Source organism: Nonomuraea typhae (genome assembly GCF_009760925.1).
In the GTDB taxonomy this organism is placed as follows: Bacteria; Actinomycetota; Actinomycetes; order Streptosporangiales; family Streptosporangiaceae; genus Nonomuraea; species Nonomuraea typhae.
Genome location: NZ_VRLV01000006.1, coordinates 1 through 56,221, shown reverse-complemented (window position 1 = coordinate 56,221; position 56,221 = coordinate 1). Strand labels below are relative to the sequence as shown.

The 56,221-nt window shown below is 69.9% G+C and carries 54 protein-coding genes, 2 rRNA genes and 1 riboswitch (1 of these 57 cut by a window edge); of the genes, 30 read left to right on the top strand and 26 right to left on the bottom strand.

Translation table 11 applies throughout. The features are described 5' to 3' along the window. Positions 1-323 carry the 3' portion of a TetR/AcrR family transcriptional regulator gene (locus FVE25_RS23035; RefSeq protein ID WP_157249119.1) on the top strand. The gene continues 289 nt to the left of window position 1, outside the view, so the window shows 323 of its 612 coding nt (coding positions 290-612); the start codon falls outside the window, past its left edge; its stop codon occupies positions 321-323. On the opposite strand, the gene FVE25_RS23030 is transcribed toward FVE25_RS23035, so the two are convergent. Beyond that, positions 316-1,155, bottom strand: coding sequence for a hypothetical protein (locus FVE25_RS23030; RefSeq protein WP_157249118.1), 840 nt, complete (start codon positions 1,153-1,155; stop codon positions 316-318). The genes FVE25_RS23035 and FVE25_RS23030 overlap by 8 nt on opposite strands. 35 nt (positions 1,156-1,190) lie before the next feature. Between FVE25_RS23030 and FVE25_RS23025 the strand changes: the two genes are divergently transcribed. The 3 genes from FVE25_RS23025 to FVE25_RS23015 are packed head-to-tail and all read left to right on the top strand — an operon-like array spanning position 1,191 to position 5,581. Then, positions 1,191-3,524 carry a helicase C-terminal domain-containing protein gene (locus tag FVE25_RS23025; protein WP_157249117.1) on the top strand — a complete coding sequence of 778 codons (2,334 nt, stop codon included), beginning with the start codon at positions 1,191-1,193 and terminating at the stop codon, positions 3,522-3,524. Positions 3,525-3,570: 46 nt separating this feature from the next. Beyond that, positions 3,571-4,077: a Pycsar system effector family protein gene (locus tag FVE25_RS23020; protein ID WP_157249116.1), complete on the top strand. Its 507-nt coding sequence runs from the start codon at positions 3,571-3,573 to the stop codon at positions 4,075-4,077. A gap of 40 nt (positions 4,078-4,117) precedes the next feature. Then, positions 4,118-5,581 (top strand): class I adenylate-forming enzyme family protein, encoded by a 1,464-nt coding sequence (locus tag FVE25_RS23015; RefSeq protein ID WP_157249115.1) that lies wholly within the window; start codon positions 4,118-4,120, stop codon positions 5,579-5,581. On the opposite strand, the gene FVE25_RS23010 is transcribed toward FVE25_RS23015, so the two are convergent. Together FVE25_RS23010 and FVE25_RS23005 are read right to left on the bottom strand one after the other, a co-directional pair. Beyond that, positions 5,578-6,465 (bottom strand): hypothetical protein, encoded by an 888-nt coding sequence (locus FVE25_RS23010; RefSeq protein WP_157249114.1) that lies wholly within the window; start codon positions 6,463-6,465, stop codon positions 5,578-5,580. The two genes, FVE25_RS23015 and FVE25_RS23010, sit on opposite strands and share 4 nt — an antisense overlap. A 3-nt stretch (positions 6,466-6,468) precedes the next feature. Further along, positions 6,469-6,969: a SigE family RNA polymerase sigma factor gene (locus tag FVE25_RS23005; RefSeq protein WP_157249113.1), complete on the bottom strand. Its 501-nt coding sequence runs from the start codon at positions 6,967-6,969 to the stop codon at positions 6,469-6,471. Positions 6,970-7,053: 84 nt separating this feature from the next. Between FVE25_RS23005 and FVE25_RS23000 the strand changes: the two genes are divergently transcribed. Then, a complete protein-coding gene (locus FVE25_RS23000; protein ID WP_157249112.1) occupies positions 7,054-7,383 on the top strand; it encodes a hypothetical protein in 330 nt (109 codons plus the stop codon). A 68-nt stretch (positions 7,384-7,451) separates the two neighbouring features. Then, on the top strand, positions 7,452-9,095 hold the full coding sequence (locus tag FVE25_RS22995; protein WP_157249111.1) for a DNA repair helicase XPB: 1,644 nt from the start codon (positions 7,452-7,454) through the stop codon (positions 9,093-9,095). 190 nt (positions 9,096-9,285) lie between these two features. On the opposite strand, the gene FVE25_RS22990 is transcribed toward FVE25_RS22995, so the two are convergent. Continuing rightward, a complete protein-coding gene (locus tag FVE25_RS22990; protein ID WP_157249110.1) occupies positions 9,286-9,615 on the bottom strand; it encodes a hypothetical protein in 330 nt (109 codons plus the stop codon). Between the two features lie 102 nt (positions 9,616-9,717). On the opposite strand from FVE25_RS22990, the gene FVE25_RS22985 reads away from it, so the two are divergent. Continuing rightward, positions 9,718-11,730: a HelD family protein gene (locus tag FVE25_RS22985; RefSeq protein WP_157249109.1), complete on the top strand. Its 2,013-nt coding sequence runs from the start codon at positions 9,718-9,720 to the stop codon at positions 11,728-11,730. A gap of 78 nt (positions 11,731-11,808) precedes the next feature. On the opposite strand, the gene FVE25_RS22980 is transcribed toward FVE25_RS22985, so the two are convergent. Beyond that, complete coding sequence (locus FVE25_RS22980) at positions 11,809-13,167, bottom strand: flavin monoamine oxidase family protein (protein WP_157249108.1); 1,359 nt, start codon at positions 13,165-13,167, stop codon at positions 11,809-11,811. Positions 13,168-13,190: 23 nt separating this feature from the next. Here FVE25_RS22980 and FVE25_RS22975 point away from each other — a divergent pair, with 23 nt between their 5' ends. Both FVE25_RS22975 and FVE25_RS22970 read left to right on the top strand, forming a co-directional pair. Further along, positions 13,191-13,787, top strand: coding sequence for a TetR/AcrR family transcriptional regulator (locus FVE25_RS22975; protein ID WP_157249107.1), 597 nt, complete (start codon positions 13,191-13,193; stop codon positions 13,785-13,787). Between the two features lie 74 nt (positions 13,788-13,861). After that, positions 13,862-14,275, top strand: coding sequence for a GNAT family N-acetyltransferase (locus FVE25_RS22970; RefSeq protein ID WP_246267324.1), 414 nt, complete (start codon positions 13,862-13,864; stop codon positions 14,273-14,275). Here the strand turns inward: FVE25_RS22970 and FVE25_RS22965 are convergent. From FVE25_RS22965 to FVE25_RS22940, 7 genes are all read right to left on the bottom strand, one after another. Further along, positions 14,259-15,056: an SAM-dependent methyltransferase gene (locus FVE25_RS22965; RefSeq protein WP_157249105.1), complete on the bottom strand. Its 798-nt coding sequence runs from the start codon at positions 15,054-15,056 to the stop codon at positions 14,259-14,261. The genes FVE25_RS22970 and FVE25_RS22965 overlap by 17 nt on opposite strands. A gap of 667 nt (positions 15,057-15,723) precedes the next feature. Further along, the gene (gene groL, locus FVE25_RS22960; RefSeq protein ID WP_157249104.1) at positions 15,724-17,352 is read right to left on the bottom strand and encodes a chaperonin GroEL; all 1,629 of its coding nucleotides are present in this window, start codon (positions 17,350-17,352) and stop codon (positions 15,724-15,726) included. 220 nt (positions 17,353-17,572) lie between these two features. Beyond that, positions 17,573-17,764, bottom strand: coding sequence for a hypothetical protein (locus FVE25_RS57050; RefSeq protein ID WP_397084839.1), 192 nt, complete (start codon positions 17,762-17,764; stop codon positions 17,573-17,575). Continuing rightward, entirely contained in the window at positions 17,676-17,876 is a 201-nt protein-coding gene (locus tag FVE25_RS22955; RefSeq protein ID WP_043633553.1) for a cold-shock protein, read from the bottom strand. The genes FVE25_RS57050 and FVE25_RS22955 overlap by 89 nt, the downstream gene beginning before the upstream one ends. Before the next feature lie 231 nt (positions 17,877-18,107). Beyond that, the gene (locus FVE25_RS22950; protein WP_157249103.1) at positions 18,108-18,383 is read right to left on the bottom strand and encodes a MoaD/ThiS family protein; all 276 of its coding nucleotides are present in this window, start codon (positions 18,381-18,383) and stop codon (positions 18,108-18,110) included. Positions 18,384-18,398: 15 nt separating this feature from the next. Beyond that, positions 18,399-19,628 carry a threonine synthase gene (thrC, locus tag FVE25_RS22945; RefSeq protein ID WP_157249102.1) on the bottom strand — a complete coding sequence of 410 codons (1,230 nt, stop codon included), beginning with the start codon at positions 19,626-19,628 and terminating at the stop codon, positions 18,399-18,401. Between the two features lie 13 nt (positions 19,629-19,641). Further along, a riboswitch (SAM riboswitch) is annotated at positions 19,642-19,782 on the bottom strand. 79 nt (positions 19,783-19,861) lie between these two features. After that, the gene (locus FVE25_RS22940; RefSeq protein ID WP_157249101.1) at positions 19,862-20,416 is read right to left on the bottom strand and encodes an RNA polymerase sigma factor; all 555 of its coding nucleotides are present in this window, start codon (positions 20,414-20,416) and stop codon (positions 19,862-19,864) included. Positions 20,417-20,446: 30 nt separating this feature from the next. Between FVE25_RS22940 and FVE25_RS22935 the strand changes: the two genes are divergently transcribed. After that, positions 20,447-21,865, top strand: a complete 1,419-nt coding sequence (locus tag FVE25_RS22935; RefSeq protein WP_157249100.1) for an alpha,alpha-trehalose-phosphate synthase (UDP-forming) — start codon at positions 20,447-20,449, stop codon at positions 21,863-21,865. Between the two features lie 8 nt (positions 21,866-21,873). Next, positions 21,874-23,040, top strand: a complete 1,167-nt coding sequence (locus FVE25_RS22930) for an MFS transporter (protein WP_157249099.1) — start codon at positions 21,874-21,876, stop codon at positions 23,038-23,040. Here the strand turns inward: FVE25_RS22930 and otsB are convergent. Both otsB and FVE25_RS22920 read right to left on the bottom strand, forming a co-directional pair. Continuing rightward, a complete protein-coding gene (otsB, locus tag FVE25_RS22925; RefSeq protein WP_246267323.1) occupies positions 23,000-23,755 on the bottom strand; it encodes a trehalose-phosphatase in 756 nt (251 codons plus the stop codon). The genes FVE25_RS22930 and otsB overlap by 41 nt on opposite strands. A 51-nt stretch (positions 23,756-23,806) precedes the next feature. After that, positions 23,807-24,109, bottom strand: a complete 303-nt coding sequence (locus FVE25_RS22920) for a DUF3263 domain-containing protein (protein WP_157249098.1) — start codon at positions 24,107-24,109, stop codon at positions 23,807-23,809. A 117-nt stretch (positions 24,110-24,226) separates the two neighbouring features. Here FVE25_RS22920 and FVE25_RS22915 point away from each other — a divergent pair, with 117 nt between their 5' ends. The 5 genes from FVE25_RS22915 (at position 24,227) to FVE25_RS22895 (ending at position 28,513) form a co-directional block, all read left to right on the top strand. After that, complete coding sequence (locus FVE25_RS22915; RefSeq protein WP_246267321.1) at positions 24,227-25,033, top strand: SAM hydrolase/SAM-dependent halogenase family protein; 807 nt, start codon at positions 24,227-24,229, stop codon at positions 25,031-25,033. A 63-nt stretch (positions 25,034-25,096) separates the two neighbouring features. After that, positions 25,097-25,729 (top strand): hypothetical protein, encoded by a 633-nt coding sequence (locus FVE25_RS22910; RefSeq protein WP_157249096.1) that lies wholly within the window; start codon positions 25,097-25,099, stop codon positions 25,727-25,729. Then, entirely contained in the window at positions 25,726-26,913 is a 1,188-nt protein-coding gene (locus FVE25_RS22905) for a S8 family serine peptidase (RefSeq protein ID WP_157249095.1), read from the top strand. Before FVE25_RS22910 ends, FVE25_RS22905 begins: the two co-directional genes overlap by 4 nt. A gap of 26 nt (positions 26,914-26,939) precedes the next feature. Next, the gene (locus FVE25_RS22900) at positions 26,940-27,344 is read left to right on the top strand and encodes a Zn-ribbon domain-containing OB-fold protein (protein WP_157249094.1); all 405 of its coding nucleotides are present in this window, start codon (positions 26,940-26,942) and stop codon (positions 27,342-27,344) included. Then, positions 27,341-28,513, top strand: a complete 1,173-nt coding sequence (locus FVE25_RS22895; RefSeq protein WP_157249093.1) for a lipid-transfer protein — start codon at positions 27,341-27,343, stop codon at positions 28,511-28,513. Before FVE25_RS22900 ends, FVE25_RS22895 begins: the two co-directional genes overlap by 4 nt. Positions 28,514-28,555: 42 nt before the next feature. Here FVE25_RS22895 and FVE25_RS22890 read toward each other — a convergent pair whose 3' ends face one another. The 5 genes from FVE25_RS22890 to FVE25_RS22870 all read right to left on the bottom strand — a co-directional run bounded on the left by FVE25_RS22890 (position 28,556) and on the right by FVE25_RS22870 (position 34,122). Continuing rightward, positions 28,556-29,572: an ABC transporter ATP-binding protein gene (locus tag FVE25_RS22890; protein ID WP_157249092.1), complete on the bottom strand. Its 1,017-nt coding sequence runs from the start codon at positions 29,570-29,572 to the stop codon at positions 28,556-28,558. Then, positions 29,556-30,593, bottom strand: a complete 1,038-nt coding sequence (locus FVE25_RS22885; protein ID WP_157249091.1) for an ABC transporter ATP-binding protein — start codon at positions 30,591-30,593, stop codon at positions 29,556-29,558. Before FVE25_RS22885 ends, FVE25_RS22890 begins: the two co-directional genes overlap by 17 nt. 9 nt (positions 30,594-30,602) lie before the next feature. Beyond that, a complete protein-coding gene (locus FVE25_RS22880; RefSeq protein WP_157249090.1) occupies positions 30,603-31,553 on the bottom strand; it encodes an ABC transporter permease in 951 nt (316 codons plus the stop codon). Beyond that, a complete protein-coding gene (locus FVE25_RS22875; RefSeq protein ID WP_157249089.1) occupies positions 31,546-32,490 on the bottom strand; it encodes an ABC transporter permease in 945 nt (314 codons plus the stop codon). Before FVE25_RS22875 ends, FVE25_RS22880 begins: the two co-directional genes overlap by 8 nt. A gap of 123 nt (positions 32,491-32,613) precedes the next feature. Continuing rightward, on the bottom strand, positions 32,614-34,122 hold the full coding sequence (locus tag FVE25_RS22870; protein WP_157249088.1) for a peptide ABC transporter substrate-binding protein: 1,509 nt from the start codon (positions 34,120-34,122) through the stop codon (positions 32,614-32,616). Positions 34,123-34,726: 604 nt separating this feature from the next. Here FVE25_RS22870 and FVE25_RS22865 point away from each other — a divergent pair. The 4 genes from FVE25_RS22865 (at position 34,727) to FVE25_RS53925 (ending at position 37,334) form a co-directional block, all read left to right on the top strand. Further along, on the top strand, positions 34,727-35,644 hold the full coding sequence (locus tag FVE25_RS22865; protein ID WP_157249087.1) for an ABC transporter permease: 918 nt from the start codon (positions 34,727-34,729) through the stop codon (positions 35,642-35,644). Further along, complete coding sequence (locus FVE25_RS22860; RefSeq protein WP_246267320.1) at positions 35,637-36,506, top strand: ABC transporter ATP-binding protein; 870 nt, start codon at positions 35,637-35,639, stop codon at positions 36,504-36,506. Before FVE25_RS22865 ends, FVE25_RS22860 begins: the two co-directional genes overlap by 8 nt. A gap of 49 nt (positions 36,507-36,555) precedes the next feature. Beyond that, positions 36,556-37,077: a YbhB/YbcL family Raf kinase inhibitor-like protein gene (locus FVE25_RS22855; protein ID WP_157249086.1), complete on the top strand. Its 522-nt coding sequence runs from the start codon at positions 36,556-36,558 to the stop codon at positions 37,075-37,077. Positions 37,078-37,160: 83 nt separating this feature from the next. Next, complete coding sequence (locus FVE25_RS53925; RefSeq protein ID WP_181019681.1) at positions 37,161-37,334, top strand: hypothetical protein; 174 nt, start codon at positions 37,161-37,163, stop codon at positions 37,332-37,334. 144 nt (positions 37,335-37,478) lie between these two features. Here FVE25_RS53925 and FVE25_RS22850 read toward each other — a convergent pair whose 3' ends face one another. Next, complete coding sequence (locus FVE25_RS22850; RefSeq protein ID WP_246267318.1) at positions 37,479-37,952, bottom strand: MarR family winged helix-turn-helix transcriptional regulator; 474 nt, start codon at positions 37,950-37,952, stop codon at positions 37,479-37,481. A gap of 72 nt (positions 37,953-38,024) precedes the next feature. On the opposite strand from FVE25_RS22850, the gene FVE25_RS22845 reads away from it, so the two are divergent. Next, positions 38,025-38,795, top strand: coding sequence for an SGNH/GDSL hydrolase family protein (locus tag FVE25_RS22845; protein ID WP_157249084.1), 771 nt, complete (start codon positions 38,025-38,027; stop codon positions 38,793-38,795). Between the two features lie 218 nt (positions 38,796-39,013). Here the strand turns inward: FVE25_RS22845 and nagA are convergent, their stop codons facing one another. After that, entirely contained in the window at positions 39,014-40,249 is a 1,236-nt protein-coding gene (nagA, locus tag FVE25_RS22840; protein WP_246267316.1) for an N-acetylglucosamine-6-phosphate deacetylase, read from the bottom strand. Positions 40,250-40,308: 59 nt separating this feature from the next. On the opposite strand from nagA, the gene FVE25_RS22835 reads away from it, so the two are divergent. Next, positions 40,309-41,511 carry an ROK family protein gene (locus FVE25_RS22835; RefSeq protein ID WP_157249083.1) on the top strand — a complete coding sequence of 401 codons (1,203 nt, stop codon included), beginning with the start codon at positions 40,309-40,311 and terminating at the stop codon, positions 41,509-41,511. Positions 41,512-41,722: 211 nt separating this feature from the next. On the opposite strand, the gene FVE25_RS22830 is transcribed toward FVE25_RS22835, so the two are convergent. Next, the gene (locus FVE25_RS22830; RefSeq protein WP_157249082.1) at positions 41,723-41,923 is read right to left on the bottom strand and encodes a hypothetical protein; all 201 of its coding nucleotides are present in this window, start codon (positions 41,921-41,923) and stop codon (positions 41,723-41,725) included. Between the two features lie 138 nt (positions 41,924-42,061). Here FVE25_RS22830 and FVE25_RS22825 point away from each other — a divergent pair, with 138 nt between their 5' ends. Then, positions 42,062-44,074 (top strand): CehA/McbA family metallohydrolase, encoded by a 2,013-nt coding sequence (locus FVE25_RS22825; RefSeq protein ID WP_157249081.1) that lies wholly within the window; start codon positions 42,062-42,064, stop codon positions 44,072-44,074. A 125-nt stretch (positions 44,075-44,199) separates the two neighbouring features. Here the strand turns inward: FVE25_RS22825 and FVE25_RS22820 are convergent, their stop codons facing one another. Next, entirely contained in the window at positions 44,200-45,522 is a 1,323-nt protein-coding gene (locus tag FVE25_RS22820) for a KamA family radical SAM protein (RefSeq protein WP_157249080.1), read from the bottom strand. 172 nt (positions 45,523-45,694) lie between these two features. On the opposite strand from FVE25_RS22820, the gene FVE25_RS22815 reads away from it, so the two are divergent. The 5 genes from FVE25_RS22815 to FVE25_RS22795 all read left to right on the top strand — a co-directional run bounded on the left by FVE25_RS22815 (position 45,695) and on the right by FVE25_RS22795 (position 52,798). Then, positions 45,695-46,255 (top strand): DUF1707 SHOCT-like domain-containing protein, encoded by a 561-nt coding sequence (locus FVE25_RS22815; RefSeq protein ID WP_246267314.1) that lies wholly within the window; start codon positions 45,695-45,697, stop codon positions 46,253-46,255. A gap of 43 nt (positions 46,256-46,298) precedes the next feature. Then, positions 46,299-47,318 (top strand): phosphate acyltransferase PlsX, encoded by a 1,020-nt coding sequence (gene plsX / locus FVE25_RS22810; protein ID WP_157249079.1) that lies wholly within the window; start codon positions 46,299-46,301, stop codon positions 47,316-47,318. Positions 47,319-47,409: 91 nt separating this feature from the next. Next, positions 47,410-49,647 (top strand): HAD-IC family P-type ATPase, encoded by a 2,238-nt coding sequence (locus FVE25_RS22805; protein ID WP_157249078.1) that lies wholly within the window; start codon positions 47,410-47,412, stop codon positions 49,645-49,647. Next, positions 49,644-51,368 (top strand): arginine--tRNA ligase, encoded by a 1,725-nt coding sequence (argS, locus tag FVE25_RS22800; protein ID WP_157249077.1) that lies wholly within the window; start codon positions 49,644-49,646, stop codon positions 51,366-51,368. Before FVE25_RS22805 ends, argS begins: the two co-directional genes overlap by 4 nt. 101 nt (positions 51,369-51,469) lie before the next feature. Next, complete coding sequence (locus tag FVE25_RS22795) at positions 51,470-52,798, top strand: hypothetical protein (RefSeq protein ID WP_246267312.1); 1,329 nt, start codon at positions 51,470-51,472, stop codon at positions 52,796-52,798. Here FVE25_RS22795 and FVE25_RS22790 read toward each other — a convergent pair. Continuing rightward, positions 52,795-53,175 (bottom strand): cell division protein SepF, encoded by a 381-nt coding sequence (locus FVE25_RS22790; protein ID WP_157249076.1) that lies wholly within the window; start codon positions 53,173-53,175, stop codon positions 52,795-52,797. The two genes, FVE25_RS22795 and FVE25_RS22790, sit on opposite strands and share 4 nt — an antisense overlap. Before the next feature lie 168 nt (positions 53,176-53,343). Here FVE25_RS22790 and FVE25_RS22785 point away from each other — a divergent pair, with 168 nt between their 5' ends. Together FVE25_RS22785 and FVE25_RS22780 are read left to right on the top strand one after the other, a co-directional pair. Beyond that, positions 53,344-54,105: a PhzF family phenazine biosynthesis protein gene (locus FVE25_RS22785; protein WP_157249075.1), complete on the top strand. Its 762-nt coding sequence runs from the start codon at positions 53,344-53,346 to the stop codon at positions 54,103-54,105. A gap of 433 nt (positions 54,106-54,538) precedes the next feature. Further along, the gene (locus FVE25_RS22780) at positions 54,539-55,723 is read left to right on the top strand and encodes a GNAT family N-acetyltransferase (RefSeq protein ID WP_157249074.1); all 1,185 of its coding nucleotides are present in this window, start codon (positions 54,539-54,541) and stop codon (positions 55,721-55,723) included. Between the two features lie 57 nt (positions 55,724-55,780). Here FVE25_RS22780 and rrf read toward each other — a convergent pair. Both rrf and FVE25_RS22770 read right to left on the bottom strand, forming a co-directional pair. Further along, positions 55,781-55,897, bottom strand: a 5S ribosomal RNA gene (rrf, locus tag FVE25_RS22775). Positions 55,898-56,041: 144 nt separating this feature from the next. Next, a 23S ribosomal RNA gene (locus FVE25_RS22770) occupies positions 56,042-56,221 on the bottom strand; the annotation flags it as partial.

Here is a 56,221-nt window from a genome sequence, read left to right as displayed (position 1 = left end):
CGGGCCTGGCCAAGGTGCGTGAGGAGAGCGAGCTGACCCGGGTCTTCTTCCGCGACCTGAGCCAGTTCCCCGAGCTGGTCGCGGTGGTCCGCGAGGGCCTGCTGCAGCCGATGTTCGACGCGATCACGACCTGGTTCACCGGCCAGCCCGAGTACCAGAACGCCAAGGTCGACTGGCCCGCCATCGCCGCCGTGCTGGGCGGCTCGGTGGTGCACTTCCGGCTCTTCCAGGAGACCGTGGGCGAGTCCCCCGGGCACGTGGACAAGGAGCAGTTCGTGGCCGCCTGGGTACGCCTGGCCGTGGGCCTGCTGCCGGTCAGCTGACGTTGAAGAGCCGGTAGGCCAGCAGCACCACGCCGATCCCCGCGCCGATCATGAACATGATCCCGCTGACGTTGAAGAACTCGGTGAAGAACCGGTCGAACCCGGCCTCCGAGCCGACGCGCAGGCCGCCGACGACCACGCCGCCGAGGCCGTAGCCGACGATGGGCGCGCCGATCCCCATCAGCCGGTCGCGCAGTGTCCAGCTGTCGCTGACCAGCACGATGACGGCGCCGATCGCCCAGATGATCACCGGCACCCGGAAGATGGCCACCGCCGGGAGGTTGAAGGGCACCATCAGCGCCGCCACGAGCAGTAGAGCCATCGCCACGGTCTCGCGGGGATGCTCCCTGGCGATGGTGACGGCGTCGCGGCCCTCGGTGGTCATCGGGTTGGCGCTGGACATCACCGCCCGCCGCAGCCCGGCCAGCGGCATGCCGCGCCCCGGCCTCCTGCTCAGCCGGTCGCGGGCCAGCCGCACGTGCTGGGCGGCGCTGCGCGGCAGCTCGGCGTCGTCGCGGATCGTCGGGAAGTGCGCGGCGCCCGGCGTCCCGTCCACCCTGGGCAGTACGGCGGTGCCGTCGGGGGCGCGATCGCGCTCCGCCAGCCGGTGCGCCTCGCGGGCCACCAGCGCCGCCGGGTCGCCGAAGCGCTCCAGGACCCTCACCACCTCGCGGGCGTTCTGGCTGCCCCGGCGCTCATGCTCGATGCGGGCGCGCAGCCGCTTGGCGAAGTCGAGCCGCTGATCCGCCGACAACACGCCGTGAGCCGCGTCCGCGGCCTTCGAGACGTAGTTGAGAATCAGCTGATCTGCCCGCTCTATCACGACAGCCATGCTGCCCCAATCACGTGCGACATACCATGGCAACGATGGAGTTCACGGAGTGGATCAGGAGGCGCACCGACGACCAGTTGAGGGCGCTCGTGTCGGCGCGTCCCGAGCTGATCACTCCGGTGCCGGCCCATCTCGAGGGGCTCGCCTCGCGGGCCGGTAGCCCGTCGGCGATCGGCCGCGTGCTCGACCGGCTCGACCGCTTCACGCTGGCGGTCGTCGAGACGCTGGCCGTACACGACAAGCCGATCTCCAAGGCGCGGCTGCGCACGGTCCTCGGGCGCGGGCTGAGCGAGGGCAAGCCGGAGCCGGAGCTGACGGCGGCGCTGGAGCGGCTGCGCGAGCTGGCCGTCGTCTACGGGCCCGACAGCGCCCTCGACCTGGCGCCCGGGGTGCGCAAGGTGCTCGACGACCCGGCCGGGCTGGGTCCTCCGGCGGCCGAGGCGTTCCGCCACCATCCGCCCGAGCAACTGGCCGAGATGGCCGACGAGATCGCGCCGGGCACCGAGGGCGGCGGCAAGCAGCGCCTCGCGGCGGCGCTGGCCGAGCCGGGCAAGCTGATCGAGGACGTCTCCCCGGAGGCGCGGGCGGCCCTGGAGCAACTGGCCTGGGGGCCGCCGACCGGGCGGGTGCCCAACGCGCGGCGGGAGGTGCGGCTGGAGTCGGCGCGCTCGCCGATCGAGGAGCTGCTGGCCCGAGCGCTGCTGGCGGCCATCGGCGAGGAGACGGTGACCCTGCCCCGCGAGGTGGGGCTGTATCTGCGCGACGGGCGGATCCACCGCGACCTGCGGGCCGTCCCGATCCCGCTGGAAGGCGCCGAGCGCGACCAGAAGCTGGCCGACCGGACCGCCGCCGGGCAGGCGTTCGCGTTCGTGCGGTCGGTGGAGGAGCTGTGCGAGCGCTGGAGCCTGGAGCCGCCCGGCGTGCTGCGCACCGGCGGGCTCGGCGTGCGCGACCTCAAGCGCGCCGCCACCGACCTCGACCTGCCCGAGTGGGCGGCGGCGCTGGTGATCGAGGTGGCCCACGCGACCGGGCTCGTCGCCGTGGGCGGCGACCTGGACACCGAGTGGGTGCCGACCACCGGCTACGACCTGTGGCGGGTCAAGCCGACCGCCGACCGCTGGGTCATCCTGGCCTCGACGTGGCTGCACATGGACCGGGTGCCCGGCCTCGTCGGCGAGCGGGACGAGAGGGACAGGCCGCTCAACGCGCTCCACACCGACCTGCGCCGCGGCGCCGCCTCCGGGGTGCGTACGGCGACGCTGTCCGTGCTGGCTGCCGCGCCCGGCCTGGCGCCGACCCGCGAGGCGATCGCCGGGCGGCTGGCCTGGGAGCAACCCCGGCGGCGTGGGCCGCTGCGCGAGCAGCTCCTGGAGTTCACGCTGCGCGAGGCCGAGCAGATCGGCGTCACCGGGCTCGGCGTGCTGTCCGGGCACGCCCGCGCGGTGCTGGCCGGCGAGGACGGCGCCGCCGTACTCGAGCCGTTGCTGCCCGAGCCGGTCGGCCACGTGCTGCTGCAGGCCGACCTGACCGCCGTCGCGCCCGGGCCGCTGACCAGCGACCTGAACCGCTGGATGACGCTGGCCGCCGACATCGAGTCCAAGGGCGGGGCGACGGTCTACCGCTTCGGCGAGTCCTCGATCCGCCGCGCGCTCGACGCCGGCCAGGGCGCCGAGGAGATGCTGGCCATGCTGGAACGCCACTCGGCCACGCCGGTGCCGCAGGCGCTGTCGTACCTGGTGGCCGACGTGGCCCGGCGGCACGGCCGGATCCGGGTGGGCACGGCCAGTGCCTATGTGCGCTGCGACGATCCGGCGCTGCTCGACCAGATCGTCGCCGACCGGCGGGCCGCCCAGCTCAGGCTGCGCCGCCTGGCGCCGACGGTGATCGCCTCCCGCTCCTCCAGGGCCGTGCTGGTCGACGCGCTGCGCGCGATGGGGTACGCGCCGGTGGCCGAGTCGCTGGACGGCGACGTGATCATCACCCAGCTCGACAGCCGCCGCACGGAGGGCGTGGCGCCGGTGCGCGCGGCGGCCCCGGCGACCGGTCTCGCGCCCGACGTGGCGGCCGCCGCCGTGCGCGCGCTGCGGGCCGGTGACACCGCGCACCTGGCGCGCAGGGAGCCGGTGGCGGCGCCGGGCGGGCAGGTGCCGCGCAGCCCCGCCACGGCCACGATCGCCGCCCTGCAGGATGCCATCCGCCAGGGTGTGCGGGTGTGGATCGGCTACCTCGACTCCCAGGGCAACGCCACGTCCAGGATTCTGGAGCCGGCCCGGATGGAGGGCGGCTACCTCACGGCCTACGACGAGACGCGGGCCGCCGTCCACCGCTTCGCCCTGCATCGGATCACCGGGGTCGCCGGGCTGCAGTGAGCCTTTTTCCCTGTTGGCGGCATCGGTCGTCCGCTCCAATGGGAGTGTGGATCTCTTCTTGATCGGGCGTAAGCGCAAAGAAGTCTCCAGAGAGGACGTGGTCACCGCGCTGGCCACCGTCTCCGTGTTCCAGAACTACGTGCAGCACGCCGACGCCAAGGCGGGCATCGTCGTGGTGGTCCACGCGGCGGGCGCGGCCCTGCTCGCCGCCCAGTCGGGTGTCGCCCCCCGGATGCTGGCCGGCAGCCCCGCCGTCGGCTGGCCCATCCTGGTCGTCTTCGCCGCCGGTTTCCTGGGCGCCGGGTACCACCTGGCCAGGGCGGTCAGCCCGTCGCGGAGTTTCATCCGCAGCCGGTTCGGCATCTCCGGCGTGCCAGAAACCGCCCCCGACCACACCGACCTGGCCACGCAGTACGAGGAGGCGTGGGCGATGGTCACCACCCTGGCCGCCATCGCCCGCGTCAAGCACCTCCACGTCACCCGGGCGGTGCGCTGGAGCTGTGTCATGATCCTCAGCATCACCGCCTGGTCGGCGGCGATCCTGCTCGTCTGAGACTTGACGGCCGGCCACGGCGCGGATCAGGTTTGATCCTGTGACCGAGCAAACGCTGGGCAGGCTGGCCGAGACGTCGTGGGAGCGGTTCGGCGACTACGACGCGGTGTACTACGAGGGCGTCTGGCACCGCAGGCTGACTCTGGCCGAGCGGGCCAGGCGCATCTGCGGCGGCTTCGTCGCGGCCGGGGTGCGGCCCGGCGACCGCGTGGCGGTGATGATGGCGACCAGTCCCGAGGTGTCCATCGTCTACCAGGCGTTGTGGGCGGCCGGCGCCGTCGTGACGCCGATCGTCTTCCTGGTCGGCGTGGACGAGCTCCGGCACATCCTGACCGACAGCGGGGCCGTGGCCATCGTGACCTCGCCGGAGCTGGTGGAGACCGTCCGCCACGCCGCACCAGAGAATGTCCGGATTTTTCTGGATGCGGAGGAGCTTGAGCGGGAGCCCGAGCACGGGCCCGTCACCGTCGACCCCGGCGACCTGGCCGCGCTCATGTACACCGGCGGCACCACCGGCCGCGCCAAAGGCGTCCAGCTCAGCCACCGCGGCCTCTGGCAGACCGCCAAGGACGCCTACACGATGTCCCACCAGGAGGGGCTCAACCGGGCGATCGTGCCCGTCCCCCTCTCCCACGCCTACGGCCTGATCATCAGCGTGGCCGAGATGCACGCCACCGAACGCCAGCAGGCGGTGCTCATGCGCTGGTTCGAGCCCAAGGCGTTCCTGGCCCTCGCCGCCGAGCAGCGCGCCCAGTTCGGCACCGTCGTCCCGTCGATGCTGCAGATGCTCCTGGCCGAGCCCCTCGAAGAGCACCCGCTGCCCGACCTGGCCTTCCTCACCTGCGGCGCCGCCCCGCTCGGGCGCGAGACGCTGGCCGAGTTCGAGCGCCGCGTGCCGGGCACCCAGATCCTCGAGGGCTACGGCATGACCGAGACCAGCGCCGTCACCACGTTCAACCCGCCGGGACGGCGCCGGGTCGGCAGCGTCGGCCTGCCCCTGCCCGGCTACACGATCACCGTCCGCGACGACTCCGGCGAGGCCGTCGAGACCGGCGACGTCGGCGAGATCTGCATCCGCGGCGAGTCGCTCATGCTCGGCTACTGGGGCGGCCTCGACTCCCCCATCGTCGACGGCGAACTGCGCACCGGCGACATCGGCTGCCTGGACGACGACGGCTACCTGTACGTCGTGGACCGCAAGAAGGACCTGATCATCCGGGGCGGCTTCAACGTCTTCCCCCGCGACGTGGAGGACGCGCTCAACCAGCATCCCGACGTCGTCCTGTCGGGCGTGGTGGGCCGCCCCGACCCGCGGCACGGCGAGGAGGTCGTCGCCTTCGTCCAGGTCCGCCCCGGCGCCGAGGTCTCCGCCGACACCCTCATCACCTGGGCGCGCGACCGGGTCGGCCGGGTGAAGTACCCCCGCGAGGTGCACTTCGTCGACACTTTCCCGGTCACCAGCGTGCTCAAGATCGACCGCAAGCAGCTCCGGACCCGGCTCTAGTCGTCGGCGTCCCGGGCGCCGAGAACCAGCCCCTCGAGCCCCTTCTGCGCGTCCAGGACCTGCCCGTCACGGCCGTAGGCGGTCACGCTCACCTTGGGCAGCCGGTCCGTCCTCATCCGGGCCCGCCCGATGAAGAAGCCGCCGGTGACGGTGGCGTCCGTCTTCTGCCCATTGGCCCAGGCGAGCGCCACCCTGGCCACGTCCTGCCTGACCCGCCCGGCCACGACCATGAACACCGGATCGCCGTCCGTGCCCGGGTTGACCTCCGACTGCATCTGCGTGTCGGCCACGTCCACCATCAGCGCCCCCGGGAACGCCAGGCTGCCCGGCATCTCCTGCGCCCAGTACGTGAACACCGGCCGTTCCGGGTAGCTGACGTCCAGGACGCCCGGCGTGCACAGCACGAACCCCTTCCTGCTGCCCATGAGCCGCGTCGCGCCCAGGTCGTCACGGAACTCGGCCAGCAGCCGGAAGTCCTCCGCGACGCCGTGCCGGGAGATGCGCAGCTCGGGATCCATGTTGTGCACCGGGCCGCCCTCCGGCATGCAGTCGCGCACCTGCTTGTACTGCTCGGGCGTGTTGGCCGGCAGCCCCTCGATGGGCGGCGCCGCGGGCAGCGCCGGGCTGGGGGCGACGGTCAGCCCGGTGAACGTGGGCTCGACCGCCGCGCTCGTCCGGTCCGCCGGATCCGGCAGGTTCGTCACCGCCACCGCGCCGACGGCCACCGCAGCCGCCACCGTGGCCGCGGTCACCGCCCATCCGGTACGGCGCCGCCGTACCGTGGACCGGAGCACGGAGGCGGCCAGATCGGCGGCGTCGGGCGTCTCGGCCCGGGCGGCCATGCGGCGCAGGCCCTCGGCGATCGTGCGTTCGTCGACTGCCATCGTTCATGCCTCCTGGCTGACGCGGTCGCCGACGAGCGCGCGCAGGCGCTTGACGGCTTGATGGGCCTGGCTGCGGACGGTTCCGATCGAGCAGCCCATGATCCTGGCGACCTCCGACTCGGGCAGGTCCTCGAAGTAGCGCAACACCAGCACCGCGCGCTTGCGCGGCGGCAGTTGCCGCAGGGCGCGCTCCAGCGCCAGGCGCTCGTCCACCTCGGCGGTGGCGTCTGCGCTCAGGCGTTCCGGCGGCGTCTCGACGACGCGCTCGCGGCCCCAGCGCGGGCTGCGCCACAGACCGGCCTGCTCGCGGTACATCACCCTGCGGACGTACGCCTCGGGGTCGCCCGTGATCGCGCGCCAGCGGCCGGCCGTCTTGACCAGCGCGGTCTGCAGCAGGTCCTCGGCGGTGTGCTGATCGCCGGTCAGGACGTAGGCCAGCCGGATCAGGCTGCTGGAACGCGCGGCGACGAACTCGGTGAAACCTCGGCGATCGTCGGGGTGCACCTGGCCTCCTTCTGGTGTCTCACCCCCATAGATGCCGCCAAGACCGCAGATCTATGGCGACGTCGTGATAAATCTGGTGGTGTTATGAGTTATCCGAACCAGCCGTACGGCGCGCCCTACGGCGACCGCCCTCCTCCCGGCTACGGGTATCCGCCGCCCGGGCCACGCAACGACGGCTTGCGCACCACCAGCATCATCGCCCTCGTTCTCAACCTCGTCGCCACCGTTTCCTGCTGCAACTTCCTGGCCATCCCCGGCGCCATCATGGCGGGCCTGGCGCTCGGCAAGGTCGACTCCGAGCCGGAGAACGCCAGGAGCCGGCTGCTCTGGTCCTGGATCCTGTTCGGCTCCGGATTCGTGCTGACGATCGCGTTGTTCATCGTCCTCGGCGTGAACGGCGCCTTCGACGACTGATTCCCAGTTCAGGGACTGTTCCGCCGCCGATGTGTGTTGGATAGGCGGTAGCCATCGAAGGGGGAGCGGTGAACGACGGCCCACTCATCGTCCAATCCGACAAAACACTGCTGCTCGAGGTCGACCACGCGAACGCCGACGCCTGTCGCAAGGCCATCGCGCCGTTCGCGGAGCTGGAGCGCGCGCCCGAGCACGTCCACACCTACCGCGTCACTCCGCTGGCGCTGTGGAACGCGCGGGCCGCCGGTCACGACGCCGAGCAGGTCATCGACGCGCTCATCGGCCACAGCCGCTACCCGGTGCCCCACGCGCTGCTGGTCGACATCGCCGAGACCATGGCCAGGTACGGCCGGCTGCGGCTGGAGAAGGACCCGGTCAACGGCCTCGTCCTGACCTCCACCGACCAGGCCGTGCTCGAAGAGGTGCTGCGCTCGAAGAAGATCCAGCCGATGCTGGGCGAGCGCCTGGCCGCCGACTCGGTCGTCGTGCACCCGAGCGACCGCGGCAACGTCAAGCAGGCGCTGCTCAAGCTGGGCTGGCCGGCCGAGGACCTCGCGGGCTACGTGGACGGCGAGGCGCACCCGATCGCGCTGCGCGAGGACGGCTGGGCGCTGCGTCCCTACCAGAAGGACGCGGCCGACGCCTTCTGGCACGGTGGCTCCGGGGTGGTCGTGCTGCCCTGCGGCGCCGGCAAGACGATCGTCGGCGCGGCCGCGATGGCCCACGCCCAGGCCACCACGCTGATCCTGGTGACCAACACCGTCAGCGCCCATCAGTGGAAGACCGAGTTGCTCAAGCGCACCTCGCTGACCGAGAACGAGATCGGCGAGTACTCCGGCACCAAGAAGGAGATCCGCCCGGTCACCATCGCCACCTACCAGGTGATGACGACCAAGCGGAAGGGCGTCTACGCGCACCTGGAGCTGTTCGACGCCCGCGACTGGGGCCTGGTCGTCTACGACGAGGTGCACCTGCTGCCCGCGCCCATCTTCCGGATGACCGCCGACCTTCAGGCCCGCCGCCGGGTGGGGCTGACCGCGACGCTGGTGCGCGAGGACGGCCGCGAGGGTGACGTGTTCTCCCTCATCGGCCCCAAGCGCTACGACGCGCCCTGGAAGGAGATGGAGAACCAGGGCTGGATCGCGCCGGCCGACTGCGTCGAGGTCCGCGTCACGCTCTCCGACGAGGAACGGCTGGCCTACGCGATGGCCGAGTCGGATGAGAAGTACCGCTTCTGCGCCACCACGCCGTCCAAGACGACGGTGACCGAGGCGCTGGTCAGAAGGCATCTGGGCGAGCAGGTGCTGGTCATCGGCCAGTACATCGACCAGCTCGACGAGCTCGGCGAGCACCTCAACGCGCCGGTCATCAAGGGCGAGACCCGGGTGAAGGAGCGCGAGCGACTCTACCAGGCATTCCGCGACAAGGAGATCCAGGTCCTGGTCGTGTCCAAGGTGGCGAACTTCTCCATCGACCTGCCGGAGGCGGCGGTGGCCATCCAGGTCTCGGGCACGTTCGGCTCCCGCCAGGAGGAGGCGCAGCGGCTCGGCCGGGTCCTGCGGCCGAAGTCCGACGGGGGTGGCGCCCGTTTCTACACCGTGGTCAGCCGGGACACCGTCGACCAGGAGTTCGCCGCGCACCGGCAGCGGTTCCTGGCCGAGCAGGGGTACGCCTACCAGATCATCGACGCCGACGACGTCCTGGAGGTCTGAGACCCGGCCGCTCCGGCGGCCGGGTCTCCCTCAAACTCTCAGGTCCACGAAACTCCGCGGGCCGTCGACAATCGAACCACCCCCCTCACCTGCGCGCAGTCGCATACTTCACGCCAGCTGCGACATACCCGATGATCCCTCAAACGCACCCGAAATGCCCCGAAATATCGCCAGATTTTATGTGATTTGGCTAGGTGGCGAGCAGGCCGCCCAGGAACAACACCCCTTCGGCCACGATCCACGCCGCCACCGCCGAGCCCATGTACACGTTGAACGTCCGCTGGTCCCGCCGGGCAGCCGGGATCACCCAGGCCGCCGCCGTACACACCGCGGCCAGCATCGCGAACAGCCCGGACAGGCCCGCGACGGCCGCCAGGCGCTGCCCGCACTCGGCGCTGCCGTTCCCGCAGAAGGCGGCGGTCCCCCAGCCCGCGAAGACGGACAGTCCCCACAGGGCCGCGAGCAGGAAGCTCGCGATGGTGGGGACGATCGGGGAGATGCCGAACCGCACACGTGCCACGGTCTCCCTCTACCCCGGGTAAATGCTTTGGATGCCTCCGGTCCCCCCGATTAGACTGGCCGATTCGCTACCGGTTACCACTCCGACGGGGAGGCATTTCGCATGCCCGCACACCAGCTGGCACCCGACATATCCAACGACCCAGCCGACGTCCTCGCCGCCGAGCAGGCGCACCTGGCCGACTCCCGCAAGGCGCTGCAGGCGATGCGCGAGCACGCGCAGTCCCTGTCCGCCGACGCCGCGGGCGACTGGGTCTCCCAGCAGGTCCTCCAGTCGCTGCTCGACAAGCGCGTCGCCGCCCTCGCCGACCATCCGGACACCCCGCTGTTCTTCGGCCGCCTCGACCGCGGCACCAAGGACGATCTGCCCGGCACCATCTACGTCGGCCGCCGCCACGTCCACGACGGCGGCAGCCGTCCCCTCGTGATCGACTGGCGCGCCCCGGTCTCCCGCCCGTTCTACCAGGCCAGCCCCGCCGACCCCATGGGCGTGGTACGGCGGCGCCGCTTCGGCTACCACGGCGGCGCGCTGACCGCCTACGAAGACGAGCCCCTCGACCAGGGCGGCGAGATCGGCCCCTCGAAGATCCTGACCGAGGAGATCGAACGCCCCCGCACCGGCCCCATGCGCGACATCGTCGCCACCATCCAGCCCGACCAGGACGCGATCGTCCGCGCCGAGCTGGGCCAGACCGTCTGCGTCCAGGGGGCGCCGGGCACCGGGAAGACCGCCGTCGGCCTGCACCGGGCCGCGTACCTGCTGTTCACGCACCGGGAGCGGCTGGCCCGCTCCGGAGTCATGATCGTCGGGCCGAACCGCGCGTTCCTGTCCTACATCTCCTCCGTCCTGCCCGCGCTCGGCGAGGTCAAGGTCGACCAGACCACCGTCGCCGACCTGCTCGGCGCCTCCGACGCGCCCGAGGAGCCCGCCGTGGCCGCGCTCAAGGGCGACGCGCGGATGGCCGCCGTGCTCGAGCGAGCGCTCTGGCTGCACATCAGCAAACCCGAAGAGGGGCTCGTCTACACCCGGGGCGTCCACCGGTTCCGGGTCGCCGACTACGAGGTGCGGGAGATCGTCGCCTCCCTGCGGGGGACCACTCGCTACGCCCCCGGCCGGGCGGCGCTGGCGCAGCGGCTGGCCCACCAGGTGCTGGTCCGCATGGAACAGCGTGGCGACTCCCCCGACGACCGGGTGCAGGACGCGGTGGCCCGGTCGAAGCCGGTGAAGCAGCTGGTGGACGCGGTCTGGCCGAAGGTGACGCCGGCGCAGGTGTTGTTCCGCCTGTTGTCGGATGCGGAGTTTCTCGCCAAGGCATGCCACAAGTCCGAAATTTCGCCTGACGAGCAGGAAATGCTGTTGTGGCGGAAGCCGTACCGTGGCTGGAAGTCCGCGAAGTGGTCCGCCGCCGACGCCGCGCTCCTGGACGAGCTCGCCGACCTCATCGAACGCACCCCCTCGCTCGGCCACCTCGTCGTCGACGAGGCCCAGGACCTGTCCGAGATGCAACTGCGCGCCCTCGGCCGCCGCTGCCGCAACGGCTCGGCCACCGTCCTCGGCGACCTCGCCCAGGGCACCACCCCGTGGTCCACCACCTCGTGGAAGGCCGTCCTGCGCCACCTGGGCCAGGACGAAGGCGAGGTCACCGAACTCACCCTCGGCTTCCGCGTCCCCCGCGAGGTCCTGGACTACGCCGCCCGCCTCCTGCCCGACGTCGCCCCCGGCCTGGCCCCGCCGCAGTCCCTGCGCCCCGGACTGGGCTCCCTGTCAGTACGGCCCGGCGCCGCCGTCACCGACGCCGTTCACGAGGCGCTGGCCAGGGAAGGCTCGATCGGCCTGATCGTCCCCGACGCGCTGGCGGCCGAGGTCTCCGGCCGGCTCACCGGCATCCCCCACGCCGTCCTGGATCCGGACAGCACCGAGGAGGACCACCGCCTCCTCATCGTCCCCGCCACGCTGGCCAAGGGCCTGGAATACGACCACGTCATCGTCGTGGAGCCGGCCGCCATCGTGGCCGCGGAACCCCGGGGCCTGGCCCGCCTGTACGTGGTCCTCACCCGCGCGGTCACCTCCCTGACCGTCCTGCACGACGATCCCCTCCCCGCCGCCCTGACCTGACCCGACCAAATCTGCGGGCAGGCGGATCAAGATGCGGATCGTGTCGGTCACCCGTCCAGCATGCCTGACCACGAAACGTCATCCAAGGGCTTTGCCCACCTCCGCCGCCGCGCGATGCCCCGACTCCACCGCCCCGTCCATGTACCCCGCCCACCGGACGGCCGTCTCGGTGCCCGCCCAGTGCAGGGGGCCGACGGGACGGCGGAGGGCGGGGCCGAAGCGGGTGAGGGTGCCCGGGGTGGCGAAGGCGCCGTAGCAGCCGCGGGTCCACTCCTCGGCGGCCCAGTCGAGTTCCAGGTAGTCGATGGCGTACCGGGCCACCGGGCCGAAGTAGGCGGTCAGGTCGTCGATGGCACGGGCGCGGCGTTCGGCGGGCGGGAGGGCGGCCGCGGCGTCGGCGTGGGCGCCTTCGAAGAAGCCGGTGAGCACTCCCGGGGAGCCGCTCTGGGGAGTGTTGTCCAGGACGGTGCCCAGGGCGCGGGTGTCACTGTTGGCCTCGCCCGAGTACCCCGCGGAGCGCCAGAACGGGTCACCGTACACCGCATGGACCTTGATCACCCGGCCCATCGGCAGGCGCTGGGTGAGCTGGTCGCGGTCGCCGGGCAGGGCGGGGATGTAGCGGATGCGGGCGGCCAGAGGCGGTGGCACGGCCACGATCGCGCGCCGGGCTCGGGTCTCGGTGTTCGGGGTACGGATCACGACCCCGTCGTCCGACCAGGTGATCTCGGTGACCGGTTCGCCGAGCCGTACCCGATCGCCCAGTTCGGCGGCGACGGCCAGGGCGATGGCCTGGGAGCCGCCGGCCACGCGGTCCTGCTGCGCCCCTCCGCGCACCTCGGTGAGCGCGTCGAAGCCGCCGCCCGCGCCGAAGTAGAACAACGCCCACAACGCCGACATCTCCTCGGGCTCGGCCGAGAAGACCGCCTCGGTGACCAGGCGCACCATCGCGCGTCCGTCGGCGGTGCGCGTCCGGGTGCGCATCCAGGCGGCGAACGTCTGGGAGTCCAGCTCGCGGGCGTTGGCGGCCGTCCAGGGCGCCTCCAGGGGCAGCGCCCGCGCCGCCCGGTCCAGCGACGCCTGCGCGCGCCCGAGGTCGGCCAGGGCCAGCGGGCCGATCTTGGGGATGCGCCCGGTGTACTCCACCCACCGCCCCCGCAGCTCCGCCACCCGCTTGCCCTCGTGGTAGGTCGGGAACGTCCCGATCCCGAGCTCGTCCATGAGCGCCAGCACCCGGTCCTGCCCCGGGCCCACCCACTGACCGCCGAGCTCGATCGGCGCGCCGCCGGGCAGCTCGCCGTTGAGCGTCCGTCCGCCCACCCGCTCCCGGGCCTCGAGCACGACCACGTCATGGCCGGCCCCGGCCAGATCACGCGCCGCGACGAGCCCCGCCAGCCCGGCGCCGACCACAGCCACGTTCACGTTGTATCTGACATTCATAATGTATGTGATATCCATGTTGCATGACCGCCGTCAAGACCCGCCGCGAGCTCTACGCCGAGAGCACCCGCCAGGCGCTCATCGACACCGGCCGCCGCCTGTTCGCCGAGCGCGGGTATGCCGCCGTCTCCGCCGAAGAGCTGGTACGGCACGCCGGCCTGACCCGCGGCGCCCTGTACCACCACTTCGACGGCAAGCAGGGCCTGTTCGAGGCGGTCTTCGAAGAGCTGGAGGAGAGCGCCGTCACCGCGGTCACCGCCGCGATGACCGCCGCCGGCGCCCCGGAGATCCGGGTGAAGGCCGGCCTCGGCGCCTATTGGGACGCCTGTGCCTCGCCGGAGTACCGCGAGATCGTCCTCAAGCAGGCGCCCGCCGCCCTGGGCCGCGAGCGCTGGCGCGAACTCGACGAACGCCACTTCGGCGGCCTGCTCCGCGAGGCCCTGCGCACGCTGATGGAGGAGGGCTTCCTGGCCCGCCACCCGGTGGACCTGCTGAGCCGCACCCTGTTCGCCACGATCACCGAACTGGCGCTGGCCATCGCCGAAGCCGACGACCCGGCCACGGCCCGCGAGGAGGCCGACGTCATCGCCGCCGCTCTGCTGTCCGGTCTGGGCGCCTGATACCGTCCATGGGCATGGCCGAAGACGGGGCATCCGCGGTTTCCGGGGTTTCGAGGTTTTCCGAGGTTTCCGGGGTGAAGGTGAGAACCGGCGCGCTTGACGACGTGCCCGCTGTCCTGGACTTCTGGCGGGAAGCCGCGGAAGGCACCGACCGCCACGACTCCGCCGACAAGGTGACGGCCCTGGTCACCCGCGACCCCGAAGCCCTCCTGCTGGCCGAGCTCGACGGCGTCCTGGTCGGCACCCTGATCGCGGGCTGGGACGGCTGGCGGGCCCACTTGTACCGCCTCGCCGTACACCCGGCACACCGCAGGAAGGGCGTCGCCACCACCCTGCTCGCCGCCGCCGAAACCCGCTTCGCCGCCTTCGGCGCCTTCCGTGCCGACGCGATGGTCCTGCACGACAACACCCTGGCCCACCACGCCTGGGCCGCCGCCGGCTACACCCGCCAGGCCGAATGGGGCCGCTGGGTCAAGCCCCTGCCTTGACGGCGCCCGTGGGCGGGCCGTTCTTGCGCGCGGTGACCAGGGCGAACGACAGGAAATCCCCTTGGTCGGCGGTGAGCATGTCCAGCACGGGCTGCTGCGCCGCCGCGTCCTCGGGCCGATGCTCGGCGACGGCGCGCGTCCAGACCAGCCAGTCGCGCCAGCCGTCCTCCTGCAGCCGCGCGGAGGTGACCGTGACCTGCTCGGTGACCTCCCACTGGAAGCGCCACCAGTCGGCGGTGTGCCAGGCGATGGCCTCCCACCCGACGACCTTCTTGACGTGCGCGGGGATCTCACCGAGATCGCGCACCTCGCGCGTCATGCCCGGCGTCGCGATGCCGAGTTGACCCCCCGGCCGCAGGAACCGCACCAGATAGGGCAGGTAATGGTCGCCGGTGCCGAAATACTCGAAGGCGTCGATGCTCACGATGGCCTCGAAATCGCCGTCCTCGAACGGCAGCGCATGCGCCTCGGCCCGGACCGCCTCCACCTGACCGGCGACCCCCGCCTCGGCGAACACCGCCGCAGCCTCCCGGGCGGAGACCCACCAGTCGGCCGCCACCACCTGAACCCCGAACTCCCGGGCCAGGAACACCGAGGTAGCCCCCTTCCCGGAACCCAGGTCGAGCACCCGCATACCGGGCCGCAGATCCAGGTCGGCGGCCAGATCCTCCAGCAGCCACAGCGGATTCGGCCCCATGTCCAGATCGAGCAGCCAGCGCGGGTCGTATCCGGACGAACGCGGGTAACGGTCAGGGCGGATCAGATCATCGGCAGCGGCCATGGGCCGAGTGAAGCAGCCCCGGCAAACGCCCGCAAACGGGTTGCGGGTACGTCACGCGCTCAGACGCCGAACTCGGCCACGAGATCCAGTCTTCCATTCGGCGTTGGTGTGGAGGGCGACGGTGTGCCGGCCGTCGTAGGTGCCGGCTACCACGTCGGCCCGGCGAGCGATGGCGAAACCTCAACTCCGGGAAGGAATCCAGGGCTGACCGAGCTTATTGAGCCGGTAACCCTCTCCAGCAAACATGGGCGAACTGCGCCTGGTCCAGGAGTGGGAGCGGTGATTCACCTGGCCGGGGCCCTCCGCTGGATCTGACCTGGGGTAAACACCCCTGTCCATCCCGCGCCGGCTCGCTCAACCCAGGCGCGGAGTTGTTCGACTTCCCACTCGGCTTCAGCGCCTCCTCTCACCGCACCCGGCCTTTCCACCGAGCCCAAGTTGTCACCCATGGGCTTTCCGGAGCTTGTGGAGTCACATGTGAGGCGCGCTCGTTATTGACGTCCCTAAACCGATGTGATCTCCAGTGGACCGCGCCGGCCCGCTCCACCTGCACCCGAAAGCCCGTTTATCTGACCGTCGCACGCTCATCCGCCACCCCGCGGGGCGCCGAACATGCACAAAGGGCGCCCCCCAATGAAGGGGGACGCCCTTTATGACGCAGCCGGACTTAGAAGTCCATGTCGCCGCCGGGCATGCCACCGGCCGGAGCAGCCGGGGTCTTCTCCGGCTTCTCGGCGATGACAGCCTCGGTGGTGAGGAAGAGCGCCGCGATGGAGGCGGCGTTCTGCAGGGCGGAGCGCGTCACCTTGGCGGGGTCGAGAATGCCCGCCTCGAACATGTTGACGTACTCGCCCGAAGCGGCGTTGAGGCCCTCACCCGGGGTCAGGTTGCGGACCTTCTCCACCACGACGCCGCCTTCGAGGCCGGCGTTGACGGCGATCTGCTTGAGGGGCTCCTCGAGGGCCTTGCGCACGATCGCGGCACCGGTGGCCTCGTCGCCCGCGAGCTCGAGCTTGTCGAACGCCTTGGCGCCGGCCTGCAGCAGGGCCACGCCACCGCCGGGGACGATGCCCTCCTCGACGGCCGCCTTGGCGTTGCGGACGGCGTCCTCGATGCGGTGCTTGCGCTCCTTGAGCTCGACCTCGGTCGCGGCGCCGGCCTTGATGACGGCGACACCACCGGCGAGCTTGGCCAGGCGCTCCTGGAGCTTCTCGCGGTCGTAGTCGGAGTCGGTGCGCTCGATCTCGGCGCGGATCTCGTTGACCCGGCCGGAGATCTGGTCGGCGTCACCGGCGCCGTCGACGATGGTGGTCTCGTCCTTGGTCACGACGACCTTGCGGGCGCGGCCCAGCAGGTCGAGGGTGGCGGACTCGAGCTTGAGGCCGACCTCCTCGGCGATGACCTGACCACCGGTGAGGGTGGCGATGTCGCCGAGCATGGCCTTGCGGCGGTCACCGAAGCCCGGGGCCTTGACGGCTACGGACTTGAACAGGCCGCGGATCTTGTTGACGACGAGCGTGGCCAGGGCCTCGCCCTCGATGTCCTCGGCGATGATCAGCAGCGGCTTGCCGGCCTGGACGACCTTGTCGAGCAGGGGCAGCAGGTCCTTGTTGGCGGAGACCTTGCTGTTGACGATGAGGATGTAGGGGTCCTCGAGGACGGCCTCCATGCGGTCGGGGTCCGTCACGAAGTACATCGAGGTCATGCCCTTGTCGAAGCGCATGCCCTCGGTGAGCTCGAGCTCGAGGCCGAAGGTGTTGCTCTCCTCGACGGTGATGACGCCTTCCTTGCCGACCTTGTCCATCGCCTCGGCGATGAGCGCGCCGATCTCGGTGTCGGCGGCGGAGATGGAGGCGGTGGAGGCGATCTGCTCCTTGGTCTCCACGTCCTTGGCCAGCTTGGAGAGCTCCTCGCTGACGCGCTCGACGGCGGCCTCGATGCCCTTCTTCAGGGCCATCGGGTTGGCGCCGGCGGCGACGTTGCGCAGACCCTCGCGAACCAGCGCCTGGGCGAGCACGGTGGCGGTGGTGGTGCCGTCACCCGCGACGTCGTCCGTCTTCTTGGCGACTTCCTTGACCAGCTCGGCGCCGATCTTCTCCCACGGGTCCTCGAGCTCGATCTCCTTGGCGATGGAGACACCGTCGTTGGTGATCGTGGGAGCGCCCCACTTCTTCTCCAGCACGACGTTGCGCCCCTTGGGACCAAGGGTCACCTTGACGGCGTCGGCGAGCTGGTTCATGCCGCGCTCGAGACCGCGCCGGGCGTCCTCGTCAAACGCGATCATCTTGGCTGCCATAAGGCTAGACCTCCCAGATGCAGGGTGGCTTCTCAAGGACCGAGCCGATGCCCGCGACGGCTAACGTGCCCGGCCGTGAAGCCGCACACCTGGGCCCGCATCTCCGTTCGGCAGGCCCCGATCGTCTCGATCCAGGTTTGGCACTCACGTACAGAGAGTGCCAACGAACTGTTTAGCACTCTACCCGGTCGAGTGCAAGCGAGAGCCACCTCGTCGCAGGTCAGGCCCGATCCCCTCGCGGATCGGGCCTGACCTGGTGAGACGAAAGGTGTCGGCAGAACCGCACGGACTGCGCTGCCGTGCGGGCTGCCTGAGTGCGTGGTTCAGACAGTGCGGACTGATTCCGCCTGCGGCCCCTTCTGGCCCTGCGTGATCTCGAACTCGACCCGCTGGCCCTGTTCGAGGGATCGATACCCGTCCATCAGTATCGCGGAGTAATGGACGAATACATCCTTACCACCGTCTACCGCGATGAAGCCGTAGCCCTTGTCCGCGTTGAACCACTTGACGGTGCCCTGCGCCACTTCCGACTCCTCTTACTGGGCTCACGGACCCCGCCCATTCCTCCGCGAGATCCGCGATCGCCGCTTTTGCCAAAATCGGGCGGACGATCGCCCTCGACCATACCTGTGGCATGCCGTTTAGCAACAGAGTCAATCTGAAAACTGCCTATTTCATCCTTCGAAGAGTTGAATTTTCCAGAAATGGGAAGGGCACCCCCGAAGAGGTGCCCAGACCAAAACATGTGCGAAGAGTCAGCCTCCGGCTACCGCCGGGATGATGGAGATCTCGGCGCCCTCGGGCGCGGCGGTGTCGAGCCCGTCGGCGAATCGGACGTCCTCTTGCCCAACGTAAACGTTGACAAAACGCCGAATCTTGCCCGATTCATCAAGAATTCGGGCACCGATCCCGGGGTAGTCGCTGTCCAGCTTCTGGAGAACCTCGCGCAGCGTCGCGCCTTCGCCCCTGACCTCGGCGTTACCGCCGGTGTAAGTGCGCAGAATGGTGGGGATCCGCACAGAAACGCTCATGCCTAAATCTTCCTTTCAGATGGCGCGAAACGCGTCGAGAGAGGGCCGGATGACAGCCGTGGGTTCGGCGATCGACGAGACCGCGTCAAGGGTCTTGAGCCCATCTCCGGTGTTCAGGACGACCGTTTCCGCCTCCGGATCCAGCGTGCCGTTTTCCACGAGCTTCTTGAGCACGCCCACGGTCACGCCGCCCGCGGTCTCGGCGAAGATGCCCTCGGTGGCGGCCAGCAACGTGATCGCCTCGACGATCTCGGCGTCGGTGACGTCCTCCACCGCCCCTCCTGTACGGCGGGCGATGTCGAGCACGTACGGCCCGTCCGCGGGGTTCCCGATCGCCAGCGACTTGGCGATGGTGTCGGGCTTGACCGGCTGGACCACGTCGTGCCCGGCCTTGTAGGCGGCCGACACCGGCGAGCACCCCTGTGCCTGTGCCCCGAAGATCTTGTACGGCGCGTCCTCGACCAGTCCCAGCGCGATGAGCTCCTTGAAGCCCTTGTCGATCTTGGTTAGCTGCGACCCGGAGGCGATCGGGATGACGATCTGCTCGGGCAGCTTCCAGCCGAGCTGCTCGGCGATCTCGTAGGCCAGCGTCTTGGACCCCTCGGCGTAGTAGGGCCGCAGGTTGACGTTGACGAAGCCCCACTTGTCGCCCAGCGGGTCGCCGATGAGCTCGGAGCAGAACCGGTTGACCTCGTCGTAGGTGCCGTCGATGCCGATGAGCCTGCCCCCGAACACGCGGGCCATGGCGATCTTGGCCTGCTCCAGGTCGGCGGGGATGAACACGCAGGCGTCGAGCCCGGCGCGGGCGGCGGCCGCGGTGACGGCGCCGGCCAGGTTGCCCGTGGAGGAGCAGGACAGGGTGTGGAAGCCGAAGTTGCGCGCCGCCTCGACGGCGATGGCCACCACCCGGTCCTTGAAGGAGTGGGTGGGGTTGCCGGAGTCGTCCTTGACGTGCAGCGAGCGGATGCCGAGCGCCCGGCCGAGGTTGCCGGCCTTCACCAGCTGGGTCCAGCCGGGGTTCATGTTGGGCTTGGTCGCCACGTCCACCGGGACCGGGAGGAGCGAGCGGTAACGCCAGATGCTGGCGGGCCCGGCCTCGATCTGCGCGCGGGTGACCGTACCGAAGTCGTAGGCCGCTTCGAGCGGCCCGAAACACTCCAGACACGCGAAACTGGGGCCGAGATCGTAGCGGGCGCCGCACTCGCGGCAGGACAGGGCTACAGCAGGACCGAAGTCAAGCGACATGAAGCGAGGCCTTCCCTCATCTTCGCCCGCGGCCACCTTGACCGCAGACCGGAATTGGCACCTTGTCCCGGTCGGCCTCGCGGGTGCGAGTTCGAAATCCGGGAGGGTTGCCGGGGCTTCGCAGGGCCGGTCCCTCCACCCCTCTGGATGAGCAATATGTAGTTGTCGGAATGGACTCTACCTGGTCAAGGTCGCCGACTGACCACCCGTCTCAGGAAATGAGACAAACCGTCTCACCGATAATCCTCGCCGAGGACGCCCTGGACGTACTTGCGGGCCTGGTGGATACGGGATTTCGCAGTCCCGAGCGGGATACCTAGCTGTTCGGCCACTTCGTTGTAGTCGAGCTGCACGATGTCACGCAGCACGAGCGCCTGGGCCAGATCGGGCTTGGACGCCTCCAGCGACTCCATCGCGTCGAGCAGGTCCAGCCGCGAGCCCGCGATCACGCTCACCCGGGCCACGTCCGGCCGCTGCGTGGGCAGCTCGTCGGAGCTCTGCTCGGCCGCGCGGCGCTTCAGCGAGCGGTAGGTCGTGCGGGCGCAGTTGGCCGTCACGATGTGCAGCCACGTGCTGAACCGCGCCCGGCCTTCGAAGCGCCCGATGTTGCGCGCGACCGCCAGCAACGTGTCCTGGCACGCCTCCTCCGCATCCTGGTGATAGGGCAGGATGCGGGCGCAGTGCCGCAATACGTCCGGCTCGATCCGCCGCAGGAGCTCGCCGAGTGCGCGATGATCTCCAGCGGCTGCGGAGCGGGCCAGTTCCTCGGTTAGCTCATCAAGCGCCATAGCGGGATCCTATGAGCGGAGGGAAGTTTAATGAACAGCGTCCTGGTCGCCTCTAACCGCGGTCCTGTTTCCTTCACCGTCTCCGGCGAAGGCGTCCTCACCATGAAGCGCGGTGGCGGCGGCCTGGTCTCGGGCCTGTCGGGCGTGGCGAAGGACGACGGTGTGCTGTGGGTGTGCGCCGCGCTTTCCGACGGCGACCGCGGCGCCGTACGGCAGGCCCCGGGCGGCCGGCTCGACCAGGCCGGATACGACACCGGCGCGCTGCGCATGCTGGACATCGCCCCGGCGACCTTCCACCGCGCCTACAACGCCGTGGCCAACTCCACCCTGTGGTTCGTCAACCATCTGCTCTACGACACCCCCAACGCCCCGCACTTCGGCAGCAGGTTCCAGCGGGAGTGGGAGTCCTACCGCGACTACAACGGCGCCTTCGCCCTCGCCCTGGCCGAGGAGGCCGGGCACGAGGCGCGCGTGATGGTCCAGGACTATCACCTGACGCTGGCGCCCGCCATGCTCCGCGCCGAACGCCCGGACCTGCGGATCGCGCACTTCAGCCACACTCCGTGGGCGCCGCCGGAGTACTTCTCGCTGCTGCCGGACGAAGTGGCCAGGGAGGTCCTGGAGGGCATTCTGGGGGCCGATCACGCCGGGTTCCTCACGGGGAGATGGGCACGGGCCTTCACCGACTGCTGCGCGGCCCTGCTGGGCGCCGAGGTGGACGCGCGCGGCGTCACCCACCACGGCCGCACGACGAGGATCGGCGTGCACGCCCTGGGCGTGGACGGCGAGGAGCTGGGGCGGCGCGCGGGCGAGCCGGACGTGGAGTCGAACGTGCAGGCCCTGCGTGAGCAGGTCGGCGACCGCAAGCTGATCGTCCGCATCGACCGGACCGAGCTGTCCAAGAACATCGTGCGCGGCCTGGCGGCCTACCGCGAGTTCCTGGCCGCCCACCCGGAGTGGCACGGCCGGGTGGTCCACCTGGCCTTCGCCTACCCGAGCCGGCACGACCTGCCCGAGTACCGCGAGTACACCGCGGCCGTCCAGCGCTGCGCCCAGGAGATCGAGGACGAGTACGCCACCGAGGACTGGGACCCGCTGATCCTCAACGTGGACGACAACTACGCCCGCAGCCTGGCCGCCTACCGGATGGCCGACGTGCTGCTGGTCAACCCGATCCGCGACGGCATGAACCTGGTGGCCAAGGAGGGCCCGATCCTGTCGCCCCGCTGCGCGCTGGTCCTGTCCCGCGAGGCGGGCGCCGCGGCGGAATTGGGCGCCGACGCGCTGCTGGTCAACCCCTACGACGTGCTGGAGACCGCGCAGGCGCTGCACGCGGCCCTGGTCATGCCGGAGGACGAGCGGGCGCGCAGAGCCGGCAACCTGGCCGCGGCGGCGACCGCTCTGCCACCGCAGAAGTGGCTTGCGGCCCAGCTGGATGCCCTGACTTAATGCCATAAGTGACCACCGTCCGGATCCGCCTGGCACGGGACCTGCCGACCTGGCTCGTCTACCTCCAACTCGGCGCCTTCGCGACGTACCTGTACGGGCTGAGCGCGGTCCTGCCGCTGCTGCGCCAGGAGCAGCAGGTCTCCAACGCGGTCGCCGCCCTGCACGGCACCGCGATGGCCGCGGGCACGCTGCTGGCGGGAGCCGTACTCCCGCTTCTGGAGCGCAGGTACGGCAGGCGGGCCACCATCTGGGTCAGCCTGATCGGCATGAACGCGGCCATGGTGCCGATCATGCTGACCGGCGCCCTGCCCGCCACGCTGGCGGGGTACGGCGTGGCCGGCCTGTTCGGCTCGATGGCCCTCTACGCGATGATGGCGGCGCTCAGCGACCACCACGGCCCGGCGGGACCGGCGGCGATCAGCGAGGCCAACGCGGTGGCCATCCTGTTCGGCATCGCCATGACCTACGCGGTGGGCGCCGCCGCCCAGACGGGGCCGGGCTGGCGGGCGGCGCTGCTGGTCACCCCGGCCGTCACGGGCGTCATCGCGCTGACGCTCGGCCGGGTCCGCGTCCCGGGCAGGCCGGTCACGGGCACCCGGCCCGCGTCCGGCGGGCGGCCGGGCTGGCGCTTCTACGTGGCGGGCGGCGTGCTGTTCCTGGTGGTGGCGCTGGAGTTCTGCTTCAACCTGTGGGCGGTCCAGCTCATGTCGGCCAACACCGGGCTGAGCGTGGCGGCGGCCACGACGGGGCTGACCGCGTTCACCGTGGGCCTGGCCGTCGGCCGCTTCGCCGGGACGCCGCTGGCGCTGCGGCTGCGCGCACCGGCGTTGCTGACCGGCGCGCTGCTGCTCACCGCGGCGGGCTGGCTGCTGTTCTGGTCGAGCGAGCAGCCGGCGCTCGCCTACGCGGGCCTGGCCGTGAGCGGGCTCGGGGTCTCGCTGCACTTCCCGCTGGCGCTGGCCGGGGTGCTGGCCGTCGACCCGGTCCGGGCCACCGCCGCCTCGCCGGTCTGCGCGGGACTGGCCATGGCCGCGGGACCGTTCGCGCTGGGGGCGCTGGCCGACGGATTCGGCACCAGGACGGCCTTCCTCATCGTGCCGGTCCTGATCGCCCTGGCGGTGACCGGACTGGTCCTCAGCGGCGGACCGCGGACACCAGCTCCTTCAGCAGGGTGATCACGCCGTCGGGCCCGTCCACCACGAGGTCGGCCCGCTCGGCCAGCGCGCTGACCTCGCTCGAACCGCTGCACACGGTGACGCCGGGCAGCCCGGAGACCCGCACGGCCTCGAAGGCGGCGAGGTCGCCCAGGTCGTCGCCGACGAACATCGCCGACCTGGCCGCGCGCTCGGCCAGGAACAACGACAGCGCGTGGCCCTTGTCCATGCCCGGCGGGCGCAGCTCCAGCACGTACCTGCCGGGCTCGACCACCAGGCCGTTGCGCTCGGCCAGCGCCCGCAGCGGCGCATGCAGCGTCTCCAGCGCCTTCGCCGGGTCGGGGCTGCGCCGGGTGTGGACGGCCACGGCCCGGCCCTTGTCCTCGACCACGACACCGGACAGCCCGAGGTCACGCAGCAGCAGCGGCAGCTCGGCCTCGGCCCGCGGCACTCCCGCGGGCGGCGGCGGGGCGCTGAGCCGCCCGCTCTCCCAGCGTTCAAAGCCGTAGTGGCCGAGGATCACCAGGCCGGGCACCTCGGCCAGGCCGGGCCCGAGGCTCAGGACGGTCTCCGGGGGCCGCCCGGTCAGGATGACGACGGACAACACGCGCTCACTCAGCCGGGCGAGGATCTCGGGGGCTGCCGGATGGATCCTGGCGGCGGCCGGATCGGGCACGATGGGCGACAGGGTGCCGTCGAAGTCGAGCCCGATCACGGCCCCGGCGGGGTCGTTCACGATCGCTTGGATTCCAGGGATGTTCCTCACGCGGCTGGACTACCCCACCATCTAGGGACGCATGCCGAGGCGCCTGGCCGCGCGCTCGCGCTGCCGCGTGGCCCGCAGCCTGCGCAGTCGTTTGACCAGCATCGGGTCCTGCTCGAGCGCCTCGGGACGGTCGATGAGATCGCCGAGCAGTTGGTAGTAGCGCGTCGCCGAGAACCCGAAGGTCTCCTTGATGGCGTGCTCCTTGGCACCGGCGTGGCGCCACCACTGGCGCTCGAAGGCGAGGAGCTGGAGGTCTCGGTCGTTGAGGGGCTGTCGGGCGGGTTCCTGGGCAGCACTGTCACCGCTTACCGGTGCAGTGTCCATGGTCGTCCTCCTCGGATGGGCGTGCGGCGCTCACGCCGCACACACGCGGCCCGTCGCCATCGTAATGTGCCGAAGCCGGGTGTTCACCGCCGATCGGGAGACGTACAGTCGCCAAGTGTGACCCCAGTCATCACGCTCCTGACCGATTACGGACTCGAGGATGGCTATGTGGCCGCATGTCACGGCGTGATCGCCGGCATCGCGCCGCAGACGCGCATCATCGACGTGTGCCATCTCATCCCGTCCGGCGACGTACGGCGGGGCGCGGCCATCCTCGCGCAGACGATTCCGTACCTCCCCCAGGGGGTGCACATCGGCGCCGTGGACCCGGGCGCCGGCGGGGCCAGACGCGCGGTGGCGGTGAGGGCCGGCGGCAGGGTGTTCATCGGCCCGGACAACGGGCTGCTGTCATGGGCGGTGCACGCCAGCGGCGGCGCCGAGTCGGCCTACGAGATCACCAACGAGGAGCTCTTCCTCCACCCGGTCTCGCCGACCTTCCACGGCCGGGACGTGTACGCGCCGGTGGCCGGGCGGCTGTGCGTGGGCGGCGATCCGGCCGACCTCGGGCCCGCGGTCCCGCTGAACCGCCTGGTCTCGCTGCCGGCGCCGACGTCGGTGCTGCGCGAGGGCGCGGTCGAGGGCGAGGTGGTCTCGGTGGACCGCTACGGCAACACCCAGCTCTCGATCGCCGCGGGTGACCTGGCGGCGCTGGGCGTGCGGGTGGGCGACCGGCTGGGCGTGTGGATGGGGCGGCGGCAGCTGGCCATGCCGTACCGGGAGACCTACACGTCGGTCCCGCCGGGTGAGCTGGTGGCGTTCGCCGATTCGGCGGGGCTGATCGCCATCGCGGTGAACTCGGGCGACGCGGCCCAGCGCCTGGGCCTGCCGCCCGGCGCGCACGTACGGCTCGCGCCCGCACCCTGATTTTTGGACATTACCCCGCGTATCGGTCTGTTTACCGAAGCGTCGGAATGAATCAGCTGGCGCATGCCAGAATGCACGGGCAGTTCGAGCGTCCCCTCCCCCTTCCCCGAGGCCGACGTGTTCCTTCTGTCCGTCGCACTGATGTCCATGATCTCCTTCCCCTGGGGCTCGGCCGAGCCGCCGGTGGACGAGCGCTGGCGCACCTGGCCGGTGCACCGGGTCTTCCCCGGCGCGCTGCCCGGCGACAGCCCGTCCGGCGCCCGGGTGACCTACCTGCTGGCCGGGGTCGCGCCCGAGGCTCCGTGCCGGGTCGCGCTTCAGCCGAGCGCCGCCGCGGCGCTGCCCGGCTGCCTGACCACGCTGCGCGCGACCTACGCCGACAGCACGCAGACGTATGTGGCCACCGTGGGCGTGGCCGTCCTGTCCGGGGCGCCGGGTCCGCTGCCCGCCGCGCTGACCGGGACGCGACCGGCCAGCGTGCGGCCCGTGGCCTTTCCGGACGGCGCGGCCGAGCGGTTCGGCGCGGCCCAATACGTCACCGGGGCGCTGGCCGCCTCCGGCGGGCGGTACGTGGTCCTCGCCGCCGCCGGGTACGCGGACGGCCGGCCGTACCAGCGTGAGAGAAGGACGGAGCCGCGCCTGCGCGCGACCGCCCGGCAACTCGCGACGGCCCTGAACAGGGGGCTCACCCGGTGATCCGGGCCGTGGCCGGGCTGCTGCCGGTGGGCGTCGCGGCGCTGCTGCTGGCCGGGACGCCGCCGGGCGGGTTCGAGAGCGTGTCCGCGCGCAGCGAGGGCCCGGCGGAGGCGCGCTCGCGGGCGGCGCGGGTGTGGCAGGCGGAGGCGCTGCGGCTGCCCGAGGCGTGGAAGGTGAGCACGGGCCGCGGGGTGCTGGTCGCGGTGCTCGACACCGGCGTGGACCCGCGGCACCCGGACCTGGCCGGCGCCGTCGTCGAGGGGCCGGACCTGACCGGCCAGGCCCGCGCCAAGGCCAGGAGCGGCCACCACGGGACCGCCATGGCCAGCCTCATCGCCGGCCGCGGGCACGACGGCGGGCACGGGGTGGTCGGCGTGGCCCCTGACGCGCGGGTGCTGTCGGTGCGGGTGACGCTGGAGAACGACGACCCGATGCGCGCCAGGCAGCAGGCCACCGCGACCGGCCGCGACGCGCTGGCCAGGGGCATCAGGTACGCGGTCGACCGGGGCGCGCAGGTCGTCAGCATGTCGCTCGGCGGCGGCAGCGGCGCCTGGGAGGGTTCGGCGGCCGAGGAGGAGGCGGTGCAGTACGCGATCTCGCGGGGCACGGTGCTGGTGGCCTCCTCGGGCAACGACGGCGACAGCACCAACCGCAAGAACTTCCCCGCCGCCTATCCCGGCGTGATCGCCGTGGGCGCGGTGGACCGGCGGCTGAAGGTGCCGGAGTTCTCCAACCGCCAGGACTACCTGTCGGTGGTCGCGCCGGGCACGCAGATCGTGAGCGCCGACGGTCCCGGCGGGTACGTCGTCGGTGACGGGACCAGCTCCGCGGCGGCCATGGTGGCCGGGATCGCGGCGCTGATCAGGGCCGAGTACCCGGACCTGTCGCCCTACCACGTGCGCACGGCGATCGAGCGCGGCACCAAGCGGCGCCCGGCCGACGGGCACAGCCGCGCCTACGGGCACGGGGTGGCCGACGCGCTGCTGGCCCTGCGTGAGGCGGCGCGGCTGGCCAGGCCGCCGGCCTCGCGGGCCGAGCGGGTGGACGGCTACTTCGGCGGCGGGCCGCTGCCGGACGCGCCGGGTTCGCGGGTGGCGGTGGTACTGGCGATGATCGTGCTGACGCTGGCGATGTCGGCGCGGGTGATCGTGCTGCACTTCAGGGAGCGGAGGCATTCTCCCTAGCAAGCGCTTGTGTGATACTCGCCGGTATGACCCTTGCGATCGACGGCTGGTTCGCCGTCCGCGACGACGGCGCCCGCCTCATCGGCACCCGCTGCGCCGGATGCGGCACGGTCAGCTTCCCGCCCCAGCGGGGCTTCTGCCGCAATCCGCACTGCTCGTCCGAGACGCAGGAGGAGACCGACCTGCCCCGCCGCGGCACCGTCTGGTCCTACACCAACGCCTGCTACGCCCCGCCGCCGCCCTTCGCCGCGGCCGAGCCGTACACGCCCGTGACCCTCGCCGCCGTCGAGCTGGCCGAGGCCGGGATCATCGTGCTCGGCCAGGTCAAGGACCTCACCGTGGACGACCTGGCCGTCGGCATGGAGCTGGAGCTCACCTGCGGCCCGCTCGCCGACGGGCCGCTGGTGTGGATGTGGGGCGCGGCGCGATGACCGCCGTGATCATCGGCGCGGGCATGCACCCGTGGGGCAAATGGGGCCGCCCCTTCACCGAGTACGGCGTGGCCGCCGCGCGCGCCGCCCTGGCCGACGCCGGAGTCGCCTGGAGCGAGATCGACTACGTCGTCGGCGCCAACACGATCAGGAACGGCTACCCGGGCTTCATCGCCGGCTCCACCTTTGCCCAGGCGCTCGGCTGGACCGGCGCCAGGATCGCCTCCTGCTACGCCGCGTGCGCCTCCGGGGCGCAGGCCCTCGACCTGGCACGGACCAGGATCCTGGCCGGACTCAGCGACCTGGCGCTGGTCGTCGGGGCCGACGCGGCGCCCAAGGGCTTCTTCGCACCGGTCGGCGGCGACCGCCCCGACGACCCCGACTGGCTGCGCTTCCGGCTGCTCGGCGCCACCAACCCCGCCTACTTCGCGTTGTACGCCCGCCGCCGGATGGCCTTGTACGGCTCGACCCCTGCCGACTTCGCCGCGGTCAAGGTGAAGAACGCCGCCTCCGGCGCCCTCAACCCCAACGCCCGCTACCGCAAGCCCGTCACCGCCGAGGAGGTGCTGGCCTCGCCCATGGTGGCCGACCCGCTGCGCCTCATGGACATCTGCGCCACCTCCGACGGCGGCGCCGCGGTGGTCCTGGCCTCGGCCGACGTCGCCCGCCGCCGCGGGATCGACGCTCCGGTACGGCTGGCCGCCGTCTCGACCGTCACGCCGGTCTTCCCCAACACCACGCTGGAACTGCCCGGTTTCGCGACCGACTCCTCTCTCGCCGTCCCGCCGCCGGAGCGCCCGTTCCGCGCGGCGATCGCCCACGCGGCCTATGAGGAAGCCGGGCTCGGCCCAGAGGACCTGTCGCTGGCCGAGGTCTACGACCTGTCCACGGCGCTGGAACTGGACTGGATGGAGGACATCGGCCTGTGCCCGCCCGGCGAGGCGGAGAAGCTGCTGCGCGCCGGAGGCGGGCGGGTCCGGGTGAACCCCTCCGGCGGACTCGCATCCTTCGGCGAGGCCATCCCCGCCCAGGCCATCGCGCAGGTGTGCGAGCTGACCTGGCAGCTCAGAGGCGTCGCGGGCGCGCGTCAGGTCCCGGGCGCCCGCGCCGGGCTGGCCGTCAACCAGGGCCTGTTCGGCCACGGCTCCGCGGTCGTCGCCACGACATGACGAAGCCCCTCGCGGCCGGCCGCGAGGGGCTTCGCCCGGGCGCTAGGAGATGTGCACCACGTCGTGGCTCTCCGCGAAGTGGCACGCGCTCTCGTGCGCGGTGCCCGGTCTGATCTGCAGCAGCGGCTCCTCCTCCGCGCAGATCTCCTGGGCCTTCCAGCACCGGGTGCGGAAGCGGCAGCCCGACGGCGGGTTGGCCGGCGAGGGCGGGTCACCCTGCAGGATGATCCGCTCACGCAGCTCGCGTCCCTCGGGGTCCGGCACCGGAACCGCCGACAGCAGGGCCTGCGTGTACGGATGCGCGGGCTTGTCGTAGATCTCGGTGTCCTTGCCGAGCTCCACCAGCTTGCCCAGATACATCACGCCCACCCGGTCGGAGATGTGGCGCACCACCGACAGGTCGTGGGCGATGAAGATGTAGGCCAGGTTGAACTCGTTCTGCAGCCGCTCCAGCAGGTTGATGACCTGCGCCTGGATCGACACGTCCAGCGCCGAGACCGGCTCGTCGCAGACGATGATCTCCGGCTGCAGCGCCAGGCCCCGCGCGATGCCGATGCGCTGGCGCTGGCCGCCCGAGAACTGGTGCGGGTAGCGGTTGATGTGGTCGGGGTTGAGGCCGACCACCTCCAGCAGCTCCTGCACCTTCTTGCGCCGGTCACCGCGCGGCACGACGTCCGCGTGGATGTCGTACGGCTCGTTGATGATGTCGCCGACGGTCATCCGGGGGTTCAGCGAGGTGTAGGGATCCTGCATCACCATCTGGATGTTGCGCCGCATGCGCTTCAGCTCGGCACCGCGGGCCTGGGCGATCTCCCGGCCGTTGATCTTCACCGAGCCCGACGTCGGCCGCTCCAGCGCCATGAGCACCTTGGCCAGCGTCGACTTGCCACAGCCCGACTCGCCCACGATGCCCAGGGTCTCGCCCTTGCGCAGATCGAAGGAGACGCCGTCCACGGCCTTGATCGCGCCGATCTGCCGCTTGACGACGATGCCCTGAGTCAGCGGGAAGTGCTTGACCAGGTCCCGGACCTGCAGGATCGGCTCACTCGTGGGTTCCATCGAGGACCTCCCTCCAGTAGTGGCAGGCGCTGCTGCGCGTGTGGCTGATCTCGTACAGCGGCGGGACGTCGGAGACGCAGATGTCCTGGCGGTACGGGCAGCGGGGGTTGAACGCGCAGCCTGACGGCATGTCCAGCAGGTTCGGCGGCATGCCCTTGATGGCGTACAGCTCCTGGCCCTTGAGGTCGACCCTGGGGATCGACTCCAGCAGGCCCTTCGTGTACGGGTGGGCCGGCGAACCGTAGATGTCGTGGACCAGGGCGTTCTCCACGATCCGCCCGCCGTACATGACCGCGATCTTGTCCGCGACGTCGGCGACCACGCCGAGGTCGTGGGTGATCAGGATCAGGCCCATGTTGCTCTCACGCTGGAGCTCGGCGAGCAGCTCCATGATCTGGGCCTGGACGGTCACGTCCAGCGCGGTCGTCGGCTCGTCCGCGATCAGCACCTCGGGGTCCAGCGCGATCGACATGGCGATCATGATGCGCTGGCGCATACCGCCCGAGAACTGGTGCGGGTAGTCGTTGACGCGCTGCCTGGCGGCCGGGATGCGGACCCGGTCCATGAGCTCCACGGCCTTGGCCATGGCGTCGCGCTTGCTCATGCCCCGGTGGACCCGGAACATCTCACTGATCTGCCAGCCCACGGTGAAGACCGGGTTCAGCGCGGACAGCGCGTCCTGGAAGACCATGGCGATGCGCTGGCCGCGGACCTGGGACCGGGCCTCGTCGGAGAGCTTGAGCAGGTCGGTGCCGCGGAAGCGGATCTCGCCCGCCGGGATGACCGCCGGCGGCATGTCCAGGATGCCCATGATCGCCTGGGCGGTCACGGACTTGCCGGAACCCGACTCGCCCAGGACGGCGAGGGTCTCGCCGGCGCCGAGCGAGTAGGTCACGCCGTTGACGGCGCGCACGATGCCCGCGCGCGTCCGGAACTCCACGTGCAGGTTGTCGACAGCGAGCAGAGGTTCGTTGCCCAGCCCTCCCTCGGCCGGCAACACCCCTGAGGATGTCTTCTTCACAGGTCCCCCTTACCTGAGCTTCGGGTCGAGCGCGTCGCGTACGGCGTCGCCCAGCATGATGAACGCGAGCACCGTGATGCTCAGGAACACGGCCGGGAAGATCAGCGGCAGCGGTGCGTCCAGGAACCTGTTGCGCGCATCGGAGATCATCAGACCCCACGAGATGTCCGGCGAGGTCACGCCGACACCGAGGAACGACAGCGCCGCCTCGGCCGCGATGAACCCGCCGAGGTTGATCGTCGCGATGACGATGACCGGCGCGAGCGCGTTCGGCAGCAGGTGGCGGGACATGATCCTGATGTGCCCGGCGCCCAGTGCCTTGGCCGCGATCACGAAGTCCTGGTTCTTGGCCGTGATGACCGCGGCTCTCATGATCCGGAAGGTCATCGGCCAGCCCAGGACGGTCAGCGCGATGATGACCAGGGTGATGCTGCTCAACGGGCCGCCGCGGAAGGTGGCCGCGATCAGCAGGGCGCCCAGGATGCTGGGGATGGCGAAGAAGATCTCGGTGATGCGCGAGGAGATCGTGTCGGTGGCGCCGCCGAAGTAGCCGGCGATCATGCCGAAGATCCCGCCGATGAGCATCGTGATCACCGTGGTCGAGATCCCGATGAGCAGTGAGTTCTTGGCGCCGTAGATCGAGCGCGCGTAGGTGTCGCAGCCCAGGTTGTCGCGGCCGAAGATGTGGCCGGGGGTGGGTCCCTGACGGGCCGTCGCCAGCTCACACGTCCGCGGGTCGTTCGGGTCGATGGCCGAGAAGAGCGAGGGCCACAGCGCCATGACGACCAGGACCGCGATGAGGATCAGCGAGATGATGAAGATCGGACGACGGCGCAGGTCGTGCCAGGCGTCGGTCCACAGGCTGGCCGGCTTGCCCTCTTTCTTCGCCGGCGTCCCGGGCGGCGGGGTCCCGACCGTGTTGGGCGGGAGGGGCGGCGCCGGCTGCTGGATGTCACTCATAGCGGATCCTCGGGTCGAGCACTGCGTACATCAGGTCAACGACCAGGTTGGCGACGATGTAGATCAGCACCAGGATGGTGACGATGCCTACGACGACCGGCTGTTCTCGCAGGTAAACGGATTGGAAGAGCTGGTTGCCGATACCCGGGAGGTTGAAGATCGTCTCGGTGATCACCGCGCCGCCCATCAGGTTGCCGAGGTCGGCGCCCAGATAGGTGACGAGCGGGATCAGCGCGTTGCGGAGGCCGTGCCGTCCGACCACCCGTCTTCGGGACAGGCCCTTGGCGGTGGCTGTTCGGATGTAGTCGGCGCGCAGCGTCTCCACCAGGCTCGTCCGCGTCAGGCGGGTGAGGTAGGCGATCGAGGTGCCCGCCAGCACGAAGCCCGGCAGCAGATAACTGCGGAAGCCGCTGGTGATGCCCGCGATGGGGAAGATGTCGACGCCGGTCCACTGCTTCAGTCTCACACCGAGCACCAGTTGCAGCACGAAACCGGTGACCAGAGTCGGAACCGAGATCAGGAGCAGGGTCGAGGCCAGGATCATGGTGTCGGCCGCCCTGCCGCGGCGCAGCGCCGCCCACAGGCCGAGCCCGACGCCGATGACGGCCTCGAAGATCAGCGCGGTCAGCGCCAGGTTCAGCGTCACCTGGAACTTGCCCGCCATGAGCTGGGACACGGGAACATCGGCGAACGTGACACCGAAGTCACCGCGGAACAGGACGCCGCTGATGTAGTACCAGTATTGGAGCAGCAGCGGGTCATTCAGGTGGTATCGCTCGCGAAGGATCGCGACGACGTCGGGGTCCTGCTTCTTCTCACCGGCCAGTGCTGCGATGGGGTCGCCGGGCAACGCGAAGACGATGGCGAAGATGAGAAGGGTGGCCCCCAAGAGGACAGGTATCGCCTGTATAAGGCGCCTGATGATGTAACGGCCCATTTAAGCCTCCCGTACATGCCAAGAAGGCAATCACCTGGGGGTTGGGTTCACCGGCCCAAGTGACTGCCTCCGTGGCTGGCCCTCATAAGGGCGGACGGCCGAGCGTCCGCCCTGGGAACTTCGTCAGGCCTTCTCGACCTCGGACCACTCGACCTGGTTGAGCAGGTTGATCTTGATGTTCTTGACCTTGGTGGAGTAGCCGGAGTTGTTCCGGTAGAAGTACACCGGGATGTACGGCAGTTCCTTGTTCAGGATGTCGTCGGCCTGCTGGTAGAACTTCAGGCCCTCTTCGACGGTCGGCGCCTGGTCACCCTTGGCGAGCAGGTCGTCGAACTCCTTGCTGGCGTAGCCGCCGTAGTTCGAGCCGGTCACGGCGGCGCCGGTGCTGAAGATCGGGGTCAGGTAGTTCTCCGCGGACGGGTAGTCGATCGCCCAGCCCATGCGGAACAGACCCGTGTACTTCTTCGCGTCCAGCTCGTCCAGGATGGCCTGGAACTTCTCGAAGGGCCGCGGCGTCACCTCGACGCCGAGGTTGGCGCGGAGGTTGTTGGCGACGGCCTCGATCCACTCCTTGTGGCCACCGTCGGCGTTGTAACCGAGCTCGATCTTCTTCGGCCCGCCGGCGGACTCGTAGAGCTTCTTGGCCTCGGCCGGGTTGTAGGCGCAGGCCGCGCAGGCGCCCTGGCGGTAACCGTCGATGGCCGGGTTGATGAAGTCGTCAGCAGGGGCGCGGGTGCCGGAGAAGACCGTCTCGGCGATCGTCTTCCGGTCGATGGCCATCGAGATGGCCTTGCGCACGTCCGGGTTCTTGTACTCGGGGTTGTACTTCAGCGGGACGCCGATGTAGCCGATACCCGCGTCAGGCTGGTCCTGGTAGCGCTCGCCCAGGGCGGTCTTGGCGGTGGCGATCGCCGACGGCGGCAGGGAGTCGTGGATGTCCAGGTTCTCGGCCTGCAGGTCGTTGAACGAGGTCTCCGCGCTGGTGTACAGCTTGAACTGGAGCTTCGTCCAGCCCTTCGGCTTGGTGCCGGGGTACTTGTCGTACACCGACATCTCGATGGTCTGGTCGGTGCCCTTCTTGTAGGGCTTGTCCATCTTGAACAGGCCCTGGCCGATCGGCTTCTCGCCGTACTCCTGGGTCACCTTGCCGTCGGGGCCGAAGGCGGCCTTGGGCAGCGGGTAGAACGCGGTGTACCCGAGCAGGGTCTTGAACTGCGAGAACGACGCCGAGAGCGTGACCTTCAGCGTCGTGTCGTCGACGGCCTCCAGGCCCTTCATGCCCTTGGCGGAGACCGGCTTGCCCTCACCGGGGTTGAGGTCGGCGAAGCCGTCCACGCGGGCGAAGAAGTAACCGGCGGACTGGGCGTTCTCCTGGTTGGCGGCGTAGTTCCAGGCGTCCACGTAGTTCTGCGCGATCAGCGGCTCGCCGTTGTGCCAGGTGTAGCCCGGCTTGAGCTTGATCGTCCAGACCTTCTGGTCGGTCGACTCGATCGACGCGGCGGCGGCCTCGACGGCCTTCTTGTTCTCGTCGTAGTTGACGAGAGGCTCGAACAGCGCCGCGAGGGTCTCGGAGCCCTCGGACTCGGTCGTGTTCGTCGGAACCAGGAGCTCCTGAGGCTCACCGAGTTCCATACGGACCGGCGTGTCGCTGCCGCCGCCTGTTGCAGTGTTGCCACCTGTAGTGGCACCGCCGCCACACGCGGCAACCGCGAGGGCGAGCAGCGCGGTACCGGCGACGATCTGTGCGCCCTTAGTAACACGCATTATGAGAACTTTCCTCCCTCTCAGGTGGGCGTTAGCGCTGAGCTGCGATGATCCAGAGCAGCCTGACGGGGGTTGCTGGTAATCCCCCGGGTTTGGCTGACATGGTCAAACCAGCCTCCGCCCTGCCAGTCGATCGCGACTATCCCTCACTACTTGCCACCAGGGAGTCTCTGGCGCGTTGCAGTTCGGTCACACGTGCGCCTATCCAACGTCACAGACATTTCTCTCAAGACTCGCAAGTGATTACAAAGCGCGCACAATACGACACGGTGGGACGTGAACAGTTGAGTAAAAATACCCCTACAACTGGTGTGGGGAAGCCGTCTACTTGGGGAGATCTCCCGGCGGCCTTCGCGTTGGTCCTGTCCTGAGCTGATTTGGGAACCCAACGGGCGGTGAATCCCGTCCAACTGACCGCGGCGAACTGCCGTGACAGGCACCCCATCGACGTGAATCCAATAGAGTCCATGCCATGAGCCAGCCGGAATCCGCGGTCGCGGACGCCCAGGCGGGCGGCCTAGGCACACAGGAGCCGCTGGCCGCGCTCGCCAAGAGATACGGGCTTCGCCGTGCCATCGCACGGCCGAGGTTCCACGTCTACCTGCGCCAGCTCTGGGAGCGGCGGCACTTCATGATGACGTACGCGACCTCGCGCAACGTCTCGAAGTACTCCAGCTCGGCCCTCGGCCAGCTGTGGCAGGTCCTGACGCCGCTGCTCAACGCCGCGATCTACTTCGTCATGTTCGGCCTCATCCTCGGCGGCGCCCACGGGATCAAGAACTACCCGGTCTTCCTTCTCACCGGGATGTTCGTCTTCACCTACACGCAGCGATCGGTGACCGCGGGAGCCAAGTCCATCTCGGGCAACCTCTCGCTCATCCGGGCACTCCACTTCCCGCGTGCCGCCTTGCCCCTGGCGTACACGATCCAGGAGCTGCAGCAGCTGGCCATCTCCATGGGCGTGCTCCTGCTCATCGTGGTCTGGAGCGAGCCGCCCACCCTGCTGTGGCTGCTCATCCCCGTCGTGCTGGCCCTGCAGTCGCTCTTCAACGTGGGCGCGAGCCTCGTGATGGCCAGGGTCGGCTCGAACATGCGCGACATGAACCAGCTCCTGCCGTTCATCATGCGCACCTGGCTCTACGCCTCGGGCGTCTTCTTCTCCATCCAGGACAAGGTCGTGGGCGGTGCCGAGCTTCCCCAATGGGTCGCCAACGTCATGTACCTCAACCCCGCCGCCTCCTACATCGAGGTCATGCGAGACATCCTGATGCCCGGAGACCACAACCCGCCTCCGTTCGCTATGGCAGGCTGCGTATTCTGGGCGGTGTTCGCACTCGGTTTCGGCTTCTGGTACTTCTGGCGAGCCGAGGAGAGGTACGGGCGTGGCTGAGCTGATGGAGGAGTTGTCACAGGTGAAGGGCGAGGAGCCCGGCGTCGCCACGAGCAAGGACGTCAGGGTGCACCCCACCCCGGAGCCCACCGGCCACAAGCCCGTGGACGCCCCGACGGGCACGCCGACCGTGGTCGTGGACGACCTCCACATCGTCTACCGCGTCTTCAGCGCCACCTCCGACCACGAGAAGGGCAACGCGGTCACGGCGCTGGTCCGCATGCTCAAGCGGCAGGGCCGTCCCCAGATGAAGGAGGTCCACGCCGTCAAGGGCGTCTCCTTCGTGGCCTACCACGGCGACGCCATCGGCATCGTCGGCCGCAACGGCTCCGGCAAGTCGACGCTGCTGCGCGCCATCGCCGGCCTCCTGCCGCCGCACTCCGGCGCGGTGTTCACCGACGGCCAGCCGTCCCTGCTGGGCGTGAACGCGGCCCTGATGCGCGAGCTGACCGGCGAACGCAACATCGTCCTCGGCTGCTACGCCATGGGCATGACGCCCGCCGAGGTCAAGGAGAAGTACCAAGAAATCGTCGACTTCTCCGGCATCGATGAGTTCGTCCAGCTGCCGATGTCCACCTATTCCTCGGGCATGGGCGCCCGCCTGCGCTTCGCCATCTCCAGCGCCAAGACCCACGACGTGCTCCTCATCGACGAGGCCCTGGCCACCGGCGACCGCGAATTCCGCAAGAAAAGCCAGGAACGCATCAAGCAGATCCGCGAATCCGCCGGAACCGTCTTCCTCGTCTCCCACGACCACAAGGTCATCGAGGAAACCTGCAACCGGGTCATCTGGCTGCACAAGGGCAAAATCAAGATGGACGGCGACCCCAAGGAAGTGATGACGGCCTACAACAAGGGCTGATCTCCGATAAAGATGGGATCGACCGACCCCGTCCACCCGGAGGTAACCCATGTCCGCCCGGCCGCCCATCCCCTACGACTTCCTGCCGCAGGTCCCCGCCCTCACCGTCGAGAGCAACGACGTCCGCGACGGTGAGCGCCTGCCCGAGGCCCAGGTGTTCAACGACTGGGGCATGACCGGTGGCAACCTCTCCCCCCACCTGCGCTGGTCAGGGGCCCCCGAGGGCACCCGTAGCTACGCCGTCACCTGCTATGACCCCGACGCCCCCACCGGGAGCGGATTCTGGCACTGGCTGCTGTTCGACATCCCGGCCGACGTCACCGAACTCCCCACGGGCGCCGGAACCGCCGACACGAAGGCCGGCGTCCACGCCCGCAACGACTTCGCCACCAAGGAGTACGGCGGCGCCGCCCCGCCCCCCGGCTACCCGCACCGCTACCTCTTCGCCGTGCACGCCCTGAGCGTCGACTCCCTGGGCCTGGACCCGGACTCCCCGGCGGCGGTGGTGGGCTTCACCATCACGGCCAACACACTGGCCCGCGGCTACATCGCACCTGTGTACGAAACCTGAGTGTCACCGGCCCCAAATCGCTGACGCGGCCTCACGGGTTCCGATAGGATTCGAACGTTAATTCGATCCCTTGAGGACACGTGATGGAATGGGGGCGCGCGATGCGAGAGCTGTCGACCGCGATTGACCACCTGGCCATCGAGGACCCTGCCGAGATCCCCAGAGCCCAGCTGGCCGAGCAACTCATCGAACTCCACTGGCAAATGGCCCGCCTCCAGGCCCAGATAGCCCGCCGTACCGCCGTCCGCCTTCCCTGAAGCGCGTGTCTCCAGTACCCCGCTCGGGCAGCCTTTGAGCTCCCACCGGAGCGGTGGCCACCCGGCAGGAGGCGGCTGAACCGCCCGGGCCGGCCGTCCCGATGACGCCGGCCCGGCCCGGCAGCAGCACACGCAGAGCCCCTGTCACCCCCCGCCTCGCGGCGGCCCCTGATACCCCGGGTGCACCCCCGCCGTTAGCCCCTGGTGCACGGCAACCGCCTCCAGCAGCGTGGTGAGCTGCGCCCGCTGCTCGGAGTCAAGGGCGGCCAGGAGCTCGTCCTCATGAGCCGCGCCAAGCTCCCAGACGGCGGCCATGACCCGCGCCCCCTCCTCGGTCAGGTGCAACGCGTAATTGCGCCGGTCAGCAGGGTTGCGCCGGCGTTCGACGAGTCCTTTGCCCTCCAGGGCGTCCAGGAGGGCGACGACCCGGCTGGGTACGACGCCCAGTTCCTCCGCGAGGGACTGCTGGCTGCGGCCGGGGTTGGTGAGGATCATGCGCAGGACCCCGATGTCCGAAGGGGCCACCCCCAGCACGGCCACGCGTTCGGCGAACCGGCGGGCGGCGTGCGCCCCGATCTGGGCCAGCAGGAATGCCGGGCGTGGCTGGATGGACGGCATGACCGACACCATAGCGCGAGAGGTGAATAGTTCTGTGCTATAAACGATTCACCATAGAGAAGGGTTCGCGTCATGCACACCGAAAGGCTCATCCGTTTCCAGCACCCCGAGAAGGTGCTCGGCTACCTCGGCCCCCTCGACGAGCACCGCCTCGGCCCCCTGTTCGGCGTGCCCGCCGAGACATTCGCCGGCATGCGCCGCCAGTTCGCCGAGCACGCGCGTTCCATCGCCGAGGACCTGCTCACCGGCCCCGCCTTCGCGGCGGCCGTGGACCGGCTGCCCTTCCAGCCCGGGCAGCGGGTCGTCGCCGTCGGGGAGAGCACCACGGCCGACCTGGTGTCCTGGTTCGAGATCCTGCGTCACCTCCTGGACCTGCGCCGGCCCGGTGACGCCATCACGCTGGTCAACCTGGCCGTCTCCGGGCAGAGCACCAGCGAGGCGCTGGCCGCGCTGCCCGCCCTCGCCTTCCAGCGGCCCGACTGGGTGCTGTGCATGCTGGGCGGCAACGACGCCGTCCGCGTCGGCGGCACCGGCGCCACCCGCGTCAGCCTGGCCGAGACCGAACGCAACCTGCGCCTGCTGCGCCAGGCGGTCCCGGACGCCGCGTGGCTCTGGGTGGCCCCCACGCAGGCCGACGAACCCAGGGTCGCCGCCTACCAGCCCTTCCAGCGGGCCAGGCTGGCCTGGAGCAACGACGACCTGAGCGCGATCGGCCGCGTGCTGGCCGCGCTGCCCGAGCCGGTGGCCGCCCTGGAAACACCCGTCCACGAGGAGGACGGGCTGCACCTCTCGCCCGCCGGACAGCGCGCCCTGGCCGAGGCCGTCGTGGCGAGGCTGTCGTGAAGTGGTGTCGCCCCCCGGGACCCGGCAGGGCATCCTGTCCGGCCACGAAGCGGCCATCTCGGCCCCCTGCTCCCGGACCCTAGGGATCGTCACTACCGGCCCGTAGAGCCCCGGGGATCCCCCGGGTCGGCGGACGCTCGCGCGCGCGGTTGTGATGTGACCAGTCAGATCCGGATATCGGGAGCGCGGCGGAGGGGGGATACGCCGCCCGCCGGGCGCTACGCCGCTCCGCCCGGGGCGAGGTCTGCGCTCGGCGTCAGTGTTCCGTGGACGACCGCGCCGTAGGCGATGACCGTGCGAACCCTCAGGTCGCCGGTCAGGACGACGAGGTCGGCGTCCTTGCCGGGCTTGATGCTCCCGGTCTGTTCCCCCAGCCCGAGCATGCGCGCCGGCGTGGTGGCGGCGGCGATGGCGGCTTGGGTGATGGGGATTCCGACGCAGTGCACGGCGTGCCGGAGCGCGCGGTCCATGGTGAGGGTGCTGCCCGCGTTGGTGATCCCGTCGAGCAGCGTGACTTTGCCGTCGCGGGCGAGTACGGGCAACGGGCCCAGGTTGAACCGCCCGTCGTTCACCCCTGCCGCCGGGGTGGCGTCGGTGACCAGCGCGATGCGTTCGGCGCCGGCGGCGGCGAACGCGAGGCGTGTGGTTGCGGTGTGCAGGTGGACACCGTCGTTGATGAGTTCGCAGGTGACGTTGTCGTGGGTGAGGGCGGCGCCGGCCGGGCCCGGTTCCCGATGGTGGAACGGTCGCATGGCGTTGAACAGGTGGGTGGCCATGCTGGCGCCGGCCTCGAACGCCTGGTGTGCTTCGTCGTAGCTGGCGTCGGTGTGCCCTACCGCCACGACCGCGCCGGAGGCGACGACCTCGCGCACGAGGTCCATCCCGCCGTCCAGTTCGGGGGCGAGGGTGACGGTGCGGACCGCGCCGTCGCCGCTGGCGAGCAGGTGCCGCAACGCGTTGACGTCCGGAGCGAGGACGTAGTCGTTGTGATGGGCGCCCCGGTGGTTCGGGTTGAGGAACGGCCCTTCGAGGTGAATTCCGGCGATCGAGCGGTGCAGCGGGTCGGGTGAGCGCATGAGGGCGGCCACCGTGCGGGCCGCGGCCGCCATCTCCTCGACCGGTGAGGTGACGAGGCTGGCCAGTGTCCGGGTGGTTCCGTGACGGCGGTGAAAGGCGATCGCGCGCAGGATCTCCTGTGGATCCTGCGTGGTGACCTGAGCGCCGTCGCCGCCGTGCATGTGCAGATCCACGAACCCGGGCAGCACGTAGTCCGATCCGAGGTCATGAACCTCGGCGTCGGCCGACCGGGGCGGCTCCCCTTCTCCCGCAGCCAGGATCCGGTGACCGTCCAGAGCGACCCAGCCGGGATCCAGCAGCCGCTCGGGGGTCACTACTCGGGCGTTGGCGAGGATCATGACCATCAGGCTCCCCTTCTGGGCGGGTGCGTCGCCCAAGTGATCAGCATGTATTATTTTCTCAATGAGAAAATAATCTAGCACGGAGACGAGGACCCTTGGTTGCGATCGGTGTGCCGGATGCCGGTGACGACGGCAGGACGGCGGCGGGACGCGTCCTCACGCTGCTGCATCGGCGCGGCCCGCTGACCCGCGCGGCGGTCACGGCCGAACTCGGCCTGGCCGCGAGCGCGGTCGGCACCGCCTTGGCGGACCTGACAGCGCTGGATCTGGTCCGCATCGGCGACCCGCACGGCGCCCCGGCCGGACGCGGCAGGCCGTCCCCCGTCGTCGAGGTGCATCCCGACGGGCCCGTGGCCGTCGCCGTCCAATTGAGCGCGGACCGCGTAACGGTCAGCCTCGCGGGCCTGGATCGCAGGATCATCCACGTTCGCCAGCACGTTCTGGACGGCTCCGCGACGGACCCCGCCACCCTCATACCGGCCCTGGCGGACGCGATCGCCGATGCGGTCCTGCAGACCGAGCGGCGATGCGTCGGGGTATGCGTGGCCACGCCCGGCTTCATCAGAGAATCCGATGGCTTCGTGAGATCCGCACTGCATCTGGGCTGGAATGACGTGCCCCTCGCCCAGCGACTGGCCGGCATGTCACCCCACGGCCTCCCCGTCGCCGTCGGGCGTGCCGCCACGCTGGCCGCCCTGGCCGAGTTCCGCTACGGGGCCGGACGCGGCACCGCGAGCATGCTGGCCCTGACCAGCGAGCGCGTCGGCGTCGGCGGCGGCTTCATCGACGCGGGCATCCCGCTCACCGGCGGCGGCCACGCCTTGGAAGCCGGCCACATCATCGTCGAGCCGGGAGGACTGCCATGCCCGTGCGGTGCGCGCGGCTGCCTGGAAATGTACGCCGACTCGCGTGCGCTGCTCCGTGCCGCCGGCCGACGCCCTCACCCCGGCCGTGAAGACACCGTCACCGAGATCTTCGATGACGCCGCGGCCGGCGACCGCGCCGCACAGAACGCGATCCGCCGCACCGCCGGCCATCTGGTGACCGGATTGACCAGCCTCGTCAACACGCTCGCCCCGGAGCGCGTGGTGCTCATGGGCTTTCTGGCCCACCTGTATCGGGCCGCCGAGGACTTCGTGCGCGATGGGCTGACGGCCTCCTCCTCCGTCGCTCGCGCCGGCCAGATCGACGTCGTCACCGGCGACCTTCACCATGCCACCCTCGTGGGCGCGGCCGAACGAGCCTTCGCCCCGCTGCTGAGGCAACCGCGTACCGCACTGCGCACCGGCCCGTCATGAAGGAGGTCTCCCTTCAGGCGGTGTTCTGGCCATCACCTGGTCGCGGAAGAGCTGGGCGGCGGGTCCCCACTTCTTGTCGCCGAGGTCGAAGGTGAGGAACGCGGCCGTCTGGGCGATGGATCGGGCGTTCTGGACGGCCTACCTCATCACGTGGGCAACTGATTCCACGAACGACGATAGGGTCGCGCTGACCTGGCTCCCATGCCGCTGACTAGCCTCTTTCCGGTGCGGCAGGCTCTACCGCGGAGCGCTTCCTGGCGGCCGCGAGGGCGGCGCCGCCGATCGGCGCGTACAGCAGCATGCCGATGCCGATGCCGACGGAGAGGTGGTCGATCACCAGGCCGAGCGCGATGCCGACGGTCAGGAAGACGGGGAAGAGGATCGTGGGGTTCAGCTTGGTGTTCGTGTTCATGGCTCAACCCTCGCAGAGTGCAAGGATGCCGCCCCAGTCCCACCGATCACCGTCTACGGATGACAACTGTCACCCCGCGGTGGAAACCTGCACCACCGCTCCCTCCGGAGAGTCACGCACACGTGACACGATGCGCCCATGGACTTGCCGCGGTCGGTCGCGCATGCCACCGACGAGATCAGAGCACTGGCTGCACAGTACGGCGTGACATGGGGCGAAGGCCCCATCTCCTACACGGTGGGCGTGGGCGTCAGCGCGTACACCATGAACGGCCACGACTTCCTCACCCCCGCCTATCGCCAGTTGAGAGAGAAGAACCCGGACGCCACCGAGGCCGAGCTGGGCCGGTTGTGGACCACGGTCGATCCGGCCAGGGCGCTCAGGGAGGCGCTCGACGGCGACGTCCTCGAGAACCTCGCGGCGCTGCGCATCACCGGCGAGGGCGCCTGGCTGGACGCCGTGCCCCGGACCGTCCTGCCCGGCGGCGTGCTCGAGACGACGCTGCTCATCGACTCCTCCCTGGGCGATCCGGTCGAGGTGATCGTCGGCCGCACGCCGTACACGATCGAGCCGTGCGGCGCGCTGCTGGTGCCGCTGAGCTCGGACGCGCGGGTGCGCGCCGGCGGCCGGGCGATCGACCTCGCCCCGCTGGTACGGCACGGCGAGCGCGCCTGGCTGACCGTGCGGGCGGGGTTCCCGGCCCGGTGGAGCGTGACCGGCGGCGACGGGCAGGGCTGGTGGCCCGAGGGCGTGCCGCGCAAGGTGGACTTCCACCGCCGGCCGTACTTCCACGGGGACGAGGTCACGCTGGAGGTGCCGGCGGGCGAGGTGAGCGTGGCGGTGACGCGCGGCATGGAGTACGGCACCGCCGAGGTCACCGTCCACCTCGAGCCGGGCGAGCGACGCGAGGTGAAGCTGCGGCCGGAGCGGTTGTACGACGCCGCGGCCCGCGGCTGGTACGGCGGCGACCTGCACGTCCACCTGAACTGGATGGGCGACGCGCCCGCGCTGCCCGACCTGGCCGCGGCGCACCAGCACGGCGAGGACCTGCACGTGCTCAGCCTGGTGGCGGGCAACGTGGCGGGGGCGCGGGTCTACGACAGGGAGGCGTTCGAGCACTGGGTGGGCAAGAACCTGCCCTGGTCGGACGAGACCCACATCGCGCGCTTCGGCGTCGAGTTCCGCAACGACCTGCTCGGGCACGTGACCGGCTTCGGGCTGGAGGGCGTGCCGCACCGGTATCACGCGGGCTTCGTGGACGCCGACTTTCCCACCAACGCGGTCATGCTGCGCGAGTTTCACCAGCTGGGCGCGCTCACCGGATACGGGCATCCGTTCCATACGCTGATCGGTGAGGAGGATCCGCCCGACGGGGTGCTGGACGCGGGCCGCAACTGCGCCGCCAGGGAGATCGTGGCCGACGCCGCGCTCGGGCTGATCGACTCCCTCGACGTGGTGACCAACAGCTCCAACGCGGCGACCTCGCTGGTGTACCGGCGGCTGCTCGGGGCGGGCAACCTGCTGGCCGCGGTCGCGGGCACGGATGCGGTGCTGTCGATCTCGCGCCGGGGCACGGCCTCCAGCCCGCTCGGCTGGGGTCGCACCTACGCGCGCGTGGACGGGCCGCTGTCGGTTCCGGCCTACATCGAGGCGGTACGGCGCTGCCGTACCTTTGCCACCACCGGCCCCTGGGTGGAGCTGGACGTGGACGGACGCGGCCCCGGCGAGCGGGTGGATGTACGGCCCGGCCAGCGGGTCCGGGTCGCGGTCAGGACGGTCGGGCCCGAGGCGGAGCTGCTGGAGATCCGGACGGCCGACGGCGTGGTGGCGCAGGGGCCGCCGGGTGAGCTGGTGGCCGAGGTGGAGGTGACCGAGTCCACGTACGTGGTGGCGGTGGTCACCGGGCCGCGTCATCCGCGGTCGCTGCACCAGGGCGGCGTGTTCGCGCACACCAGCCCGGTGCTCCTGGAGGCGGACGGGCGGCCGGTCGCCAGGAAGGCCGATGTGAAGTGGTGCCTGGACTGGCTGAACAGGCTGGAGCGGCTGATCGGCGAGTTCGGCCGCTTCGAGGATCCCTCGGAGCTGCGCCCGCACCTGGAGCTCTACCAGCAGGCCCGGGAGGTCTACAGGTCGAGGTTAGGGAGGTCTTGATCCCGGACCCCGTGGGACGAGGAGCTCGGCGCCTACGTCAACGCGATCGCCCCTGAAAGCGACGAACCCGCCGGCGACATCCCAAGGGCGTCGCCGCCGGGTCGTAAGGGTCGGGAGACATCCGCTCAGGCCGACAGCCTGGCGTCCGCCATCACGGTCTCGAACGGGAACGTGTCGGCGAAGGCGGGGCGCAGATCCGTCAGCCAGACGGCCTTCGGGTCGTACTGGGCGAAGAACGGCCGGCCGACCAGGGACGGGTCGCGGGCCTGGATGAGGTGGAGCACGAAGACCTTCTGCCCGGCGATCTCGGTGACGCCGTCCACGCAGACCTTGCCCGGCGTCGCGGACATGGAAGGCCCGCGCACCGTGCGGCAGAGCCCGGAGATGGAGGCGTAGGCGTCGCGGAAGACCTCGTAGGCGTCGGCCAGCGGTACCGCGAAGTAGTCCTGCGGCCCGGTGTCACGCTCGACGAACATGTAGTACGGGATCATCCCCATGCGGAGCTGGGTGCGCCACATGGTCGACCAGACCTCCGGCCGGTCGTTGATGGAGCGGATGAGCGGTGCCTGGGTCCTGATCGTCGCCCCTGTGGCGAGGATCCGCTCTACCGCCGACTCCACCAACGGCGGCTCCAGTTCCCGCGGGTGCGAGAAGTGGGCCATGAAGGCGAGGTTCTTGCCCGCCGCGACGACCTGCTCGAACAGGCGGAGTGTGTCGTCGGCGTCGGGGTCGGTGGTGAAGCGCTGCGGCCAGTAGGCCAGCGACTTGGTACCGATTCTGATGGATTCGAGCTGCTCGACCTCCAGCAGCGGTTCGACGTAGCGCTTGAGCACCGGCTCACCCATGATCATGGGATCGCCGCCGGTCAGCAGCACGCTGGTGACCTCGGGATGCTGGCGCAGGTAGGCGACGAGCTGGTCGATGTCGTCGGAGGCGAACTTGAGGTCCGCGTCACCGACGAACTGCGCCCAGCGGAAGCAGTACGTGCAGTAGGCGTGACAGGTCTGCCCCTGTTTGGGGAAGAACAGCACGGTCTCCGGATATTTGTGCTGCATGCCCGGCACCGGCTCCCGGCCGATCCGCGGCACGTTGAGCTCCATCTGCCCGGCGGGATGCGGGTTGAGCTGGGCCCGGACCTTGTTGGCCTCGGCGTTCAGCTCGGCGGCCGGCGCCTCCGCCTTGAGCAGGTCGGCCAGCCTGGACACGTCGGCCGCGGGCAGCATGTCCGCCTGCGGGAAGACGAGGCGGTATATGGGATCCTCGGGCGCCGCCGACCAATCTATGAGTTCATCCACGACGTAGGCGTTGGTCCGAAAGGGCAGCACCGTCGCGACGGCGCGTACCTTCAGACGCTCCTCCTCGCTGAGTCCCGCACGCAGCAGCAACTCGTCGAGGTGCTTGGACGTATACGCCCGGAAGCGTCGCGTTCCTGCCTGGTTCAAGATCACTAGGCCTTTCCCATCTTTTTTGTTCGATCGGATGTAAACCTCTCGACCCTGTCGTGCGTCTAGGGTTCTTATACCCGGACGCGCACCAAGCCACTTCTGGTTCCGCTGGGACCCAAGTTTCTCCTGTCGTCAGCCTCTCGCGACATATCGCGAAGGGACATACACTGCCATTGTGACCGACGATCCTGTCATGCGGGCCTCAGATGCCGACCGCGATCGAGTCGCCGCGGTACTGAGCGAGGCCCTTGCCACCGGACGACTCACCACAGCCGAGCACGCCGACCGCCTCGACGTCGCGTACTCCGCCACCACGGTCGGCGAGCTCGTCCCGCTCACCCGAGACCTCCCCGAGGTCAGCGCCGCGAACTCCGCGCCGGGCATGATCGAGCGCCAGACCGTAAACTCAACGTTCAGCAAAATCATCAGGCGCGGACGCTGGGTCGCCTCCCGGCACACCACGCTGACCGCCAACTTCGGCGCCCTGATCGTGGACCTGTCCGACGCCGTGCTGCCCGGCCGCGAGATCACCCTCGAGCTCGACGCCCGCTTCAGCAAGCTCATCGTCCGCGTGCCCGACAACGCCCAGGTCGTCGACGAGGGCGGCTCCATGTTCGGCAAGCGCAACGTCTCGGGCGGCACAGGCGGCGACGGCCCCCTCATCCGCGTCACCGGCCGCAGCATGTTCTCCAAGGTCATCGTGACCCGCGGGGTCACGGACTGGAACCTCGCGTAAGTAACGCCACCCCCACCTGCCTACGATGCTCGTGGGGTGAGAGTTGTCCGAGGGTAAGCCGATCGCACTGGACGCCATGGGCGGCGACCACGCGCCGCACGAGATCGTCGGCGGCGCGGTCCACGCTGTGCGCGAGCGCGGCCTCCCGGTGGTGCTCGTCGGCCCGCCCCGCGTGCTCTACGAGGCGCTGGCCGACCACAACGCCACCAAGGAGATCCCGATCGTGCGGGCCGAGGAGGCCCTCGCGATGGACGAGGGCGCGCTGGCGAGCCTGCGCCGCCCCCGCTCCAGCATCGCGATCGCCTGTCACCTGGTACGGCAGGGCAACGCCGGCGCCGTCGTGTCGGCCGGTTCCACGGCCGGCGTCGTGGCCACCGGCCGCCTGCGCCTGAAAGGCCAGCAGGGCGTGCTCCGCCCGGCCATCGCCGTGGCCCTCCCGACCCGGCCCAAGCCCTCGCTCCTGCTGGACGCCGGGGCCAACGCCGAGGTCAAGCCCGAGATGCTGCTCCAGTTCGCCCACCTCGGCGCCGCCTACGCCGAGACCGCCTACGGCATCGGCAAGCCCCGCGTCGCCCTGCTCACCATCGGCAGCGAGGCGGAAAAGGGCAACAAGCTCGTCCGCCGGGCCCACGAACTCCTCCAGTCCTCCCCCGCCCTGCACTTCGTCGGCAACGTCGAAGGCCACGACCTGCTCACCGGCGCCGCAGACGTCATCGTCACCGACGGCTTCACCGGCAACGTGGCGCTCAAGACGATGGAGGGCGCCGTCCGCTACGCCTTCGACGAGCTGCGCCAGGCCGTCGAGAGCAGCCGCCTGTCCAAGCTGGGCGCCGTCCTGCAACGTTCCGCCCTGCGCGGCCTGGCCCACCGGCTCGACGCCGAGGCGTACGGCGGGGCCGTACTGCTGGGCCTGAACGGCACGGTCGTCATCGCCCACGGCGCCGCCAGGGCCCAGAGCGTCAGCGCGGCCTGCCAGCTGGCGGCCGATCTCGCCAAGGGCGGCATCGTCGCGCGCATCGGCGAACGCATCGCCGCCACCCACCGCACCCACCGGTTGTGGTAGCCCAGGTACTGTTTGTCCGAGATCCACAACATCGGGGGGTTGTGTGGACGGGCTGACTTCCGCTCAGGTGGCCGCTGCGCCACGTAACGACATGCCGCGCCGGTCCAGCCGCTCGTTGTGGGCCATCGTCAGGGCCAACGTGTTCACCCTGTTCAACCTGGTGATCGCGATCCTGTGGGTGCTCATCATGATCTTCGGCCAGTGGCAGAACGGCCTGTTCGGCCTGGTCATCGTGGCCAACGCGCTCATCGGCATCGTCCAGGAGCTGCGCGCCAAAGCCACGCTGGACAAGCTCGCCGTGGTCAACGAGGCGCCGGTCAGGGTCCGCCGCGACGGCAGGGACCAGGAGATCGAGCCCAGGGCGGTCGTGCTCGGCGACCTCATCCTGCTCGGCCCCGGCGACCGCCTGCTGGTCGATGGCGAGGTCGTGGCCGCCGAAGGGCTGGAGATCGACGAGTCGCTGCTGACCGGAGAGGCCGACCCCGTCCACAAGCGACCCGGCGACCAGGTGCTGTCCGGCAGCTTCGCCGTCGCCGGCACCGGCTCGTTCGTCGCCACCAAGGTCGGCGCCGACGCCTACGCCGCCAAACTCACCGAGGAGGCCAGCAAGTTCGGCCTGGCCCACTCCGAACTGCGCGACGGCATCACCAAGTTCATCCGCTACGTCACCTACCTGGTCATCCCGATCGGCGCCCTGCTGATCTGGAGCCAGGTACGCAACGAAGCCGACTTCGGCACCGCCATCACCGGAGCGGTCGCCGGCATCGTCACCATGATCCCCGAGGGCCTGGTGCTGATGACCTCGATCGCCTTCGCCGTCGGCGTGGTACGGCTGGGCCAGCGCAAGGTCCTGGTCCAGGAACTGCCCGCGATCGAGGGCCTGGCCCGGGTGGACGTGCTCTGCCTGGACAAGACCGGCACCCTCACCGCCGGCGGCATGGACCTCGACGAGGTGCTGCCCCTGCGCGCCGGCGAACCGGTGGACGACGCCCTGGCCGCCCTGGCCAACGTCGACCCCCGGCCCAACCCGACCGCGCAGGCCATCCAGGCCCGCCACCCGGCGATGCCCGAGGGCTGGACGGTCACCGGCTCCGTGCCGTTCTCCTCGGCCAGGAAGTGGAGCGGGGCCGCCTTCGGCGAGCATGGCGCGTGGGTGCTCGGGGCGCCGGACATCCTGCTCGAACCGGGCAGCGACGGGTACGAGGGAGCCGCCGAGCTGGCGCTGAGCGGTGCCCGGGTGCTCGCGCTCTGCCGTACCACCTCCCTGGAGGACGACGCGGACATCGAGCCCGTCGCGCTCATCACGCTCAAACAGCGCATCCGCCCCGACGCCAAGGAGACGCTGGCCTACTTCGCCCGCCAGAACGTCACCCTCAAGATCATCTCCGGCGACAACCCCGACGCGGTCTCCGCCATCGCCGTCGGCCTCGGCATCCCCGGCGGCGAGAACGCCGTCGACGCCCGCACGCTGCCCGAGAACGACCCCGGCAAGCTCGCCGACACGCTGGAGAAGAACACCGTCTTCGGCCGGGTCACCCCCGTGCAGAAACGCCAGTTCGTCGGTGCGCTGCAGTCACGCGGGCACACGGTCGCCATGACCGGCGACGGCGTCAACGACGTGCTCGCGCTCAAGGACGCCGACCTCGGCATCGCCATGGGCGCCGGCAGCCCCGCGACCAAGGCGGTGGCGCAGGTCGTGCTCCTGGACAACCGGTTCGCGACACTGCCGCACGTCGTGGGCGAAGGGCGGCGGGTGCTGGCCAACATCGAGCGGGTCTCCAACCTGTTCCTCACCAAGACCTTCTACGCGATCGTGCTGTCGCTGCTCACCGGCGTGTTCGGGCTGATGTTCCCGTTCGAGCCGCGGCACTCGACGCTGGTCAACGCCCTGACCATCGGCATCCCGGCGTTCTTCCTCGCGCTGGCGCCGAGCGACGAACGCTCCAGGCCCGGGTTCGTGCCCCGGGTGCTGCGCTTCGCCGTACCCGCCGGGGTGATCTGCGCGGGGGCGGTGTTCTTCTCGTTCTGGGCCGCGCACTCCGGTTCGTCCACACTCCTCCAGGATCGCACCACCGCCGTCATCACGCTCTTCCTGACGACCTGGTGGGTCCTGATCCTCATCGCCCGGCCGCTCAAGTGGTGGAAGACCATCCTCATCGCGGCCATGGCCGCGCTCTTCGCGATCTCCTTCACCATCCCGCTGACCAGGTCGTTCTTCGGGCTGGCGCCGTCGGATGTGAGCAACGACCTGGTGGCGTTCGGAGTGTCCGTGGTGGCCGCCGCACTCATCAGTCTCGCGGTCAAGGTCACCGGTACCCTTAGGACATGACCGACCCGCAGATAGTGCTCGCCGAGCGCGTCCAGCAGGCGCTGGCCGACGCGATCGGAGCCGAGTACGCCGACGCAGACCCGATGATCCGGCCCTCCCAGTTCGCCGACTTCCAGGCGAACGTGGCGATGAGCGTGGGCAATCGGCTGCGACGGTCGCCGCGGGAGGTCGCCGAGGCCATCAGAGCCCAGATGTCCGGCTTCCCCGGCACGGTGGAGGTGTCCGGGCCGGGCTTCCTGAACATCACGCTCGACACCTCCTGGATCGCCGATCAGGCCTCCCAGATGCTGGCCGACCCGCGCGCCGGAGTCAGCCAGGCCACGCCGCAGCGCATCGTGATCGACTACTCCGCGCCCAACGCGGCCAAGGAGATGCACGTCGGCCACCTGCGCACCACCATCGTGGGCGACGCCATGGCCAGGATCATGGAGCACCTCGGCCACACCGTCATCCGGCAGAACCACCTGGGCGACTGGGGCACGCCGTTCGGCATGCTCATCGAGCACCTGCTCGACATCGGCGAGGACGCCGCCGTCGCCCAGCTCGAAGCCGGCGCGGGCACCGAGTACTACCAGGCCGCCCGGGCCAAGTTCGAGAGCGACCAGACGTTCAAGGAACGCGCCCGCACCCGGGTCACCACGCTCCAGTCCGGCGACCCCGAGACCATGCGGCTCTGGCACGTCTTCATGGACGCCACCATCCGCTACTTCAACAAGGTCTACACGATGCTCGGCGTCACCCTCACCGACGCCGACATCGCCGGCGAGAGCATGTACAACCCGATGCTCGAGAAGACCTGCGACGACCTGCAGGCCATGGGCGTCGCGGTCATGAGCGAAGGCGCGCTCTGCCTGTTCCCGCCCGGCTTCACCGGCTCCGACGACAAGCCGCTGCCGCTCATCATCAGGAAGAGCGACGGCGGGTACGGCTACGCCTCCACCGACATGGCCGCCATCCGCTACCGGGTGGACGACCTCAAGGTGGACCGCATCCTCTACGTCGTCGGCGCCGACCAGGCGCTGCACTTCCGGATGATCTTCGCCGCCGCCGAGCAGGCCGGCTGGCTGCCCGACACCGTCTCCGCCGAACACATCCAGATCGGGATGATGCTCGGCAAGGACGGCAAGCGGTTCAAGACCCGCTCCGGCGAGTCGGTCAAGCTCACGGACCTGCTCCAGGAAGCCGTGGACCGGGCCACTGCGGCCATCGACGACCGGGGCTACGACGAGGTGACGAAGGCCGAGATCGCGCACGCGGTCGGGATGGGCGCGGTGAAGTACGCCGACCTGTCCATCAGCCACGACAGCGAGTACGTCTTCGACTTCGACCGGATGCTCAGCTTCAGCGGCAACACCGCGCCGTACCTGCAGTACGCGCAGGCCCGCATCCGCTCGATCTTCCGCAAGGCCGAGGTGGACCCGGCCGCGGTGCAGGGGCCGATCCGCATCGGCGAGGACGCCGAGCGCGCGCTCGCGCTCCAGTTGCTCGGCTTCGGCGCCGTGGTGGACCAGGTGGCCGACCTGGTCGAGCCGCACCGGCTGGCCGCCTACCTCTACGCGACCGCCACCGCCTTCACCACCTTCTTCGAGCAGTGCCCGGTGCTGAAGGACGGCGTGGACCCCGAGACGCGGGCCTCCCGGCTGGCGCTCTGCGCGCTCACGCTCCGCGTGATGGAGACCGGGCTCGACCTCCTCGGTGTTCCGGTACCCGACCGCATGTAAGGCATTTCCCCCACTGGGCGCGCCTCCTACGGGTTGGCGCGCCCCCCGGTTAGGCTTTACGCGGTCATGAAGAAGAGGCCGATATTGGGGGAGTTTCTGCCTTGAGCACGGACCTGACCGCAAGCCCCCCTACCGCGACGGAGCTGCACCGCTACACCGAGGCCCTACTCACACACCTGGCCGCCGACGGGTCAGCGCCACCCCAGGCGCCCGACTTCCACGACGTCGCCGACTACTGGCTGCCACCGGCCGTCGAAGCGCTCATCGCCATCCTGGCCGGCGACGACCCGATCGAGCCGCTGACCAGAGCCGCCGGCCGCGACCAGCAGAAAACCGCGCTCTTCCTCTGCCTCGCGCTGGCCGTCGCCGGCCACGGCGGGCGCATCCACGCCTCCTGGCTCGGCACCGCCTTCGGCGAACTCTCCCTCGACCGGCCCGTCACCCATGGCCAGCGCTCGTTGTGGCTGGCCGCCGCCCGAGGCGCGTACGGCCCGGCCGGCAAGATCTTCGTGCTCAGGAAACTCGACGCGCTGGCCGTACCCGATGCGGCTGAACCCCGCGCATGGGTGCAGGCGCTCGCGCCCGGCGAGCCCTCCGTGGTCGTGCCCAACTCGCTGGTCGACTTCCCGGAGATGGCGGAGATCCCCGAACTCGCCCGCCCCGCCCAGGCCGCCGCCCGGCTGGCCCGGCTGCGCGCCCGCTGCGCCGAGATCACCTCGGCCAAGCAGGCCGAGCAGGACTCCTCCGCTCCGCTGACCAACAGCAGCGGCAGCCCCGCCTCCGCGTGGGCGGAAGACGAACCCCTCGCCGTCCTGCGCACCCTCGCCGGCCTCAGCGGCCCGGAGGGCCCCATGGGCTCGCTCACCGCGCATCTGCTCGACGACCTGCGTCCCGGCGCCGACCCGCACCTCGCGGCGATCGCCCTGCACGTGGCCGCGCCGATCCTGCGCGCCTACGCCGACGAGATGGAAGCCGACACCCAGCTGATCCCGCCCTCGACGGTCACCGTGGCGCTCTTGGGCCACCGCATCGTGCTGTGCCCTGAAGGGCCCGACCCGGAGTCGTTCTCACGCGCCGAACAGGAAATCGCAGCCAAGGGCGCCCCGAAGCGCCGCCCCCCGATCGCGGCCTACGCACTGATCGTGCTGGGAGTGGCCGCAGTCGCTGCCTTCGTGATCCATGGCCTGCTTGCCGTGCTGGGCGTGGCCATGCTCGGCCTGGGCGGCTGGCTGCTGTGGCAGCGCCACCAGGCCAAGGAAGCGGACAACCGTTACGTCACCGCTCAACTGAACGAACTTCGCGAACTCGCCGACGGCGCGGTGTGGGCACTCCACGCCTACGCCCGCGAGGCCGAAGCCCGCGCCAAACAGGCAGCGGAGGACTCAACCGACCTCAACCGGCTGATCCGCCGCGGCCCGCGCGCCGCCTAGCTGGTCTCGATCTCCACGTGCGCCGGCGCGAGCAGGAAGACCCGATCGGCGATCCGCTCGATCCGGCCCTCGCACCCGTAAGCCAGCCCCGCGGCGAAGTCCACCATCCGCGTGGCCTCGGGCATCGGCATCCCGGTAACGTCCATGATCACGGTCTGACCCTCACGGAAGTGCTGGCCGATCATCGGAGCATCGTTGTACTTCAACGGCTGCACCATCACAATGCGTGACGACTCCACAGTGGACCTCCACCGCTTCGCCGCCCGCTCGGACGCCGGGATGTACTCGTCTTCGTACTGCTCGTCTTCGTAGGCCTCGTCGTAAGGATCGACGCCGCCCAGGCCAAGGTAGCTCACCACCTTGCGCACTGCCCCCATCGGTATGTCCTTTCCTCAGGAACTCACCGTAATCGGCACGTCCCCACACATTGGACGGTAACCGACGATTCCGCGTTCGCCATGCGACACGCCCAGCACTTATTCCATTTTGTACGGCTAGCACCCTGGTTGCAGCTGGATTACAAGCGACCTATAGCCTTGCAATCCATGCGGGTCTACACCGTGGACGCCTTCACCGATGTGGCGTTCAAAGGCAATCCAGCAGCCGTCTGCCTCATGGACACCCCCGTGCCCACCGCCTGGATGCAAGCGGTCGCGGCCGAGATCGGCCTGTCGGAGACAGCATTCCTGCTGGGCAATTCACTACGCTGGTTCACCCCCGCTGTCGAGGTCTCCCTGTGCGGGCACGCGACGCTAGCCACCGCCCACGTCCTCTATTCGACCGGCGCCGACGGCCCCCTTGAATTCTCGACCGCCAGCGGAATCCTGTCTGTGAATCGCACCACAGATAGCATGATCACAATGGACTTTCCCGCCAAGGAAGTGACCCCGATCACCGCTCCGGACGGCTTGGAGAATGCCCTGGGAGCGATCCCGGTGCAGGTCAGCCAGGCTAAAGACGACTTGCTGGTGGAGCTGGGAGCAGAAGAAGAAGTACGCACCCTATCCCCGGACATCAGCGCCTTGTCCCGCCTGCCACAGCGCGCGGTAATCGTCACCGCTCAAGGCCTTTCCACGGACTTCGTCTCCCGCTTCTTCGCCCCCAAGGTCGGCGTCCCCGAGGACCCGGTCACCGGCTCCGCCCACTGCGCCCTGGCTCCGTACTGGTCCGCGCGGCTGGGCCGTACGCGCATGATCGGCGCCCAATTGTCGGCCCGCGGTGGCATGATCCAGGTGACTCACCGTGGCGACCGAGTAGACCTCGCCGGCCACGCCGTCACCATCACCTCCGGGGAACTCCACGCCTGATGTACTTCATCCACCGCGACGCCACCGCAGGACCTCTGGGCAAACGAGTGCGTCACCATCCGGGCACCACCGTCCTGGACTGGTTCCGCGAGACCTGGCACCGGACCAAAGCCGTAGCCGATCTCGCCGCCTGGTCCGAGCAGCACCTGGGCGCCCACTGCTCTGGACTGGCCTTCTTCTTCGAGAAGCTCCCGCGCCCGCCGGAGAGCATGCTCGACTTACGCCGCCTGATGCGCACGTACCGCTTCTACGAGAGCTATGCCAGGGTGGACGAGCACAGCGTCCGCATCCTCAGCGACACGGGCTTCCAAGAGGTCGCCCACTACCTCGTGGACGACGAGACGGTCCTGAGCGAGCCGGAACGCTGGTCCTATCTCCTCCAGCCCGACCCCCACCTCGCCGACGCCTCCCGCCGAGACCCTTCACCTCGCCGGTGGCTCCACACGAGCTCATCGACCACGCGCCCGGCGCCGAGGGCACCACGTACGCCGTCATCTTCGACACTGGCGGACGACACGAGGAGTTCGGCTGGAACCCGCCCCTGGCCTTTCCCGGGATCCGCCTACCGCAACTCGCGGCCGCACTCCGCGCCACCGACCCCGAGAGGTTGGGCGACTCCTCCCATCTCCTCATCCTCCGCGCCCTGGTGGCCGAAGACGAGGACACGCTCTCCCCGGCGCTGCACCGCTGCTTCCGCTGGCCCGGCTTCTACCGCGACCACTGCGACACCATCGACGAGCTCTCCACCGACCACCCGACGGCCCACCAGCTCGCCCTGCGCACAATCGCGGCTTCCCAGCCAGGCCCCGCCGACGGCCTTGTCACCGTCGAGGACCACCTGGCGTACGTGTGCCTGCCCTTCGGGCACGAGCCAGAGCATCGCCAATGGTTCTTCTTCGACGACATATGGGCCGGCAGTCACCCCGATCTGGCCGCGTCCATGGTCCACGCAGCTTTTCACTGGGATCCGCGATGCGACAGGCCGCACGGAGCCTGGCTGCAGTGCGGCAACCGTCACCAGCTTGAGATCCAGGTCTCCCTCCCCATCCCGGAACCCACGTTCGACTCGGACGAGCTGGACGCGGCCTGGGAGGTCGCCGAGGACATTCCTAGCGAACACCCACAATCATGGTCGTATGAGCAGTGGGTGAACCTCCTGGGGACTGGCGAAGGGTACGGCCCAGTCATCGTCCGCGACTACGAACCCGGTGACGAATCCGACCTCGACTCCCTTCTCTCCGCTTGCGACGCGGCTCCTTCAGAACCCACATGGGACAGACGGCTGCTCATCCTGAAGAAGACCGAAGTCATCGGCGTAGTCGAAGCCGGCTTCCCGCCAGAGGCCCCGGAACGATGCGACCTCGAGCGGTTCCTCATCCATCCAGGCCGGCACAGGCGCGGCGTCGCCACCGCCGTCGCGCGACGGCTGTGCGGCGAGCTACAGGTGCTAGGCGTGCGGTACGTCACGATGACTCTCGACCTGAGCCGCCCGAGCGCCAACCTGCTCCGTGCCATCCGCAAGCATCGCGGCATACCCGCTGACATGATCACCTCGTACGAGGAGGAGCGGGTGCCCGTGGAGCTTTGGCTCGGCCGCGTCGACACCGTCATCGACTAGCCGCACAACGCAGAAAGGGCCACCCCATGCCGGGATGGCCCTTTCTGATCAATATTTGTGCGGCGGCGACCTACTCTCCCACACCCTCCCGAGTGCAGTACCATCGGCGCAGAGAAGCTTAACTTCCGGGTTCGGAATGTAACCGGGTGTTTCCTTCCCGCCATAACCACCGCAACCTCTTGAGACCGTTTGTTGTCTCAGAATTGCGTAGTGGACGCGAGCAAGAACATCCTGAACCATCGACCTCGCGCTGCTCCGGACCCGGCGAAGAGTAACAGAGCGCTGCAGAGAACCTACAGTTCAGGACGCGAATGCTTTGTGGTCAAGTCCTCGGCCTATTAGTACCGGTCAGCTCCACACGTTACCGCGCTTCCACCTTCGGCCTATCAACCCGGTCGTCTACCGGGAGCCTTACCCCCCTCACAGGGGTGGGAGACCTCATCTCAAGGCGAGCTTCCCGCTTAGATGCTTTCAGCGGTTATCCCTTCCGAACGTAGC

Coding starts and splice junctions, on each gene's coding strand:
- FVE25_RS22950 (WP_157249103.1), bottom strand. CDS start 18,383: ATGAGCGTTTCTGTGCGGATCCCCACCATTCTGCGCACTTACACCGGC.
- thrC (WP_157249102.1), bottom strand. CDS start 19,628: ATGTCGCTTGACTTCGGTCCTGCTGTAGCCCTGTCCTGCCGCGAGTGC.
- FVE25_RS22875 (WP_157249089.1), bottom strand. CDS start 32,490: ATGGGCCGTTACATCATCAGGCGCCTTATACAGGCGATACCTGTCCTC.
- FVE25_RS22880 (WP_157249090.1), bottom strand. CDS start 31,553: ATGAGTGACATCCAGCAGCCGGCGCCGCCCCTCCCGCCCAACACGGTC.
- FVE25_RS22985 (WP_157249109.1), top strand. CDS start 9,718: ATGCCCGCACACCAGCTGGCACCCGACATATCCAACGACCCAGCCGAC.
- FVE25_RS22865 (WP_157249087.1), top strand. CDS start 34,727: ATGAGCCAGCCGGAATCCGCGGTCGCGGACGCCCAGGCGGGCGGCCTA.
- FVE25_RS23000 (WP_157249112.1), top strand. CDS start 7,054: ATGAGTTATCCGAACCAGCCGTACGGCGCGCCCTACGGCGACCGCCCT.
- FVE25_RS22895 (WP_157249093.1), top strand. CDS start 27,341: ATGACCGCCGTGATCATCGGCGCGGGCATGCACCCGTGGGGCAAATGG.
- FVE25_RS22980 (WP_157249108.1), bottom strand. CDS start 13,167: ATGAATGTCAGATACAACGTGAACGTGGCTGTGGTCGGCGCCGGGCTG.
- FVE25_RS23010 (WP_157249114.1), bottom strand. CDS start 6,465: ATGGCAGTCGACGAACGCACGATCGCCGAGGGCCTGCGCCGCATGGCC.
- FVE25_RS22790 (WP_157249076.1), bottom strand. CDS start 53,175: ATGGGGGCAGTGCGCAAGGTGGTGAGCTACCTTGGCCTGGGCGGCGTC.
- FVE25_RS22940 (WP_157249101.1), bottom strand. CDS start 20,416: ATGGCGCTTGATGAGCTAACCGAGGAACTGGCCCGCTCCGCAGCCGCT.
- groL (WP_157249104.1), bottom strand. CDS start 17,352: ATGGCAGCCAAGATGATCGCGTTTGACGAGGACGCCCGGCGCGGTCTC.
- FVE25_RS22845 (WP_157249084.1), top strand. CDS start 38,025: ATGCACACCGAAAGGCTCATCCGTTTCCAGCACCCCGAGAAGGTGCTC.
- FVE25_RS22975 (WP_157249107.1), top strand. CDS start 13,191: ATGACCGCCGTCAAGACCCGCCGCGAGCTCTACGCCGAGAGCACCCGC.
- FVE25_RS23025 (WP_157249117.1), top strand. CDS start 1,191: ATGGAGTTCACGGAGTGGATCAGGAGGCGCACCGACGACCAGTTGAGG.
- argS (WP_157249077.1), top strand. CDS start 49,644: ATGACCGACCCGCAGATAGTGCTCGCCGAGCGCGTCCAGCAGGCGCTG.
- FVE25_RS22910 (WP_157249096.1), top strand. CDS start 25,097: ATGCCAGAATGCACGGGCAGTTCGAGCGTCCCCTCCCCCTTCCCCGAG.
- FVE25_RS22935 (WP_157249100.1), top strand. CDS start 20,447: ATGAACAGCGTCCTGGTCGCCTCTAACCGCGGTCCTGTTTCCTTCACC.
- FVE25_RS22920 (WP_157249098.1), bottom strand. CDS start 24,109: ATGGACACTGCACCGGTAAGCGGTGACAGTGCTGCCCAGGAACCCGCC.
- FVE25_RS22965 (WP_157249105.1), bottom strand. CDS start 15,056: ATGGCCGCTGCCGATGATCTGATCCGCCCTGACCGTTACCCGCGTTCG.
- FVE25_RS22825 (WP_157249081.1), top strand. CDS start 42,062: ATGGACTTGCCGCGGTCGGTCGCGCATGCCACCGACGAGATCAGAGCA.
- FVE25_RS22830 (WP_157249082.1), bottom strand. CDS start 41,923: ATGAACACGAACACCAAGCTGAACCCCACGATCCTCTTCCCCGTCTTC.
- FVE25_RS23030 (WP_157249118.1), bottom strand. CDS start 1,155: ATGGCTGTCGTGATAGAGCGGGCAGATCAGCTGATTCTCAACTACGTC.
- FVE25_RS22855 (WP_157249086.1), top strand. CDS start 36,556: ATGTCCGCCCGGCCGCCCATCCCCTACGACTTCCTGCCGCAGGTCCCC.
- FVE25_RS22870 (WP_157249088.1), bottom strand. CDS start 34,122: ATGGAACTCGGTGAGCCTCAGGAGCTCCTGGTTCCGACGAACACGACC.
- FVE25_RS22900 (WP_157249094.1), top strand. CDS start 26,940: ATGACCCTTGCGATCGACGGCTGGTTCGCCGTCCGCGACGACGGCGCC.
- FVE25_RS22805 (WP_157249078.1), top strand. CDS start 47,410: ATGCCGCGCCGGTCCAGCCGCTCGTTGTGGGCCATCGTCAGGGCCAAC.
- FVE25_RS53925 (WP_181019681.1), top strand. CDS start 37,161: ATGGAATGGGGGCGCGCGATGCGAGAGCTGTCGACCGCGATTGACCAC.
- FVE25_RS22890 (WP_157249092.1), bottom strand. CDS start 29,572: ATGGAACCCACGAGTGAGCCGATCCTGCAGGTCCGGGACCTGGTCAAG.
- FVE25_RS22785 (WP_157249075.1), top strand. CDS start 53,344: ATGCGGGTCTACACCGTGGACGCCTTCACCGATGTGGCGTTCAAAGGC.
- FVE25_RS22850 (WP_246267318.1), bottom strand. CDS start 37,952: ATGCCGTCCATCCAGCCACGCCCGGCATTCCTGCTGGCCCAGATCGGG.